The organism is Bacillus sp. FSL W8-0848 (assembly GCF_038007805.1).
GTDB lineage: Bacteria > Bacillota > Bacilli > Bacillales > Bacillaceae > Bacillus > Bacillus glycinifermentans.
In genome coordinates this window covers 170,001-227,671 of sequence record NZ_JBBOYB010000001.1, presented here as the reverse complement: position 1 = coordinate 227,671, position 57,671 = coordinate 170,001, and the positions used below count along the sequence as shown (strand labels likewise).

At 45.0% G+C, this 57,671-nt stretch carries 51 protein-coding genes, 7 tRNA genes and 8 pseudogenes (1 of these 66 only partly in view); 26 read left to right on the top strand and 40 right to left on the bottom strand.

Features of this window, described 5'->3' with window-relative positions:
- Positions 1 to 318: 318 nt before the first annotated feature.
- Positions 319 to 1,542, bottom strand: a complete 1,224-nt coding sequence (locus NSQ39_RS01310; protein WP_175075338.1) for an MFS transporter — start codon at positions 1,540 to 1,542, stop codon at positions 319 to 321.
- Between the two features lie 267 nt (positions 1,543 to 1,809).
- On the opposite strand from NSQ39_RS01310, the gene NSQ39_RS01305 reads away from it, so the two are divergent.
- Positions 1,810 to 2,694 carry an alpha/beta fold hydrolase gene (locus tag NSQ39_RS01305; RefSeq protein ID WP_175075339.1) on the top strand — a complete coding sequence of 295 codons (885 nt, stop codon included), beginning with the start codon at positions 1,810 to 1,812 and terminating at the stop codon, positions 2,692 to 2,694.
- A 108-nt stretch (positions 2,695 to 2,802) separates the two neighbouring features.
- Here the strand turns inward: NSQ39_RS01305 and NSQ39_RS01300 are convergent, their stop codons facing one another.
- The gene (locus tag NSQ39_RS01300; RefSeq protein ID WP_175075340.1) at positions 2,803 to 3,144 is read right to left on the bottom strand and encodes a winged helix-turn-helix transcriptional regulator; all 342 of its coding nucleotides are present in this window, start codon (positions 3,142 to 3,144) and stop codon (positions 2,803 to 2,805) included.
- 114 nt (positions 3,145 to 3,258) lie between these two features.
- Between NSQ39_RS01300 and NSQ39_RS01295 the strand changes: the two genes are divergently transcribed.
- Positions 3,259 to 4,167 (top strand): NmrA family NAD(P)-binding protein, encoded by a 909-nt coding sequence (locus tag NSQ39_RS01295; protein ID WP_175075341.1) that lies wholly within the window; start codon positions 3,259 to 3,261, stop codon positions 4,165 to 4,167.
- Positions 4,168 to 4,377: 210 nt separating this feature from the next.
- Here NSQ39_RS01295 and NSQ39_RS01290 read toward each other — a convergent pair.
- Both NSQ39_RS01290 and NSQ39_RS01285 read right to left on the bottom strand, forming a co-directional pair.
- A pseudogene (locus tag NSQ39_RS01290) lies at positions 4,378 to 4,606 on the bottom strand (hypothetical protein); the annotation flags it as partial.
- A gap of 97 nt (positions 4,607 to 4,703) precedes the next feature.
- Positions 4,704 to 5,117, bottom strand: a complete 414-nt coding sequence (locus NSQ39_RS01285) for an NUDIX hydrolase (RefSeq protein ID WP_175075342.1) — start codon at positions 5,115 to 5,117, stop codon at positions 4,704 to 4,706.
- A gap of 377 nt (positions 5,118 to 5,494) precedes the next feature.
- On the opposite strand from NSQ39_RS01285, the pseudogene NSQ39_RS01280 reads away from it, so the two are divergent.
- Positions 5,495 to 5,644: pseudogene (locus NSQ39_RS01280) on the top strand (DUF255 domain-containing protein); the annotation flags it as partial.
- A gap of 175 nt (positions 5,645 to 5,819) precedes the next feature.
- On the opposite strand, the gene NSQ39_RS01275 reads toward NSQ39_RS01280, so the two are convergent.
- Positions 5,820 to 6,779: a patatin-like phospholipase family protein gene (locus NSQ39_RS01275; protein WP_175075344.1), complete on the bottom strand. Its 960-nt coding sequence runs from the start codon at positions 6,777 to 6,779 to the stop codon at positions 5,820 to 5,822.
- Between the two features lie 201 nt (positions 6,780 to 6,980).
- Here NSQ39_RS01275 and NSQ39_RS01270 point away from each other — a divergent pair.
- The 7 genes and pseudogenes from NSQ39_RS01270 to NSQ39_RS01240 all read left to right on the top strand — a co-directional run.
- Positions 6,981 to 7,127, top strand: a pseudogene (locus NSQ39_RS01270) (DUF255 domain-containing protein); the annotation flags it as partial.
- Positions 7,128 to 7,268: 141 nt separating this feature from the next.
- Complete coding sequence (locus tag NSQ39_RS01265; protein ID WP_175075345.1) at positions 7,269 to 7,625, top strand: MmcQ/YjbR family DNA-binding protein; 357 nt, start codon at positions 7,269 to 7,271, stop codon at positions 7,623 to 7,625.
- Positions 7,626 to 8,196: 571 nt separating this feature from the next.
- Positions 8,197 to 8,432: pseudogene (locus NSQ39_RS01260) on the top strand (DUF255 domain-containing protein).
- 151 nt (positions 8,433 to 8,583) lie between these two features.
- Positions 8,584 to 8,997, top strand: coding sequence for a MerR family transcriptional regulator (locus tag NSQ39_RS01255; RefSeq protein WP_019260039.1), 414 nt, complete (start codon positions 8,584 to 8,586; stop codon positions 8,995 to 8,997).
- A complete protein-coding gene (locus NSQ39_RS01250) occupies positions 8,994 to 9,911 on the top strand; it encodes a DMT family transporter (protein ID WP_175075346.1) in 918 nt (305 codons plus the stop codon). The genes NSQ39_RS01255 and NSQ39_RS01250 overlap by 4 nt, the downstream gene beginning before the upstream one ends.
- Before the next feature lie 70 nt (positions 9,912 to 9,981).
- Positions 9,982 to 12,069: pseudogene (locus NSQ39_RS01245) on the top strand (thioredoxin domain-containing protein).
- 61 nt (positions 12,070 to 12,130) lie between these two features.
- On the top strand, positions 12,131 to 12,400 hold the full coding sequence (locus NSQ39_RS01240) for a hypothetical protein (protein WP_175075349.1): 270 nt from the start codon (positions 12,131 to 12,133) through the stop codon (positions 12,398 to 12,400).
- Positions 12,401 to 12,437: 37 nt separating this feature from the next.
- Here NSQ39_RS01240 and NSQ39_RS01235 read toward each other — a convergent pair.
- From NSQ39_RS01235 to NSQ39_RS01205, 7 genes and pseudogenes are all read right to left on the bottom strand, one after another.
- A pseudogene (locus NSQ39_RS01235) lies at positions 12,438 to 12,781 on the bottom strand (VOC family protein).
- Between the two features lie 62 nt (positions 12,782 to 12,843).
- Positions 12,844 to 13,035, bottom strand: coding sequence for a YbxH family protein (locus tag NSQ39_RS01230; protein WP_046129111.1), 192 nt, complete (start codon positions 13,033 to 13,035; stop codon positions 12,844 to 12,846).
- 17 nt (positions 13,036 to 13,052) lie between these two features.
- Positions 13,053 to 13,301 carry a sigma-G-dependent sporulation-specific acid-soluble spore protein CsgA gene (locus NSQ39_RS01225; RefSeq protein ID WP_046129112.1) on the bottom strand — a complete coding sequence of 83 codons (249 nt, stop codon included), beginning with the start codon at positions 13,299 to 13,301 and terminating at the stop codon, positions 13,053 to 13,055.
- Between the two features lie 73 nt (positions 13,302 to 13,374).
- Positions 13,375 to 14,571: an MDR family MFS transporter gene (locus tag NSQ39_RS01220; RefSeq protein WP_175075350.1), complete on the bottom strand. Its 1,197-nt coding sequence runs from the start codon at positions 14,569 to 14,571 to the stop codon at positions 13,375 to 13,377.
- Positions 14,571 to 14,807 (bottom strand): hypothetical protein, encoded by a 237-nt coding sequence (locus tag NSQ39_RS01215; protein ID WP_236809525.1) that lies wholly within the window; start codon positions 14,805 to 14,807, stop codon positions 14,571 to 14,573. Before NSQ39_RS01215 ends, NSQ39_RS01220 begins: the two co-directional genes overlap by 1 nt.
- 11 nt (positions 14,808 to 14,818) lie before the next feature.
- Positions 14,819 to 15,508, bottom strand: coding sequence for an ATP-grasp domain-containing protein (locus NSQ39_RS01210; protein WP_236809526.1), 690 nt, complete (start codon positions 15,506 to 15,508; stop codon positions 14,819 to 14,821).
- Between the two features lie 28 nt (positions 15,509 to 15,536).
- Positions 15,537 to 15,707 carry a hypothetical protein gene (locus NSQ39_RS01205; protein WP_236809527.1) on the bottom strand — a complete coding sequence of 57 codons (171 nt, stop codon included), beginning with the start codon at positions 15,705 to 15,707 and terminating at the stop codon, positions 15,537 to 15,539.
- 108 nt (positions 15,708 to 15,815) lie between these two features.
- On the opposite strand from NSQ39_RS01205, the gene NSQ39_RS01200 reads away from it, so the two are divergent.
- Entirely contained in the window at positions 15,816 to 16,565 is a 750-nt protein-coding gene (locus tag NSQ39_RS01200) for a LysR family transcriptional regulator (protein ID WP_236809528.1), read from the top strand.
- Positions 16,566 to 16,765: 200 nt separating this feature from the next.
- On the opposite strand, the gene NSQ39_RS01195 is transcribed toward NSQ39_RS01200, so the two are convergent.
- Entirely contained in the window at positions 16,766 to 17,482 is a 717-nt protein-coding gene (locus tag NSQ39_RS01195; RefSeq protein ID WP_175075351.1) for a TioE family transcriptional regulator, read from the bottom strand.
- A gap of 203 nt (positions 17,483 to 17,685) precedes the next feature.
- On the opposite strand from NSQ39_RS01195, the gene NSQ39_RS01190 reads away from it, so the two are divergent.
- Positions 17,686 to 18,075, top strand: coding sequence for a GNAT family N-acetyltransferase (locus NSQ39_RS01190; RefSeq protein WP_175075352.1), 390 nt, complete (start codon positions 17,686 to 17,688; stop codon positions 18,073 to 18,075).
- A gap of 149 nt (positions 18,076 to 18,224) precedes the next feature.
- Positions 18,225 to 20,669, top strand: coding sequence for an excinuclease ABC subunit UvrA (gene uvrA, locus NSQ39_RS01185; protein ID WP_175075353.1), 2,445 nt, complete (start codon positions 18,225 to 18,227; stop codon positions 20,667 to 20,669).
- A 34-nt stretch (positions 20,670 to 20,703) separates the two neighbouring features.
- On the opposite strand, the gene NSQ39_RS01180 is transcribed toward uvrA, so the two are convergent.
- From NSQ39_RS01180 to NSQ39_RS01160, 5 genes and pseudogenes are all read right to left on the bottom strand, one after another.
- On the bottom strand, positions 20,704 to 22,086 hold the full coding sequence (locus NSQ39_RS01180; protein WP_175075354.1) for an amino acid permease: 1,383 nt from the start codon (positions 22,084 to 22,086) through the stop codon (positions 20,704 to 20,706).
- Positions 22,087 to 22,347: 261 nt separating this feature from the next.
- Entirely contained in the window at positions 22,348 to 23,049 is a 702-nt protein-coding gene (locus tag NSQ39_RS01175) for a YjjG family noncanonical pyrimidine nucleotidase (protein WP_175075355.1), read from the bottom strand.
- Positions 23,050 to 23,066: 17 nt separating this feature from the next.
- Positions 23,067 to 23,999, bottom strand: a pseudogene (locus NSQ39_RS01170) (aminoglycoside phosphotransferase family protein).
- A gap of 57 nt (positions 24,000 to 24,056) precedes the next feature.
- Positions 24,057 to 24,926 carry an aminoglycoside 6-adenylyltransferase gene (locus NSQ39_RS01165; protein WP_175075356.1) on the bottom strand — a complete coding sequence of 290 codons (870 nt, stop codon included), beginning with the start codon at positions 24,924 to 24,926 and terminating at the stop codon, positions 24,057 to 24,059.
- Positions 24,927 to 25,038: 112 nt separating this feature from the next.
- A complete protein-coding gene (locus NSQ39_RS01160) occupies positions 25,039 to 25,467 on the bottom strand; it encodes an SRPBCC family protein (RefSeq protein WP_445662403.1) in 429 nt (142 codons plus the stop codon).
- A 512-nt stretch (positions 25,468 to 25,979) separates the two neighbouring features.
- Here NSQ39_RS01160 and NSQ39_RS01155 point away from each other — a divergent pair.
- Entirely contained in the window at positions 25,980 to 26,825 is an 846-nt protein-coding gene (locus NSQ39_RS01155; protein ID WP_341013975.1) for a hypothetical protein, read from the top strand.
- Positions 26,826 to 27,037: 212 nt separating this feature from the next.
- On the opposite strand, the pseudogene NSQ39_RS01150 reads toward NSQ39_RS01155, so the two are convergent.
- Together NSQ39_RS01150 and NSQ39_RS01145 are read right to left on the bottom strand one after the other, a co-directional pair.
- Positions 27,038 to 27,453: pseudogene (locus NSQ39_RS01150) on the bottom strand (hypothetical protein).
- Positions 27,454 to 27,531: 78 nt separating this feature from the next.
- Positions 27,532 to 28,179, bottom strand: a complete 648-nt coding sequence (locus tag NSQ39_RS01145; RefSeq protein ID WP_175075358.1) for a DsbA family oxidoreductase — start codon at positions 28,177 to 28,179, stop codon at positions 27,532 to 27,534.
- Positions 28,180 to 28,412: 233 nt separating this feature from the next.
- Between NSQ39_RS01145 and NSQ39_RS01140 the strand changes: the two genes are divergently transcribed.
- From NSQ39_RS01140 to NSQ39_RS01120, 4 genes are all read left to right on the top strand, one after another.
- Positions 28,413 to 30,152 carry an ABC transporter ATP-binding protein gene (locus NSQ39_RS01140; protein WP_175075359.1) on the top strand — a complete coding sequence of 580 codons (1,740 nt, stop codon included), beginning with the start codon at positions 28,413 to 28,415 and terminating at the stop codon, positions 30,150 to 30,152.
- Between the two features lie 416 nt (positions 30,153 to 30,568).
- Positions 30,569 to 31,381: a MerR family transcriptional regulator gene (locus NSQ39_RS01130; protein ID WP_175075360.1), complete on the top strand. Its 813-nt coding sequence runs from the start codon at positions 30,569 to 30,571 to the stop codon at positions 31,379 to 31,381.
- Between the two features lie 13 nt (positions 31,382 to 31,394).
- Complete coding sequence (locus NSQ39_RS01125; protein ID WP_175075361.1) at positions 31,395 to 32,396, top strand: serine hydrolase domain-containing protein; 1,002 nt, start codon at positions 31,395 to 31,397, stop codon at positions 32,394 to 32,396.
- 124 nt (positions 32,397 to 32,520) lie between these two features.
- A complete protein-coding gene (locus NSQ39_RS01120) occupies positions 32,521 to 33,045 on the top strand; it encodes a DinB family protein (protein WP_341013970.1) in 525 nt (174 codons plus the stop codon).
- Between the two features lie 589 nt (positions 33,046 to 33,634).
- Here the strand turns inward: NSQ39_RS01120 and NSQ39_RS01115 are convergent.
- The 16 genes from NSQ39_RS01115 to NSQ39_RS01040 form a co-directional block, all read right to left on the bottom strand.
- Positions 33,635 to 33,955 carry a hypothetical protein gene (locus NSQ39_RS01115; RefSeq protein WP_175075363.1) on the bottom strand — a complete coding sequence of 107 codons (321 nt, stop codon included), beginning with the start codon at positions 33,953 to 33,955 and terminating at the stop codon, positions 33,635 to 33,637.
- Between the two features lie 638 nt (positions 33,956 to 34,593).
- Entirely contained in the window at positions 34,594 to 35,775 is a 1,182-nt protein-coding gene (locus NSQ39_RS01110) for an MFS transporter (RefSeq protein WP_175075364.1), read from the bottom strand.
- Positions 35,776 to 35,901: 126 nt separating this feature from the next.
- A complete protein-coding gene (locus NSQ39_RS01105; protein WP_175075365.1) occupies positions 35,902 to 36,204 on the bottom strand; it encodes an ArsR/SmtB family transcription factor in 303 nt (100 codons plus the stop codon).
- 140 nt (positions 36,205 to 36,344) lie between these two features.
- Positions 36,345 to 36,716 (bottom strand): iron chaperone, encoded by a 372-nt coding sequence (locus NSQ39_RS01100; RefSeq protein ID WP_175075366.1) that lies wholly within the window; start codon positions 36,714 to 36,716, stop codon positions 36,345 to 36,347.
- 287 nt (positions 36,717 to 37,003) lie between these two features.
- Positions 37,004 to 38,806 carry a glutamine--fructose-6-phosphate transaminase (isomerizing) gene (gene glmS, locus NSQ39_RS01095; RefSeq protein WP_175075367.1) on the bottom strand — a complete coding sequence of 601 codons (1,803 nt, stop codon included), beginning with the start codon at positions 38,804 to 38,806 and terminating at the stop codon, positions 37,004 to 37,006.
- A 446-nt stretch (positions 38,807 to 39,252) separates the two neighbouring features.
- Entirely contained in the window at positions 39,253 to 40,599 is a 1,347-nt protein-coding gene (glmM, locus tag NSQ39_RS01090; protein WP_046132939.1) for a phosphoglucosamine mutase, read from the bottom strand.
- Between the two features lie 20 nt (positions 40,600 to 40,619).
- On the bottom strand, positions 40,620 to 41,936 hold the full coding sequence (locus NSQ39_RS01085; RefSeq protein WP_175075368.1) for a CdaR family protein: 1,317 nt from the start codon (positions 41,934 to 41,936) through the stop codon (positions 40,620 to 40,622).
- Positions 41,929 to 42,750, bottom strand: a complete 822-nt coding sequence (gene cdaA / locus NSQ39_RS01080) for a diadenylate cyclase CdaA (RefSeq protein ID WP_046132941.1) — start codon at positions 42,748 to 42,750, stop codon at positions 41,929 to 41,931. The genes NSQ39_RS01085 and cdaA overlap by 8 nt, the downstream gene beginning before the upstream one ends.
- Before the next feature lie 153 nt (positions 42,751 to 42,903).
- On the bottom strand, positions 42,904 to 43,533 hold the full coding sequence (rsiW, locus tag NSQ39_RS01075; protein ID WP_341013964.1) for an anti-sigma-W factor RsiW: 630 nt from the start codon (positions 43,531 to 43,533) through the stop codon (positions 42,904 to 42,906).
- Positions 43,534 to 43,546: 13 nt separating this feature from the next.
- Entirely contained in the window at positions 43,547 to 44,110 is a 564-nt protein-coding gene (sigW, locus tag NSQ39_RS01070; protein ID WP_046132943.1) for an RNA polymerase sigma factor SigW, read from the bottom strand.
- 220 nt (positions 44,111 to 44,330) lie between these two features.
- A complete protein-coding gene (gene rocF, locus NSQ39_RS01065) occupies positions 44,331 to 45,242 on the bottom strand; it encodes an arginase (RefSeq protein WP_175075369.1) in 912 nt (303 codons plus the stop codon).
- 125 nt (positions 45,243 to 45,367) lie between these two features.
- A tRNA-Gln gene (locus NSQ39_RS01060) sits at positions 45,368 to 45,439 on the bottom strand.
- A gap of 4 nt (positions 45,440 to 45,443) precedes the next feature.
- Positions 45,444 to 45,528: transfer RNA gene (locus NSQ39_RS01055), tRNA-Tyr, on the bottom strand.
- 7 nt (positions 45,529 to 45,535) lie between these two features.
- Positions 45,536 to 45,608 (bottom strand) — tRNA-Thr (locus tag NSQ39_RS01050).
- 203 nt (positions 45,609 to 45,811) lie between these two features.
- Positions 45,812 to 45,887: transfer RNA gene (locus NSQ39_RS01045), tRNA-Val, on the bottom strand.
- A gap of 103 nt (positions 45,888 to 45,990) precedes the next feature.
- A tRNA-Glu gene (locus tag NSQ39_RS01040) sits at positions 45,991 to 46,065 on the bottom strand.
- A gap of 184 nt (positions 46,066 to 46,249) precedes the next feature.
- Between NSQ39_RS01040 and NSQ39_RS01035 the strand changes: the two genes are divergently transcribed.
- The 7 genes from NSQ39_RS01035 to NSQ39_RS01005 all read left to right on the top strand — a co-directional run bounded on the left by NSQ39_RS01035 (position 46,250) and on the right by NSQ39_RS01005 (position 54,633).
- Entirely contained in the window at positions 46,250 to 46,702 is a 453-nt protein-coding gene (locus NSQ39_RS01035; RefSeq protein WP_175075370.1) for a DUF523 domain-containing protein, read from the top strand.
- 170 nt (positions 46,703 to 46,872) lie between these two features.
- On the top strand, positions 46,873 to 47,790 hold the full coding sequence (gene murQ, locus NSQ39_RS01030) for an N-acetylmuramic acid 6-phosphate etherase (protein ID WP_175075371.1): 918 nt from the start codon (positions 46,873 to 46,875) through the stop codon (positions 47,788 to 47,790).
- Positions 47,791 to 47,805: 15 nt separating this feature from the next.
- The gene (locus NSQ39_RS01025) at positions 47,806 to 48,663 is read left to right on the top strand and encodes a MurR/RpiR family transcriptional regulator (protein ID WP_046132947.1); all 858 of its coding nucleotides are present in this window, start codon (positions 47,806 to 47,808) and stop codon (positions 48,661 to 48,663) included.
- Positions 48,664 to 48,683: 20 nt separating this feature from the next.
- Positions 48,684 to 50,051 (top strand): PTS transporter subunit EIIC, encoded by a 1,368-nt coding sequence (locus NSQ39_RS01020; protein WP_046132948.1) that lies wholly within the window; start codon positions 48,684 to 48,686, stop codon positions 50,049 to 50,051.
- Positions 50,052 to 50,101: 50 nt separating this feature from the next.
- Positions 50,102 to 51,454 (top strand): penicillin binding protein PBP4B, encoded by a 1,353-nt coding sequence (gene pbp4b / locus NSQ39_RS01015; protein WP_175075372.1) that lies wholly within the window; start codon positions 50,102 to 50,104, stop codon positions 51,452 to 51,454.
- A gap of 18 nt (positions 51,455 to 51,472) precedes the next feature.
- Complete coding sequence (locus NSQ39_RS01010; RefSeq protein ID WP_046132950.1) at positions 51,473 to 53,407, top strand: glycoside hydrolase family 3 protein; 1,935 nt, start codon at positions 51,473 to 51,475, stop codon at positions 53,405 to 53,407.
- Positions 53,404 to 54,633: an exo-beta-N-acetylmuramidase NamZ family protein gene (locus NSQ39_RS01005; protein WP_175075373.1), complete on the top strand. Its 1,230-nt coding sequence runs from the start codon at positions 53,404 to 53,406 to the stop codon at positions 54,631 to 54,633. The genes NSQ39_RS01010 and NSQ39_RS01005 overlap by 4 nt, the downstream gene beginning before the upstream one ends.
- 71 nt (positions 54,634 to 54,704) lie before the next feature.
- Here the strand turns inward: NSQ39_RS01005 and NSQ39_RS01000 are convergent, their stop codons facing one another.
- Both NSQ39_RS01000 and NSQ39_RS00995 read right to left on the bottom strand, forming a co-directional pair.
- Positions 54,705 to 55,682 carry a bile acid:sodium symporter family protein gene (locus tag NSQ39_RS01000; protein WP_175075374.1) on the bottom strand — a complete coding sequence of 326 codons (978 nt, stop codon included), beginning with the start codon at positions 55,680 to 55,682 and terminating at the stop codon, positions 54,705 to 54,707.
- 106 nt (positions 55,683 to 55,788) lie between these two features.
- Positions 55,789 to 56,013, bottom strand: coding sequence for a hypothetical protein (locus tag NSQ39_RS00995; RefSeq protein ID WP_175075375.1), 225 nt, complete (start codon positions 56,011 to 56,013; stop codon positions 55,789 to 55,791).
- A 158-nt stretch (positions 56,014 to 56,171) separates the two neighbouring features.
- Between NSQ39_RS00995 and NSQ39_RS00990 the strand changes: the two genes are divergently transcribed.
- Complete coding sequence (locus NSQ39_RS00990) at positions 56,172 to 57,344, top strand: serine hydrolase domain-containing protein (RefSeq protein WP_175075376.1); 1,173 nt, start codon at positions 56,172 to 56,174, stop codon at positions 57,342 to 57,344.
- Positions 57,345 to 57,531: 187 nt separating this feature from the next.
- Here the strand turns inward: NSQ39_RS00990 and NSQ39_RS00985 are convergent.
- Both NSQ39_RS00985 and NSQ39_RS00980 read right to left on the bottom strand, forming a co-directional pair.
- Positions 57,532 to 57,604: transfer RNA gene (locus NSQ39_RS00985), tRNA-Thr, on the bottom strand.
- A gap of 2 nt (positions 57,605 to 57,606) precedes the next feature.
- Positions 57,607 to 57,671 (bottom strand) — tRNA-Asn (locus tag NSQ39_RS00980); it runs 10 nt beyond the window's last position.

The window sequence follows — 57,671 nt, the reverse complement described above, 5'->3', positions numbered from 1 at the left end:
TACGACAGCGACCAGGTGGTTTTTACGGAGGTATCATGCAGACAATCAAAAAATCAGGAATATATGTAAATCCTAAAAAAAGACGTTGGGAATATTGGGTTGTAGAAGAAAATAGCTCTCCCATCCTTGTATCATGGTTAAGCTGGGGCGCTTCCCAAACCGTTTATGACAACTGGGAGTCCAGTTTGGAACGATAGACGAATAAGATTAACGACAGGATATGAACAATTTAAAACCTAACCGTTTGGTTAGGTTTTTTGTTTGGAATTTGCTTGATCCTTCACAACACGTCATTGGTTTATTTTCGAAAAGAACTCGTTAAACGCTGATCTGTTTATGGTAATTTGATTTTTTCTTGGCCTGCAATTGCCAAAAACCGTATAATGCCGATGCCAGCAAAAGAATGCCTGCTGATATATAAACGAATCGTACGCCAATCAAATCTGAAATAAACCCGATACCCAGAATGGACAGCATAAAAATCAACTGTACGAGAGCTGATCTTGCAGACATAATGTTTACTCGCGTTTGCTCAGTTGTTATGTTCTGAATAATTGTTTCCTGTGCTAAGTCTCTCAGGATATAAGCCGGCCCCATCAAAATAACCAATAAAAGGGCTAAATATGCATTGCTTATAAAACCATATATTAAAGTTAACATTCCATATGAGATAGCACCAATTAACATAAAAGTTATTAACTTATGTTGGAATCTGCCGGAAAGTTTATAGATGATACATCCTCCGATCATCGCCCCTAAATAATATGCTCCATTTATATAGCCCCACCACGATTCGCCTTTATGTAATGCCTCGTTTACAAAAGCCAACGAGACAGCCCCTATCCAAATCATTCCCGCCCATGACTCGATTACATCCATAATGATTATTGCTCTTAGGTTCTTTTGTTTAAACAAGTATTTCCAACCGCTTATTACACTGAAATAGGGAGTACTTTTTCCGATTATAGTGGCATGGTGTTTTGTTCTAAGGCAAAACATGATGAAAAAAAGCGATATCAACAATAAAAGGATCGTGATGATCATCGTGTATCCCTCTCCTAAAAAGGCGATGATAAGACCTCCCAGCGACCAGCCTACAAATTGAAACGTTTGATCCACTGTTGATAATAATCCATTTGCTTTCACTCTTTCACCAGGAGGGATGATTTCGCCAATCAACGCACTTTTTAAAGGCGCAAACCACCCATTAAAAAATGAAATCCCGCCAATCATCACGAAAACGAAAATCATCATTTCAAAGGAATACGTTTGCAAAAGAAAATAAACCAAGCATACTAACAAAACAATTTGGATGAATTGAGAAATCACTACTGTAAGACGAAGGTTAAATTGGGTTGCAACCAACGGCAATACAGCACTTCCTATAATACGAAACATAATACTGATGAATGTCACAAGAGAGGCGATTGCTGTAGAGTTCGTCATGTTGAACAGAAATGAAATGACTGCCATCGTATATAGAGAAAAACCTAAGTTTGTAGTGGTCTGGCTTAATAAAATAGAATAATAGCTTTTCTTCACAAAAATCCCTCCTTTCTCCTCAAGAGCATATAACATATTAAAATAACTAGACGATTAACAACACTATTAGATTTCATTTTACATGCAATCAATAACTGTTATATCTAATTATAAAATACTGTAACTTAATATAATTTCCTTTATATTATTGAAATTTGATATAAAATAAAAACTGTATTATATTATTTATAAATTCTGTTATACAAAAAACAGACTCCCTTGCACGTAACGAAACATTCATTTAAAGAGGATTGGGAGGAAATGTTCATGTCAAAACATTCACCGATTACCCCTGATTTAAGCGACGGCGGCATTCGCTATTTTCAAGCTTATGACGAAAGCCTCGGTCTTTGGCCAGTTCACTACAAAGCTTTCTATGTATCTACCCGTTTCGGCCAAACTCATATTATTGCAAGCGGACCTGAGGATGCCCCGCCGCTTGTATTGCTTCACGGGGCATTATTCAGCTCCACTATGTGGCATCCCAATATCGAGGATTGGAGCAGCAAATACCGAACATATGCAATCGATATCATAGGTGATAAGAACAAAAGCATCCCTGCAGATTTATGCGGTACGAGGGCGGGTTACGCCGATTGGCTTCTTGATGTGTTTGACGCTCTGGGGATCGAAAAGTCGCACATTGTTGGACTTTCGCTTGGTGGGCTTCATACGATGAATTTCGTTTTACGTGCGCCAGAGAGAGTAGAAAGCGCAGCTATCCTTAGTCCCGCGGAAACATTTTTGCCGTTTCATCACGATTTTTATCAATACGCTCTTAGTCTCACAGAGCCTGATGGAGTAGAGAATTTCTTAAAGTGGATGATGACAGACCGTAATGTGTTACACCCGGTTTTTGCAGAGCAGTTTCATGCAGGCGTGATGTGGCAGGATGGATTAAGACAGCCAAAGCCCAACGCCGACGGATTTCCGTATGTTTTCACCGATGACGAATTAAAATCAGTAAAAGTCCCTATTCTATTATTGCTGGGTGAACATGAAGTCATCTATGACCCGCAATCAGCCTTACATCGCGCCTCAACATTCGTTCCTGGTATTGAAGCAGAAATCATAAAACAGGCAGGCCACGTTTTATCAATGGAACAGCCTCAATACGTAAATGAACGTGTATTACGTTTTTTCAGTAAATAAACCACAGTCTTATAATTGTGTAAGAGAATCTCAATCGGTATTCGTATTCTGGATATTTTTATTAATATAGAAATAGAGTCTCTTATAGGCTCTATTTTTTTCGCGGGATTAATGATTAGATCCAGCCTGCTCCGCATAGAAGGCCCCCCACTCAGACAAAGTGCTTAAAATCGGCAAAAGGCTTTTTCCAATTTCAGAAAGAGAGTATTCTACCTTAGGCGGTACTTGATGATGAACAAATCGATTGACTATACCGTCCTCTTCCAATTCCCTCAGCTGCTTTGTTAACATTTTTTGCGTAATTTGCGGTAAAGCTCTTTTTAATTCGCCAAAGCGCATATTTTTTTCGCCTAAATACCACAAGATGAGTACTTTCCATTTACCCCCTATCAGCTTCAATGTCAATTCTATTGAACATCTATACTCGTTATCCTTGTATTTCACCAGCATTCGCTTCCCTCCCCAGATTAGTATCAAAATGGATACTGCGTGTCCCAAAAGTGCTTGCTTGTTATTTTATACCATAGTTTTTATGATAGTATCAAAACCACGGAGGTGCAGGCTATGTACGTGATTACAGGGGCAACCGGACGAACAGGCAGTGCAGTTGCAAACTATTTATTAGACAAAGGACAGCCGGTCAGAGTGATTGGCAGAAACCCGGAACGCTTACAGCGGTTTGTGCGTAAAGGAGCTGAGCCGTTTGTCTCTGAACCAGGAGATGCAACAAGGCTGATGAAGGCTTTTACCGGCGCAAAAGCAGTCTACGTGATGCTTCAGCCTAACTACATTGTGACGAGCACTGATTTTCGCGCTTACCAGACCCGCATTATCAATGCATTAATCCCTGCTCTGACACAAACAAAAATTAAGAATGTTGTGTCTCTCAGCAGCTGGGGAGCAGATCAAGAAGAAGGCACCGGATCAGTAGGAGGATTACACTTGCTCGAACAACGACTGAATCAAATAGAAGGGTTAAACGTTTTGCACTTACGGGCTGGATACTTCATGGAAAATTTACTTTCACAAATTCAAAACATTTTAATTCACGATGCCGCAAAAGGTCCTTTTCTCCCCGATGTTCAGTTTCCTATGATTGCCACACGGGACATTGGACAAATTGCAGGAGAAGCGATGCTAAAAGTTAACCATCAAGATCAACAAATAAGAGAGTTGCACGGCAGTTGTGACTTGAGTATGTCTGAAGCGGCGAGGCTCATAGGAAAAGCGATCGGCAAACCGAACCTCGGCTATATACAAACAACCGAAGAAACAGCCCGAAATGAAATGAGAAATCAAGGGTTTTCAGAACATATTATAGACCTTGTGTTAGAGACAGCACGGGCTCTGAATACAAAGCACATTCGAATGCTGGAACAGCGTTCATCCGAAAATACTACCCCGACGTCTTTTGACACGTTTATAAATGAAGTATTTAAACCTCAATATGAGAAGGAAGCACGGGTAAAATAAAAACTCCATTACTCTTTTATCCAGTTGAAGAAGAAGCTGCTATAATATGAAAAGGACAAACTCAGAACATCCAGACTGCCGCTCTATCATTATTTTGTTCTAAATAAAGAATAAAAGGAGCAGACTGCAATGGCATATTTTATCTGTGAAACATGCGGAGTCCAATACGCCAATCGTGCAGACAAACCGGCATCTTTTAGATATATATGGGTAGTAGCTAATTCCTTCAAACTCTACGATTTTTCTTCATCCTCCAGTATGTTGAATGGGCTTGAAGTTTGGCATTCTCTATAACTGCAAGAGCTTGAACTATAACCCTTTGAGCGACATCACTGTAAAAAGTACCTCCCATCATTTTTTTAATCAGTTCCTCAGCAATATCCAAACAGCCAATAGACTCTAAATCACTACCCAATCGTGCTCGATTGGGTAGGAGCAATAAAAAAACGCACTTTGATTTGGATAAATCAAAATACGAGACTATTAGGGAATAGCTATTAATTTTTTACAGATAACAACTATTACAATCGTTTATTTCATATTGTTCCTTGATTGTTATACAACGCATTTCCTTTCATAAGTTTATTAATCCCTTCAGTGTAATAAGGCATTCGTTGACTTGCTTGATCAATATCAACCCATTCTATTTTCAATATTTCTTGAGCATTTTTAATTACTGCTGTTCCTCCTACAATTTTTGCTTCAAATGTAAATAATATAGCGTGATGATTCCTCTCTATAAATTTCGCTTCATTAATAACTAGTATATTCCCTATTTCAACTTCTAGCCCTGTTTCTTCATACACCTCACGTACAGCAGCTTCTATTAGGTTTTCATCAAGTTCAACTCTTCCACCTGGAAGTGACCAATGCCCCTCATGATTATCTACCATTAATATCTGATTGAACTCATTTTTAATCAATGCATATACAACTTTAACTTCTTCCATGATAATCTCCTTTATATAAATATATTTTAACCGCATATTGGGCTTCTACATATTACTATAAAGGATATAAGATTGAGATGCGTTTTTATTTTCCTTAATCTAATGATGCTGTTTGTGTTAGCTGCCTGCGGGGGGCAACAAATATGATGATGCCATTAACAGCATAATAGATCGGTATAAAAAACAAAGCGAAAGGGTATATGAAGATGATGGTTTTTGTGGACTTTATTTATGTAGTACAGAAAAACAAATAAAAACTAAAATTTGTAGATTATTCAACAACAAGGGACAAAAAAGCTTTTTGTCTACTTTTGAGTGATTATTATGTAAACTCTTCTTTTGGTAATAACATTTATATAAATAAACTTAACAAAATAATGAAAGAAGGTGATCCCAAGCCAACTAACAACAAACCCAATAGATTAATCGCTGAGAAATCCCCATACCCCTGGGAAGAAGAAGCCTTCGAAAAAGCAAAACGCGAAAACAAGCCGGTGCTCGTCAGCATCGGCTATTCGACTTGCCACTGATCACATATACTGTACTAAATAAAAAGGCCTGGATGAAAATTCAATTCATCACAGGCTAGTGCCTAAAACAAAATTCTTTTCACCCATTGTCTGTATTTATTTCGAAAATACTTTTCTCTAAGAAAAGTTGTAAGTTAAGAAAATATAAGTGAGAACAGCTTAAAATGAAAATTTATTTGCTCCAGTTCTCCTCTATAAATCGAAGTACAGGTTGTAAATTGGTTTTGTTAGCAATTTCAATGACAACGGGAACAACAGAAGGGTCTGTTAAGGATAAGCTTGGGATTCGTGGATTTAACCGAAAAAAGCGATCACCCAGAAGATTAGAACTGACCATGGTTTCATAGTAACCTGATCCACTGCCGACAACCGAAAGGAATGGCAGCAAAGGTTCGTTGGGCGCTCGGTTCAGAAGCACTCCCCAATTTGGAGGAAGATTATCCAGATTTTTGGGGCGTATGTTATCTGCACTTACCATCCCCCACCCCCTCGTATCTCTTCTTAACCGAGTCGGGGCTTCACCTGTTCCGATGGATAATACCGCAATTTCATCCAACGGCACGTTGGCTTTACCCACTGCAAACGCGATACTTGGTGTACTAGGGTTCGCTGCTACTACATATCCATCCACGTAATTTTGATAGGCACGTTGCGTCGCGGGAGCACCGCTGCTCCGCAGTATGACATCACTCACTTTTTCATTTAAATAGGGAGAGCCAGGAAAATTGTGGAATAATACAGGAGTCCACCGATCCAGCTCAGGTGAGTATAATTTAAATGCAGGAACAACAATTCGTTTTTTTAAATTTTTAAGACGAAGATCTGACGGGAAAAAGTTTCGTACCGCTTTAATAAAACCTGAATATGGTAATTGCTGATTAAAAACAGGCCCTCCTGGCCGGGAAATACTGAATGCAGGCAGAATTTTTTCCTTAAAATATTGGAATGTCTCCTGCAGCGATCTTCCGCTTGCTAACGCAAGGGCCGTGAATGAACCGATTGAAGTTCCCGAAAATACATGGGTCTGACTTATTAATTTCGGGTTTTGTTTAACCAGTCTGCTCAACAGTTGCAAACTTAAAGCACCTAAGGTACCACCCCCATCAAAGGTCATGATCCGATATGTTGTCAAAGCTGATTTCTCCTTTCTAATTTGATCTATCATGCAGTATATGTTTATCCAGTGTCTGTTGTATGGATGGATACCTCTTGCGCTAAACGTTGTTCGATTTATTAATATTATTTGTTAGGACTCACATATCAACGAAAGTATTAAATTCAATACACGTGGTAAAGTAAGAAAGAGCAAAACGATATGAAAGAAGGTGATCCCATGCCAACTAACAATAAACCCAACAGATTAATCGCTGAGAAATCCCCATATTTACTCCAACACTCCCGTCAACTGGTACCCTGGGGAAAAGAAGAATTCGAAAAAGCAAAGCGCGCAAACAAACCGGTACTCGTCAGCATCGGCTATTGGCTTGCCATTGGGTGACATGTCTATTAAAGTAACCAAAATCGACAACCAAGGATCGTCGAGTACAAATTCCTGTGATTTTTTCAAAGATGGGTTAGAGAGAAGAAATTAACCGTAAGTAGTTGGAGGGATGATTGAAGTATGTTAACAAGAGAAGATATCTTTAAACACGTCAAAGAAAAATACGGTACATCGCCTGATTACCCGTGGAAGAAATACCCAAACTATGCCGCTTTGAGACATGAATCAAACAAAAAATGGTACGGTCTTATAATGAATGTTCCCCCGGAAAAATTAGGATTATATGGAAGTGACGAAATAGATATTCTGAATCTAAAATGTCCACCTGAAATAAGTGATAGTTTAAGAAACGGGGAAAATATCCTGCCCGGATATCATATGGATAAGGAACATTGGATTTCACTTGTTTTGGAACGTACAGATCCAGAAGGAGAAATTTATTACTTAATCGAGCAGAGCTTTCATTTAACCAAGTAAAGATAAAGAGTGCTCCCTGCTAATCAAGTTTAGGATATTATTGTTCTTTTCTCTGTGCCACAAACGGGCACATTTTCTTTAACAAGAAGGATTCTACTTAAACTAAGGGCGGAACATATTAGTCATATAAAACATGTTATGCGCATGTTTTAGCCTTACCAACTCTTCTAAACTTTTGGGCCCCACACGATTTGCTAAAGGCCGTTCTTGATCATACTCGCATCAAATAAAGATCTTCGAATCATAAAATCGCTTCCAAAGGTATTAACTGCCCATCATATAGTATGAGTGCTGATTTTCTCAAGTATAACATTTGAAGAACGTATGTTTTTGAATCTCGTTTATTCAATGTAATTTGAACTTGAATTTTTTTGTAAAGCAACGTTATCACAACATATAGTACGTAACCAAATATATATCAATAGACCAAAAATAAACTTATATTTCCTATGATGACACAATCAAACATTATATATATTTTTTCATTTTTTATGGAATAAACAACAGTTTTGTATTGTTTATGGTTAATGTGGCAACCTGAATATAATCAAATTGGAAAGAAGATGATCCTATTATAAATAAAGGTAAACCCGATAGATTAGTCGCTGAGAAGTCTCCGTACTTGCTTCAACATGCTCACAATCCTGTGGACTGGTCCCTTTTGGGAGAAGAAGCCTTCGAAAAAGCGAAACACGAGAACAAGCGCTTCTGATCAGTATCGGTTATTCGGCATGCCATTGGTGGCCTGGGATAATCAACTCGTGTATAACTCCATTAAAAGATAACGGAAGCCATTTTAAACGATAATACCATTTGTTCAAATAATACAGTTTACCTTTTATGTCATTCATTTTTTAAAACCTGTAATCCGCAACTATGCGGTAGCAGTTTTTTTTTGCTTGACTTAGAGTTAACTCTAAGTTGTAAACTAACTTTAATTAAAAGGGAGGGATGATGTTTGTTGTATTCCATTAGTAAAGCTGCTGAGAAGACTAGTATTAGTTCGTATACATTAAGATATTACGAAAAAATTGGGTTACTTCCACCACCAAAACGAAAAAACAGCGGAAGACGTTTTTATACAGAGACTGATATTCAGTTTATGACATTCCTTAAAAGTTTAAAGGAAACAGGTATGTCATTGGAGGATATTAATGAGTTTGTCAAAGACGGCTGCATTTTGGAAAAAATCAATTCGGATGTTAAATCGTCACAACTCTCCCCATCTATAAATAAACGTATTGAGATTTTAACCAAGCACTTAGAGAAAATGGAAATTAAAAAAAAGGAGCTGGAAGAAGTAATTTCTACTACAAAAGGAAAACTGGATACATATTATTCAATTTTGAAAGAGGAAGTGGAAAACAAATGAAACATTTAAATATATACCTGATGTTACTTGGCTTCTCTATTTTTACAGGAGCTACTTTTAATCTTGCAAAATATACAGTTGGATATTTTTCTCCATCGTCTTCTGCGGCATGGCGTTTCGGTTTAGCTGCTGCGGTGATGCTCATCATTTTGATTTTTACTGAAGGTATAAAGAAAAGTCAATTACGGAAGAATGCCGTTTCATACATTGCGCTTGGGATTATGGGGATATTTGGTTTTAACGCCTTGTTTTTTGTTGGGTTGAAATATACATCTCCCGTTAACGGAGCATTAATAATGGGTCTGAATCCTTTATTAACAGCAATTTTCGCTCGAATTATCTTAAAGGACAAAATTACAAAAAAACAAGTGCTCGGCATATTCTTTGCTTTCATCGGTGTATTGTTAGTCATTACACAAGGTTCTATCGAAACCATTAAAACCTTATCAATTTCAGGCGGAGATTTAATAATCTTTACAGGTAACGTTTGTTGGGCACTTTATGGTGTACTTGGACGTCGGTTTATAAAAGATGGTACTCCGCTATCTACAACCACTTATACGATGGTTATCGGTGCTGTTAGTTTAATAGTAGTTTCTTTATTTACATCGAATCCCGTTTCTTTATCAAACATCCCGATTGGAGTTTGGGGAGCAATTGCCTTTATGGCTTTCTTTACAAGTATTTTGGGTTACCTATGGTGGAATCAAGGGATTAAGGAGATTGGGGCAAGTAAAACATCTTTATTTTTCAACCTTGTTCCCGTTGTAACGATGATTATTACATTTGCCGTTGGAACACCGATAAAGGTATTTCAAGTTATTGGGGCTGGGTTAGTTATATTAGGCGTTTTAACTGCTTCGGGGGTAATACGTATTCCTAAGTACAATACTAAAGAACAGTCAGCTGTATAAAGAAATAGGGATTATTTTTGAGAAAATGTGTTAAGTTAAATATACACTAATATAGAAAGAAGGTGATCCCATGCCCACTAACAATACACCCAATAGATTAATCGCTGAGAAGTCTCCGTACTTGCTTCAACACGCCCATAACCCTGTAGACTGGTTCCCTTGGGGGGAAGAAGCATTTGAAAAAGCGAAAAGCGAAAACAAGCCTGTTCTCGTATCTATTGGGTATAGCTAGCCTTGGCTAATCTAAAGAACTTGCCATTGGTGCCATGTCATGGCCCATGAAAGCTTTGAAGACGAAGAAGTCGCCGAGCTTCTGAATGAGAAATACGTCGCCATTAAAGTCGATCGCGAGGAGCGGCCTGATGTTGATTCGATTTATATGACGATCTGCCAGATGATGACGGGGCAGGGCGGGTGGCCGCTGAATGTGTTTTTGACGCCTGAGCAAAAGCCGTTTTATGCGGGGACGTACTTTCCGAAGATGAGCCGCTTCAACCGTCCGGGATTTGTCGAGGTGCTGAAGCAGCTGTCAAATACGTTTGAGAAAAAACGGGATTATGTCGAAGATATCGCTGAAAAGGCGTCCAACAACCTGAAAATCAAAGCGAAAAGCGATGCCGGCGAAGCGCTGGAAGAGGATATCCTGAAGCGCACGTACCAGCAGCTGATGAACAGTTTTGACACGATATACGGCGGCTTTGGCAGCGCGCCGAAGTTCCCGATTCCTCACATGCTGACCTTTCTGCTCCGCTACCATCAATACAGCGGAGAGGAAAACGCCTTGTACAGCGTGACGAAAACGCTCGACAGCATGGCGAACGGGGGCATCTACGACCATATCGGCTACGGGTTTGCCCGTTATTCGACCGATCCGGAATGGCTCGTCCCCCATTTTGAGAAAATGCTCTATGACAATGCGTTGCTGCTGATCGCTTACACAGAAGCCTATCAGGTAACAAAACGCGAACGGTATAAACGGATTGCCGAGCAGATCATCGCGTTTATCCGCCGCGAGATGACAGATGACAGAGGCGCTTTTTACTCTGCGCTTGACGCCGACACAGAGGGTGTTGAAGGAAAATATTACATATGGTCAAAAGACGAAATTGAAGAAACGCTCGGCGATGAGCTCGGCACGCTGTACTGCGCCGTCTATGATATAACGGACGAAGGGAATTTCGAAGGGCACAATATTCCGAACTTGATCTATGCGAATCTTGAAGGGGTAAAGGAAGAGTTTTCGCTGACGGAAGCTGAACTGGGAGACAAGCTGGAAGAATCGAAGCAAAGGCTCTTCGAAAAACGCCAAGAAAGGGTATATCCCCATGTCGACGATAAGGTGCTGACATCGTGGAATGCTTTGATGATCGCCGGTCTCGCCAAAGCGGCGAAGGTGTTCGATGCCCCTGAATACTTGGAAATGGCGCGGACTGCAATGTCGTTTATCGAAGACGAATTAATCAAGGACGGGCGCGTTATGGTGCGCTACCGCGACGGTGAAGTGAAGAATAAAGGGTTTATCGATGATTACGCGTTTTTGTTATGGGCGTATCTCGAATTGTACGAAGCGTCGCTGAACCTCGACGATTTGCGAAAAGCGAAAGATTTAGCGGAAAAGATGATCGGGCTGTTCTGGGATGAGGATCACGGCGGTTTTTACTTTACGGGAAGCGACGCCGAGGCGCTTATCGTCCGAGATAAAGAAGTGTACGACGGTGCTTTGCCGTCCGGAAACGGCGTTGCCGCCGTCCAGCTGTTCCGTCTCGGACGGCTGACGGGCGACTTGTCATTGATCGATCGTGTATCCGGCATGTTTTCGGCGTTTCACGGGGACGTATCTGCTTACCCGAGCGGACATACAAACTTTCTCCAAAGTTTACTGAGCCATGTGATGCCGCAAAAAGAAATTGTTATCCTGGGCAAACGCGATGATCCTGACCGGAAAAAGATCGTTAAGGCATTGCAGCATGCCTTTCAGCCGACCTACGCCGTCCTGGCCGCAGAGTCTCCGGAAGATTTTAAAGGGGTTGCCGACTTTGCGGCGGACTATAAAGCGATCGGTGACAAAACGACCGTCTATATTTGCGAAAACTTCGCATGTCAACAGCCGACAACAGACATTAATGAAGCGCTGAAACGGCTTCTGTCCGTTTCATAAACGATGATAGCGGGAATAGCACCTGAAAGTTCACCAAAACTTTCAGAAAGGGGTTTTGACCATGAAGAAAAACGTGATGTCAGTGCTCGCCGTTTCCGCAGTTGTCGGTGTCGCCTCTTATATGCTTAAGGACCAGGCCAACAGGCAAAAACTCAAGGAATGCTTGCAGAATATGAAGGCAAAACTGCCGTCTTTGCCGCAAAAGCAAGATACGGCGTCATTCCCGGTCGAAAAGGCGGGGCATCCGCACCCGCATGATATCGAAGACAACAAAATGGTCTCTGAAGGCTCAATGTATCCGGTTCAATATTACGATCAAAAGAAAAAATAACATTAAGAAAAGCTGCCGCGGCGCGCGGCAGCTTTTCTTAATGCCTCTGCAAAAATTCCAGGCGATTGCCGAACGGATCATTGACATAAAATCTTGCCGCTCCTTCTAACGGTTCGCCCTCCGTTATTTGTACACCGTGTTGTTTTAATGTTTGTTTCAGCTTCTTGATGTCGGTTGCGCTTTCAAGGCAGGGGTAAAAGGTTCTTGCATGCCGATGTGAAGCTCGTGCGGACCGCACTGAAACCAAACTCCTCCGCGTTTCTTTAAATTCTCCGGCTTTGGAATCTCCCGCATCCCTAATACGTTCGAGAAAAATTGTCTGCATTCATTCTCGCTGCCCTTGGGAGCTGCAATTTGCACATGGTCGATACCTGAAAACATCGAATCCCCTCTTTTCAGTTTTACTTTAGAATATCACAAAAAAACTGCCACAGAATGGCAGCTTAAATGTTATGCTCAAAGCAATAATGATTGACCAGCTCCTCAATCAAATCGTGCTCAGGGAACTCGCCGGAAAATTCGAATCGGATTTCCTCGACAAACCGCCCGCGCCGGTATACATGGATCGCCCCGTTCTGTCTTGTCACGCTGAACTCGGGCTCAAACGTATAGCCGTTCCGCTCGATCGCGCCCATCTCGCCTCGCCCGCCTTTCAAAACAACAATTCGTATACTTCATTTAACTCTCTCGTCCGCTTGTGGTCTTGTTCGTTCAGCGCATATGTCATTTCATGTTCGAGCACTTCGTTCAAAAAAGCGGCTTCCCGCTCATCCAGATGCCTGACAAACTCTTCTTCATTTTCGTACTGCCGGGAAACGATTTTTTTGTAAATCCTCTGGCCCATGTCGTGTTCAAGATGGTTTGACAATGACTCCCGCAAATACCCCAATGTTGTATCCATGCTTTGATCTCCTTTTTTACCCATAGGTTGAGTGAATTTGCCGTCAATCATGCATGTTTAAAATTTCCTTACCCTATGCAGACGATAAAAACTTCCGTCTTCCGATACGATAAGAGCCCAAAGCCACGAAGACCGAAAAAGCGGCAACGAGAAAGACAACCTTTCCCCCGTACAAGCCGAGAATCATTCCTCCAATCCAAGGCCCTAGAAACTCCCCTATGTTATACAGGTTTTGGACGCCGTAATAAGCGCCTCTCATATGCTCTGGCGCCAGCTCATCCAAAAGTACGTTCATGGAAGGAAAAAATAATATTTCGCCTGTGGTCAGGACAAACATTGAAAGGAAAAAAGCCAGCCAGCCATCGGAAAGGGAAAAGCCGATATTGCCTAACATGCAGCATACGGTTCCCATCGATATCGCCGTTAACGGCTTCGATTTTTCAAACAAACGGGTGAGCGGCATTTGCAGCACGATAACGGTGACTGCGTTTAACGTGATTAAAGCCGAGAACAGTTTGACGCCGTTGGAAACATCGTGATTGAGATACTGAAGCAGCGTGCTTCCCATTTGAGAATAGCTGAACATCAAGAGAACGCCTCCGGCTATATAAAAATGAAGAGCCACATCCCCTTTTACCGTTTTCCAAACGGAACCTGCCGGGACTTGTTTTAACTCTGATTTTGTTTGTTTCATCATAATGTTCTGCATCATCCGGCTTAGCAAAACAGCATAGCAAAAATAAACAACACCAGTGATTATAAACGGAGCTCCCGTTTTAGCCAGTCCCAAATATGTGCCCAATAACGGACCGACAGCGGCTCCGACATTGATCGCTAAATAGCGCAAAGAGAAAATGCGGAACCTCATATCGCGATCGGACAATTCCGCCATCAGTGCTTTTGAAACAGGTTCAAAACATGAATGGCAAAGTCCGTTCAATACATTCAATAGCATAAATGAAACAAGATCGTGAACAGGCCCAAACAGAACAAACACGATGCTCCATACAAAGATTGATGACAGCATCACTTTTTTTCTGCCGATTTTGTCTGACAGCGTCCCTCCGATGACCCCTCCGACAGTACTGGAGAAGTACCCCAAACCGATAACCAGTCCGATGACTCCAAAATCCGCTCCTGTCTCAACATGTAAGTAGAGAGCCAAAAACGGCGTTGTCATAGCTTTTGCCGCCCTTGTCACAAGCGTCCCGATGAGTAAAAAGCGAATAAGCGGATGCAGACGGTTAAATAATTTTAATTGAGAAAGCATCAGCCGCTTTTTTCCCAAACGATTTTATCGTCGAACCATTTTGCAAGCTGATGAATCCGGGTTTTCAATTCGTCTTCTGTTTTCCCGGTTACAAGACAGCTTACAATCGCATCTACGCTGGATGATGAGCCTTGAAATGCTTGTCCGGGCTTTGCCGATAGCTTATGCTTTGTGATCCAGTCAAAAGAAGGGATTGGCGGAATGTCTTTCAGAACGCCGGCTTTCGGAGGGATCAACATCCAACCGCTTAACATGTCGGACCTTTGTCAATTCCTTTTGGAATATTGGACTTTAATCCGCATTGCGCTCTGACGCATACTTCATTAATATCAAAGCCAAAAGCCTGGGCCGTCGCCTCACGCACCATGGCGCCCCCAGTTCTGCTGGCAATTTCGCAAAAAACGAGTTCGTCTTCAGGTGTATGAAAGACTTCGGCGTGAAATGTCATCGTTTCAGGAACAGGCAGGGCATCAAGAGCCTTTTGAACGAAGCTGGTCAGCCGGGAAGCAAGCGGATTTGCGGGTTCAAGCTGGTTGCTCGCCAAAAACCGGCCGCTTTGAAATGCCAAGCATCCATTGATATACCGGGACGGCCAACTCAGGACAACCTCCCCTTCCAATATAAGCCCGTCGATATGATACATATCTCCTTCAATAAATGATTCAACCTCAAGATGATCTTGAAGGCCGTTTGATAGGAAGCCCAACATCTCCTGGCGGTTCGTTAAAACGGCTGTATCCACTGACCCCGAGCCATAAACGGGCTTTATCACAATCGGAAAGCCGGAAGATTGGATAAATGTATATACGTCGGCCGCGGTCTCGATTTTCTTAAAATTAGGCACCCGCACACCTGCACTTTGTAATCGTTCTTTCATCAACACCTTGTTGCGGAACAGCAATCCGCTTTCATAAGACTGCCCTTTAATTCCCAGCATGGTCCTCAGCTTCCCAGCTCTCAGCACATCATATTCCGAGCTTGCTTTCGAATTGATATGTATCGTGCAGCTCTAGTGCGCGAATTTCGATGCATCCATTTACGGGATAATGGTCAAACGATTCAATAACGTCGTAATTTCTGCATTCATCGGCGCGGTCGGATGATGTCAGCATCACAATCGGCTTATTCAATTCCATCAACCATACATCATACGGAGACTTCGAATAAGCCGTTTTATTCAGAAAATAGTAAAAGTATTTAGATAACTCTAATATATCTTTGTTTACCAATCATCAATATTATTTATGAATCGAGTGGAAAAACATGAATCTTCACGCATTGCGATTGTTCTACACTGTAGCCGCACCGGAGCTGCAAACGAGCTGAAAATCAGTCAGCCGGCTGTAACTGCGCAAATTAAAAAGCTAGAGCGCGACATCAACTGCACGCTGCTCGTTTCTAAAGGCAGAGGCATTTTATTAACCCCAACAGGCGTTGAGCTTGCAAAACAAGCCAAACGGCTTTTTTCCCTTGAGGAGGAAATCGAATCTTACCTCGACCAAGTAAAAAAAGGGGCGATTGGCAAGGTGCGAATCGTCGCCACATACCTTCCGGCCAATTTTTTGCTGCCGAAATGGATCAGCCGCTTTAAACAGCTCTATCCTGAAACAGAAGTAGAAATCTCGACCATGAATTATCAAAAGGCGATCGATCAACTGATTAATTATGAAGCAGACATCGGCTTCATTGGGGGCATGACGGAGTTCAGCCCGCTGATTAAAGGAAGATTGCTTTTTGAGGATGACATGTTATTCGTCGTCAATCAAAAACATAAGTTTGCCTCACAGCACGTGACATTGGAGGATATTGTAAAAGAGCCGTTCGTCTTTCGCGAGGAAGGAAGTTTTTCACGGGAAAAATTGATTTCGCTGTGCAGCCTGCATAATGCAGGGAAACCAAACATGGGCGTACAAATAAACGGATTGAACGAAACAATCAGAACAGTGATGGAGGGATATGGCGTGACGTTCGCATCTGCTCTTGAAGTAAACTAATATATCGCCCGAGGAGATATTGCAAAGATTCATGTCGATAAAGCAGTAATAAAGAACCCCATTTCATTATGCATTAGGACGGAGGATCACCTTTCTCCATCTGCCCTTAACTTTATTCAAATGATTGATTAGAGCTGAGGAAGCCCCTCAGTCCGAACCGATCATTCGGCCGCTGAATATTAAATCGTTTCAAACGGCCATTAGCTTTCACCTTCCATCAAACCGGCTTCTTTACAAAGCTCGACAAGCTGGTGCATGCCGTAAAACTGCCGGCGATTGCGCTGATGAATGCTTTCCAGTGCATGTTCGGTGACTTGCTTTGCCTTTTCAATGCTTTGGTGTTCAACAGCCTGTACGATTTCCTTCATATTTTCCAAAAAGTAGACGGTCCTTCTCAATGTGCGGATCAATAAAATTTGCCTGACATGCACCGGTGTGAAAAGCCGGTAGCCATTCTCGGGGTCTCTCTCGGGGGTGATCAGGCCTTCTTTTTCCCAGTGGCGGATGGCTGATGTCTGTACGTTGGTGAGGGCGGCTGCTTCCCCGATCGTCATGCGGCGTTTCATCTTGTGGCCCGGGACAATCGGAAGGTCGGGATCCCGCAATATGGCAAGCGTTTGATCGGCGACGGCTTTTTCCTCATGCAAGTCGGCCTGCTCTTTATTCACGAGCCAGAAGGCCGCATCAATATCACCGTTTTGAATATGACGCAGCACCTTGCATGTAACGCTTACACCAAATGCAGGAAACATGGCGCGAAGACAGCGGAAATAAGCTAAATGCAGGGAAGTATAAAGGCGGTAGCCGTTTTCGGCCCGCTCAGGCGCGGGAACGACGCCCCATGATTCATAATGGCGCAAAGCGCTCGTGCTGATGTTCAGCTTCCTGGCAATCTCAATCGGTTTGTAATAACGCATCTCCCATCCTCCCCATCGGTTTCAGTCAACCTTCACTATACCAGACAGCCCTTCTTCCAGACAAACATTAGAGAAAAATCTTAAAGTGCTGTGATAATCTCCATATTAATAAAAATCAGCGATTACAACCGGACCTTATCACTTGCATCAAGCTTGTAAAATAGATGGTGTAAGACCTGAATTCGAAAATAAAGGAGACCGACATGAAGATTTTTCATGAAGTACCGAATCCGCGGGAGTATCTTGGATTAAGGAATTGTACAAAAGATGAGGATATGGTCAAAACGGCTTTAGAGCACTCAATTTTTTCAGCGATCATCAGAGACGATCACTCAGAGCTCATCGGCATGGGAAGAATTATCGGTGATGGCGGGCGCTTTTTCCAAATCGTTGATGTGGCCGTCAAACCGTCTGAACAGGAAGAAGAAATAAAGCACATGATCATGGACGAAATCATGGATTTTCTCCGGCAGAACGCTCCCCTGGGCGCCGAAGTGCTGATGATGGCCGACGTTCCGTCGATCCCTTTTTATCAGACATTTGGATTTCAATATACGTATCCAAAGTCAATCAGCCTGTCGAAAACCCTTTAGGCGATCGTTTCGAGAAAAACCTTAAAGGACGTTGCTAATCTTCATCGTCTATTTCCGTATTTTTTATCCCTTAACTTTGGCACTTGCATGAGTGTTATAGAATAGGTAGTACCCCGGGGAAAAAGGATCTGCCAAGGAGGGCTTTTTGAGTGAAGGATCGTATTCGTATTCAAGGAGCAAGAGAAAACAACTTAAAAAATGTGTCGCTGGACATTCCCAAGCATCAATTCGTAGTCGTAACCGGACCATCCGGATCAGGAAAGTCGACGCTTGCATTGGACATTTTGCAGCGGGAGTGTCAGCGGCAATACATGGAATCAAGCGGAATGTCGGGAGATTCGATTGAAAAGCCGAAAGTCGATTCGATCGCCGGACTGTCTCCCTCAATTTCAATCGGCCAGCATGCGGCAAACCGCAATCCGCGTTCAACGGTCGGAACGGTGACTGACATGTACACGTATTTGCGGCTCGTGTTTCAAAAGATTGGCGAAAGGCGCTGCCGACAATGCCAGGCCGTCATTCCCCCTGCATCCGTTGATGGGCCGGAGACGGTTTTCTGCCCGGTTTGTCACCATCCTCATCCCCCGCTGACCAAATCGGACTTTTCTTTCAACACCCCTGACGGTGCATGTCCGGAGTGCAGCGGCCTCGGTACGGCGGTCGAGATTGACATCGACGCCGTATTTGAAAAAGAGAAGAGCATTAAAGGAGGCGCCGTCACTTTTTGGTACGACATGATGAGTGAATATCAGGCGGGCATTCTGGAAGCAGCGGGCAGACACTACGGATTTGAAATGAGCGGGGATCAGCCTTTGTCCGCATACAACGAGACGCAGTGGGATTTGTTGCTGTACGGTGTTGAAAGCGAAGCCTTTTCCCGCCGCTTCCCAGATATCGCGCCACCGAAAACTGTCGGAAAAGGCAAGTTTGAAGGCGTCTTAACCGGAATGTGGCGGCGCTATAAGGAAAAGGAAGGACAATCGGGTGAAGCCGCATATTTTATCACACAGCCATGTACGGATTGCGGCGGCGAACGGTTAAATGAAGAAAGCCGCCGTGTCACGGTAATGGGCAAAACTTTGCCCAACCTTTCAAACGGTTCGCTGGCCGAGCTTCACGGCTGGATCGAGCGTCTGCAATCGAAGCTTCAGCAGGAAAAAGATGCGCTTCTTGAGACGGTGCTTCATGATTTGCTGATCAAAGTAAAACGGGTGATCAATGTCGGCCTCGGCTATTTATCCCTGGATCGGAATTCAGTGTCTCTTTCAGGAGGTGAAACACAGCGCCTCAGACTCGCTTCGATTCTCGGGTCAGGCCTGACCGGTGTCTTGTATTTACTGGATGAACCGACCTCCGGACTCCATCCGAAGGACACAGACGGCCTCATCCGCGTCATGAAAGACCTGCGGGACCTCGGCAATACCGTCGTTGTCATCGAACATGACGAACGCGTCATACAGGAAGCCGATCATGTGATTGATATCGGCCCGGGCGCCGGGCGGTTCGGAGGAGAAATCGTCGGGCAAGGAACGCTGAAAGAGCTGCTGGAACAGCCTCATTCCGTCACAGGCCGTTATTTTAAAGAAAAAAGAACAACTGCTTCAAAAGGACGCAAAGGCAACGGAAAACACATAACGATTCATGAGGCAGACCGCCACAATTTACGGGCTGTCACGGTATCGTTTCCGCTCGGGTGCCTGGTATCGGTCACAGGCGTCTCAGGATCGGGCAAGTCAACGCTGATCTTCGACTTGCTCGCCCAGGCTGAAAAAGGAAAAACAAACGTACAGGGCTGCAGAATGATCACAGGAATGGATGCGGTTGAAAATGTGGTCAAAGTCGGCCAGGCCCCCATTTCCCGAATGCAGCGTTCAAGCGTCTCCACCTATATCGATTTATACACCCTCCTGCGCAAATTGTTTGCTGCACAGCCAGAGGCTAAAGAAAAGGGCTTGAAAGCGAACAGCTTCTCCTTTAATACGCCGGGCGGAAGATGCGACAGATGCGAAGGGCTTGGACAAGTCTCGGTAGATATGCATTTTCTCTCTCATTTGCAAGTCGCTTGCCCGGACTGCCGCAGCAAAAGATTCAACCGGGAAGTCCTGACCGTCAAATATAAAGGGCATTCGATCGCAGATATCCTTGAGTTGTGCATCGAAGAGAGCCTCTCTCTATTTACTGAACAAAAGAAAATCACAAAACTGCTGAAGCTTTTATGCGAAGTCGGCCTTGGATATTTGCAATGGGGACAGCAGGTTACGACCCTTTCCGGCGGGGAAGGCCAGCGCTTAAAGCTTGCAAAAGAGCTCAGCAAATCCGCTTCGGGACACAATCTGTATCTCTTGGACGAACCGTCGGCAGGACTGCACCATCTTGATGTGCAAAATCTCCGCTTGCTCCTGGATAAACTGGTTGATGCCGGGCATACGGTGATCATGGTCGAACACAATACCGACTTAATCGGGGCTTCTGATTGGGTCATCGATATGGGTCCCGGCGGCGGAGCCGACGGGGGCAAAGTGGTGGCCAGCGGTGCGCCGAGAGAAGTCGCATGCATCAAAGAGTCGGTTACAGGCGCTTTCTTACATGCATAAAAGCCAATAAAAAAACACCTGTAAAGGTGTTTTTTTATTTCTGATCCAAAGTCTGTGTCTCAATAGAAGCACGCTTCCCGATTCCGAACGCATAATAGCTGACTGTCACGAGAGCAAGGAAGATAACCCCTACAATTAAGGAGACGCGCGTGTCATCGTTGAACCACATGCCGACTAATACCATGAGCAAGAAGGCAATCGTCAAGTAGTTCGTCAAAGGGGCGAAAGGCATTTTGAACGGATGCTTGCCGATGTCGGCCCCTTTTGCCTTTCTGAATCCGATGTGGCTGAACAGAATGACAAACCATGGGATCATCCCCGGAAGAACGCTCGCGCTGTATACGTACACAAAAATATTAGGCGGTGCAATGTAGTTTAAGACGACACCGATGGCCAAGCCGATCAGGACGGCGATTGTCCCGTACAGCGGCACACCGTTTCTGGAAATCTTCTTAAAGAATGCCGGCGCCTGTCCGTTCACTCCGAGCGTATAAAGCATGCGCCCCGCGCTGAAAATCCCGCTGTTGCAGCCTGACATCGCCGCCGTAATGACAACGAAGTTAATGATGCCGGCCGCCGCGGTAATCCCGACTTTTGCAAAAGTCGATACAAACGGGCTGCCGATTGAATTCAGCTCATTCCAAGGGTAAACCGTGACAATCACGAAAATAGCACCGATATAAAAGATTAAGATGCGCCAAATAATGCTTTGAATCGCACTTCTTAACGTGTTCTGCGGATCTTTTGCTTCCCCTGCCGTAATCCCGATCAGTTCAACGCCTTGATAAGCTGCGATGACAAGAGACAGCGCAAAGAAAAATCCTGAAAATCCGCCGGTAAAGAAGCCGCCGTGCGACCAAAGGTTGGACAATCCGATGGCGTGTCCGCCATTTCCGAGCCCGAAGAAAATAATCCCGAGACCCGCCACGATCATCAAAACAATCGTCACAATCTTAATCATTGCAAACCAAAACTCAAATTCCCCAAACGATTTAACAGAGATGAGGTTTGCCCCTCCAAGAATCGCCATTGCGATAATTCCCGGCACCCAAGCGGGCAGATCCGGAAACCAGTACTGCATGTACTCCCCGACGGCGATAATCTCGCTCATCCCGACAATCACCCATTGAAACCAGTTGCTCCATGCGGTCATATAACCGGCCAGCGGATGTATATATTTATGGCCGAATGTCGCAAACGAACCGGTGCTTGGCTCCACATACAGCATCTCTCCCATTGCACGCATGATAAAAAAGATAAAGATTCCGCATATTGCATATGCAAGCAGGACAGACGGCCCAGTCCACTTAATCGTGCTGGAAGAACCCATAAATAAGCCGACACCGATTGTGCCGCCGAGCGCGATCATTTGGATATGACGCGCCCCAAGACCTCTCTTCAATTCCTTGTTCGCCACTTCTTTTCCTCCTCTAACACGGCTGATCAAATCTATTTCAGACGAAGTAGTAATAACAATCTGACAATTTTGATTTATAATATACGCCAAATTACTTATTTCATCATAATAAATTTCTCCGGAAAATACAATTGTTTTTTTCAGGAGAACACGTTTTAGTCTATTAAATAAGTAAAAATCAGTTATTTCAATATAAAGAAAATTAAGATATTTTAAAAGAGGTAGAAAAAACGGAACGCAGGAAGGCGTTCCCCTCTTATTTTAAGAAAAACACGTCAGGTTTAAAATGTCGTACAGCTCATCCAGTTTTTGAATTTGATAGGTTGGAACAATGCCGGTGTCGTTCGCTTTCATGCCGGGGTTCAGCCAGCATGTATCAAGCCCGGCGAGCCCGCCGCCTTTGATATCGGCCGTCAAGGAATCGCCGATGATCAACCCGTGCTCTGTTGAAAAGTCGGGAATCCTTGCAAACACATAGTCAAAGAATTCCTTCATCGGCTTTTGATAGCCGGTGTCCTCGGAAACAAAAATCCCCTTAAACAGCGGGTACAGCCCTGAATCGTGCAAGCGCCTGTACTGCGTCTTTGAAACGCCGTTCGTCACAATATACAGATCATAGCGGCTGTGCAGCTTTGTGATCAATTCCAAAGCCCCGTCCAACAGCTGATGGCCTTCCTCCAGAAAGCCGCGGTACCTCTTCTCCAGCAAAGCTCCGTCCGCCTCGCGGCCATATTCGCTGAATAAACGGGAAAAGCGGGTATTGACCACTTCGTCGCGGCCGATCTTTCCTTCTTCAAACTCCCTCCACAGACCTTGGTTGATTCGCTTGTAGTCGGCTTCGATTTCCTTTGTCAGCGGAAGGTCCTGTTCCTCAAAAAGCAGGCGCAATGCCATACTTTCCGCCGCGCGGAAATCCAAAAGTGTATCATCGACGTCGAAAAATAATGTTCGGTATGTTTTCACAAATATGCCTCCGTTTTTTAATCATTAGATGTCTCCAAGTCTTCAAGCTCCTTCTTCAGGGCGCTTGCTGTTTCAGCTTTCTCCCGCTCCGTTTGCCTGTCAAAGACAAGCTGTTCGATAAATTCCCAAATATCCTCCAGCCTGCGCTTCACCTGATAAAACCTTAAGGCCTGCCGATTCAGTTGAAATCCCTCATGAACCTCAAGGTAGACGCGCAAAAACTCTTGAAAATACGGCTGTTCCGCAAAAAACATCAGATCTGCTTCAACCGGAGCCAGTTTCAGCCCTTCCCAGTCGATCAACACCAATTCCCGCCCGGTCTTCATTAGATTCCAGTTGTGAAGATCGGTGTGACATAAAGCCAACTTCAGATCGGCGTTTTTCAAATGGTGTGAAAGCTCTTCGACCGTCTCTATCGCGCGGCGTATTGATTTGATATGCGGGGCAATCAGTTCTGCGGCTTCGCCGGGAAGTCCTTCACTCAGCAACGATCTCATCTGCCGGACAAATGGAACATCGAAGTTTTCCTTTATCCCGCCGGTTGCAACCGGGATGCCTTCTCCATACGAATGGAGCTTGGCAACGATTTGTGCAAGTTTTTCAATCTCTTCCGTATAGAGCGTCCTGCCGCCGATCGTTTCTCCGTCAATGTATTAGATTCCATGGTCATCCTCGCATTTGTAGGCGCCATGCTTCGTTGAGACCGGAACAGGGACGCTCCCTTTTAAGCGGGCAGGATGGCTGAGCCACTGAACAATCGGAGCGTAGACATCGATAAGAGCCGTTAATTTCGCGGTCGAAGCCCTTTTTTTATCATAAACCTTTAAAAAGTAATCCGCACCGCCGCCGGCCGTCTTATAAGCAAGAGCAGACCATCCGCCTTGCTGCGGGGAAACGGCGTTACTGTCTATACCATAATAAACGTTCAACACGTTCTTGACGTCAAACATCCCGTTCTCCTCCAAGAAAACTGCACCCCTTCACGAGATCAGGGGTGCGGCCGCGTATTAATAAATCTCTTTCGCGCCAGGTTTCAGCCGCCGGACATGCTTCAAGTACTGCCTGACCTTTCCGGCGTCTGCATAAGGATACTCATACCGAAAGTGTTCCGCCGCTTCAATCGCGGTCTCTTCAAATAAATCGGTCAATGCAAACAAAGCGCTCCAAACATCGTCATAGTCTCCGTGAGGATACGTCGCCAACAGCCTGTTCCATGTCTCTATATCAACGTAACGCTTCAGAAACTTGGCGTTCTTTCCAATGCTGAGCGAAAAATCGGTTTCGATGCCGACCTTCCATTCGAGCATTTTCAAAAGCATCGCCCTGGCAAGAACCAAATGGTCGATCGCATAAAGAATTTCCTGTCTCCACAAGCCTTTCGCCACATATGTCGAAGTCCACCAGCATTCATTGCAACAGTCTGCAAAGGCTTGTGCGGATGGCCGTTTCACCCAATACTCTTCATCCGTCGGCGGCGGAATCGCAGGCAAGCCGCCATCCTTATCCAACAAGATAACGGTCAAACCGTCTTCACGGCAATATTCATCCTTCTCTTCCATAGGAATAAGCATTAAGTCGATCCGGTTGCCGTCGGTAAACAGCATCATATAAGTAAAACGGTCGCCAAGCTCATTCGGAAACAATTCCATGTCTTCCGGCGTTTGCATGATGATCTGCTCTCCAAAGACATCGATCCAATCCGGATCATCCAAAAAAGACTGCATATCTGTCACAAGATACGCAATATCATAATCCCGGAAAGGGTCCTTGGGAACATTCGGATTCGTCCGCGACCCATTCATCCCGACCGCTCTGACTCTGTCATCTTCCTTGGCGACCTTTAGCACCAAATCCATGATTTCTTGTTCTGAACGCATATTCTAAAACCTCCTGTTATGTGATTGTTTTCCCAACCTACATGCCTCAGGAGGTCCCCTAATGCAAGGTTATATAAAATGCTCCAAACATGTCATTGAAACATCCTCCTTTTTAAGCTTGTTTGAGGTGATCGCCGAGGCGTTCAAACTGTGAACTAACACCCTGAATAACACCCATATCCATGACTTGCTGCAGCGCCTCTTTAGAAACAAATTGAGAACGCATGATGAGCTTCGTCTTATGTTCCTCTTCAAAAAACTCAATCTTCACCAAAGTCTCCGGCATTCCGGGAACTGCATTCCCTTCCTCATCCGCAAACACATCAACGTACACAATCCTCTCAGGCGCCAAGATATCCTGATAAACAGCCTTGCCCCAGGACACCTGCCCAAAATACTCCCCCTGGTTCTCATCTGTGCAACGCATCCCATAATGCCAAACGCCGTTCTGTTGAAACGCAAACTTACGATTTTCGGTTTTCCAGCCTTCAGGCCCCCACCAGCTTTCCAGCTGCCCGCCTTCTGAAAAAGCCTTAAACACCAGATCCCGCGGAGCGTTGAAAGCCTCTCAATGATGAGGTCGCACCCCTCTGTTTTCGCTTTCATCATGTTTCTCCTCCCAGATTTGACGTTCATCAAAGCGAATGTAAGCGTTTTAAAACTTGATACATCAAATATACCCAAAAAAGGATTTCCCGCCAAGAAAAACATGACATTTAAAGCGAAAGAGCTCGAGACTCCGCCGTCAACATCTATTGCAAAGCCTCTGACGAATGATAAAACTGAAGACGGGGAACAGCATACATTTTTCCAGACCGTGACAGGCGGTACCGTGCGCCTTTTTTCTTTCATGCCCGGATAATAAACCATATGTCATAGTCCTAATTTCTCTTTTTCGACATATAACGACAAAATATAGCAAGGATGTCAAAATAAATTAGTTTATTTGGTGGATGTCGATTTTCCCCGCAAGAATTATGATAGAAAAGTATGAAATTCGATCTAATTAAACATAGGAGGAAATTCACTTTAAAAAAGAAATTCATCAAACTTTTGTTGGTCTTAGCCGTTGCAATCGGAAGCTTTGCATCAATTGGTTTTGTCACTCCTGACACTGTACAGGCTAAAGATCGTACGATAAAATCCAAATCCAGTGTTTCCGTTTTTAGAGAAGGAAAATTATATTATAAAAAGGCAACATACTCCAACACCTTCGGTTATAGTTGGGCCGGACATCCTTTTACAACAATAGATACATATCGTTCAGGCAAAGTAAAAGCGACATTGCAATATAAAACGAAAAAAGGCTGGAAAAATTACAAAACGTTCTATGTTAAGAAAAAAGGACATACAATCTTTAAAGTAAGCAGCTACCTTGACCTGTACACGAAATTCAGATACAAATTCGAGAATGTAGATTCAAAAAAGCCGATTCCATACAAATTTTATTCTCATACTACGCTCAAGTTCAGCCACTCTGAAGCGAGTGCATTTGCTAATTCAAATCCTGCAAAAACAACGGAACAGACTCGAAAAACCAAATATAGTGTAAACGTGGCCCGAAAAGGAAGCCTATTTTATAAAAAACCAACATACACAAACACCTTCGGCTATTCGTATGCGTACAAATTGAACGGAGTCATCAGCGGATTTTGCGGTACATCAATAGATACAGATCGTTCAGGCAAAGTGAAAGCGACATTGCAGTATAAAACAAAAAAAGGCTGGAAAGATTACAAAACTCTTTATGTCACAAAGAAAGGTTTTACATACCTTAAAATTGACGTTCGCAACCTTGACTACTACACGAAATTCAGATACAAATTTGAGAATGTAGGTTCAAAAACGGCAATTCCGTACAGATTATATTCAAATACGCCCCACCAATATATAAAATAACATCTCTTTCGCCAACCAGCTAACAGGCTCCTGAAACCAGGAGCCTTTCTTATTACATTTGGGGATGAATTATATTTTTGCGCATCATTGAAGAACCGTTCCATGGCGAGGGTTCTTTACTACTGTTTGTGATTTGTTATCTGAATTCCTCCGTGGATAAAAACGCAAGTTATGCGGAATAACAGCAGGCTCCTGACATTAAGAGAAAGCCTCTATTTAAAGACTTTGATCAATTGCCGGTCTTCCAGAAAGAACATATCACCAATCTGATCAATATATTTCTTTTTATCCAGCTTTATGTGTTTGCCAAGCTGAAGAGTTGTTAAATGAATGTCAAGATCTAAACATCGTCTTTTTCTCTGTCTTCCTCTCCATCCATACAAGAATAAACTTCAATGTCCTCACCCTCGGCAATATTTCCGTTGATGTAGCGGAATAGCGCCTTTATGCTGTCACCGGGAATATGCAAATAGCCCGTAACCTCATATACAAACGGTTTGTTCAATTTCGTTTTGACCGCTTCATCCCCTTGCTCCAATGCAGTGATGTCAATTCCGCTCTTATCTTCTTCTCTAAAACTTCCCAGCGGCAGATCCTTATCGGCTGCGATAAAATGATGCAGTGTCATATACCTTTTCACCTTTCTTTTTAAAAAAAGGAAACCCTTAGATCAATTTTAATCTAAGGGTTCCAACATTTCCATCATTTAGCAGGATCCTCCGTCAACATCACATTGCAAATTCCCCGCCGTTTTTATTTTCCCGCTTTCCTCTTCAATCACCCGCTCAAACACCTCTCGAGCCGCAGCCCCGGAGATCCGTTCGCTGCCGATGATAAAGGTCGGAACGGCGGTGATGCCGGCTTCTTCATAGGCGTGCCTGACCGCCTGCTGTTGTATTTTCCGGTACTTTCTCGATACCAGCGCATCTTTAAAAGCCTTCTCATCCAAGCCGGCTTCTTTTGCAAGCTTCGCCAGGACCTCGATGTCGCCGATGTTTTGCTCTTCCTGGAAAAATGCACTGTAAACTCTGTCATTGTATTCTTTCGCTTTGCCGTGCTCTTTCGCAAAGTGATAGCCTTCATGGGCCAAATCTGTATACGGATGCGGGGAAACGTTCGGAAGCTTCATATTGACATCCCACGCTTCAATTCTCGGAGCAATGGCGCTTTCCCACATCGCCAATTTCGCCGGATCGTTCAGCGGATCCAACGGCTCGTAAGGACGCGGCCGCAGTTCGAACGGCATCCATTCGACCTCCACATCCTTTCCTTCAATCGCTTTCTCAAACTGGTCTTTTCCGAGAAAGCAGAATGGGCAGACGTAATCGGAGTATACTTTAACTTTTATTGTCATGTGTTTTCCTCTCTTTTTCATCTATTTGTAACAATAATAGTTACAACGGAGTTATCTGTCAATACCTTAACACTGGATTAAAATCCTCAGGCCTGGGAACTTTGGCACTATTCATATCGTAGTATATGCGTGACAACTTGTTGTTTCATTCTTAAAAAAGGAGGGATTCCAGTTATGAAACTGAATGTCTCATATGTTTGCAGATGCAAAACTATAAAAAGGAGTTTATCCATATGAAAACAGAGAACAAACAAAACAGCTTAAAACCGTTTTTCTCATTGATTCTCTCGACCGGCGTCCCTAAGCTTGCATTGACCATCGGTTTGGCCGCAAGCCTCGTCACATCGGCAGTCGGACTCTCAATCCCGCTGTTGACCAGGGAATTGGTAGACGGCTTTTCCGCCAATTCGATCAGCATGGGCTTAGTGGGCATCCTTGCACTCGTTTTTATTATGCAAGCGGTCTGTGACGGATTTTCAACCTACTTTCTTGCCTATGCTGGGCAAAAAGCGGTCGCTTCTTTGCGGGAACGGATGTGGTTTAAACTGCTGCGCCTTCCTGTCCGCTACTTTGACGAAAAAACGAGCGGGGAGACGGTCAGCCGCGTCGTCAATGATACCGGCATCGTCAAAGGTTTAATTTCCGAGCATTTTCCGCAGTTCGTTTCGGGGCTGATCACGATTATCGGCGCCGTGGTCATTCTGCTGATTATGGATTGGAAAATGACGCTCCTCATGCTCATTGCCGTCCCGATTACGACCGTCATTATGGTCCCGCTCGGCATGAAAATGCAGACAGTGTCTAAAGCTTTGCAGGACGAAACCGCTTCGTTTACAGGAAATGTCCAGCAGACATTAAGCGAAATCAGGCTGATGAAAGCATCGAACGCTGAAACAGCAGAAGAAACAAAAGGGGCATCAGGCATTGCAAAACTGTTCACATACGGCCTGAAAGAGGCGCGCATTTTTGCGTTTATTTCCCCGATTATGCACTTTGTCATTATGATCGTCATCGTCGCGATCATCGGCTATGGCGGCATCCGCGTATCAGAAGGCACGATGACGACAGGCTCGCTTATCGCCTTTTTGCTTTATCTCTTTCAAATCATCTTTCCGATTACAATGTTTACAATGTTTTTTACTCAGCTTCAAAAAGCAAAAGGCGCCACAGAGCGGATTATCGACATTTTGAATACGGAAGAGGAAGAAGGGCGCGAAGGGGAGGAAATGGATATCTCAGACAAAGCGATACACGTTCAGAACGTGTCCTTCTCTTATACCGATGCTGAACCCGTCCTTCGCAATGTATCATTTGACGTCGAACCCGGTCAAATGATCGCGTTTGCCGGCCCAAGCGGCGGCGGGAAAACGACGATGTTCGGCCTGCTTGAACGCTTCTACGAACCAAGCTCAGGAGTCATTACCATCGGCGACACCCCGATTCAGGAGCTGTCGATGAAATCGTGGCGCAGCCAGATCGGCTACGTATCACAAGACAGCCCGATGATGGCCGGGACGATTCGCGAAAACCTTTGCTACGGATTAGACAATGCAGATGAGATTAATGATGAAAAACTATGGGAAGTAGCCAAGATGGCGTTTGCCGATGGATTCATCAAGCAATTCCCCGACCAGCTCGATACAGAAGTCGGAGAACGCGGCGTCAAGCTCTCAGGCGGACAAAGGCAGCGCATCGCCATCGCCCGCGCCTTCCTGCGCGACCCGAAAATCCTGATGATGGACGAAGCGACGGCAAGCCTTGACAGCCAATCGGAAGGCATCGTCCAGCAGGCGCTCTCCCGCCTCATGGAAGGGCGCACAACCTTCGTTATCGCCCACCGCTTATCGACGATCGTCGACGCGGATCAGATAATTTTTATCGAAAAAGGCGAGATTACCGGAATGGGCCGGCACCATGAGCTGATTGCTTCCCATGCGTTGTATCGGGAGTTTGCCGAGCAGCAGTTGGCGTAGAATAAAATAAAGGTGTCCTGAATGAAGATCGGGACACCTTTTTATCTAGCTTTTTTCAGTTTTTGTAAAACAGAACTGAGTTCCAGTCCGATTGGTTTGCAACGCATAGGTTATATTGAGCATTCCTGATATGTCATCAATGATGTTTAATCCAAGCCCCGCTTCTTTATTGATAATGGTGGTATGTAAAAACGGACACAGACAGTATGAGAGCCGCAGCAGCGATCATGCCAAATAAGATTCTCAGGACTTTGATTAACCTTCTCATATGAATCTCCTCTCATTTGATATTGAAAGGATACGATAGGAAAATAAATTTCTGATAAATTAGAATTAAAATCGCTTTTGACATTCCCCTTACGGAAAGATGTATAACAGAATAGAACCAACAATCATTCAAGAACGGAGGTGACCTCTTGCTATCGATTGGAGAATTTTCGAAGATATGCGGAGTTTCTACAAAAACGCTTCGATATTATGATGAAATCGGATTAATACATCCTGATGAAATTAATCCTGAAAACGGATATAGATATTATTCCATCGGGCAGCTTAAAAAGATGCTTTTGATCAACCGTTTGAAGTCTTTTCATTTTTCGCTGGAAGAAATCAAAGTCATCTTGGAACAGGAAGAAGAAAAGCTTTATACCGCCCTTCATCGCAAGAGAAATGAACTGCAGGAAAAGTTACATGATCTTGAATATACTCTAAAACAAATAAGCACAGATATTTCAAATGTAGAGAAGGGCATTCCAATCATGTCTTCTCTCGAGAAAATAGAAGTACAGCTTGTCGAAACCGGGCCAATGAATCTCCTTTATATCCGCCAGATGCTGAACAGCGATGATTATGCAGCAGGATATGGCAAGTATATCAGCAGGCTGTATGAAAAGATTGCTCACGAAGAGCTCACCTTGCTTGGTATGCCGATGACGATTTACCACAGCCCTGAATACAACCCTGCCGGGAATGATACGGAGTTTGCGATTCCGGTAAAGGAACCTGTACAGGGAACGAGAGATTTTCCCGGAGGCCTTTGTGCGAAGTCTGTTTTAAAAGGTCCATATTCAGAATTGACATCGGTATACGCCAGACTGAGGGAATGGGTCGAAAACGAAGGATACGAATTGGTGAGTTCGCCATATGAAGTATACGTAACAGACCCTGATCATACCGCCGCGTCTGAAGATCTTGTGACCGAGGTGTATTTTCCCGTAAAGAAAAAATAGAGAGGTATCGATCATGCAAAACAACGACTGGCAAGCAAAAGGCCCGGAAACCTTGGGTATGGACTCTGAAAAACTTTTAAAGCTGGAACCTATGATCAAATCGGAGTACAGCAATATAAACGGCATTGTTGTTGTGAGAAATGGATATATCGCTTACGAAAGATATCATAATGGCTATGGCCCCGATGATATGCACCATGTCGCATCTGTTACGAAAAGCATCATCTCGGCACTCATCGGTATTGCCATTGAGGCAGGATATATCAAGGATGCCGATCAACAGGTGCTGGACTTTTTTCCCGAATGCGATACTGCCGATAAGACAAAACAGGACATCACCATACGTCATCTTCTCACAATGACGGCTCCCTATCCATTTGAGGACTGGCACGAACCGCTCGACAAGATGTGTATGCAGCCTGACTGGGTAGCGTATACGCTGGATATGCTCGGCCAAAAAGGAAGGATTGGAACCTTTAAATATTCCACCGCAGGCGCGCACCTGCTTTCTGCCATCATCACCCGGAGTACGGGACAAAGCGCCCGTGAGTTTGCCAATAAACATTTATTTGCACCAACCGGCATGAAAGAAATCCCGGATTATAACATGACATCATTCGGCTTTGACGACCTTTTCGGAAAAAACGTGAAAGGCTGGGTACATGACCCGGACGGCAACTCAACGGGCGGATGGGGGCTTACGCTGACTCCGCGGGATATGGCGCGTTTCGGTTTTCTATATGTAAACCGCGGAATTTGGAACAATCAGCAAATTGTTCCGGAGTCGTGGATTGAAGAATCAACAGCGATGAACCCAAATCAATACGGTTATCTATGGTGGCTGCGTGAAGAGGACGGCGTTTTTGCACACTGTGCGCTGGGCGATGGCGGCAATGTCATTTGCTGTATTCCGGAAAAAGACCTAGTTGTAGCGATTGCTTCACAATTCATGAAGAACCCTGGTGATAGGTGGACACTGATTAAGGAATGTATAATCCCGGCTGTCATAGACTAGCGGCGGATTTGAAAAAGCTGCCGTGTTCTATTTGCTCTTTTCCAAGCGTTCAAATTAAAATGAGTTTAATATCGTTTAGGTTGTCAGCCTGCCCGCCTCATCCAAACGTTAAGGGGGTCAAAACATGAATTTTCAGCTCAAAGAAGCAATCGAAATTCTGGAACGCACGCCAAAAACGCTGAGCCATATGCTGACCGGATTATCGATCTCGTGGATCAATTGCAATGAAGGTGAAGCCACATGGAGCGCCTTTGATATAGTCGGCCACCTGATTGAAGGGGAAAAGAATAATTGGATCCCGCGAATCGAAATGATCCTGACAAAGGGAAAAACGGAAACATTTCCTCCTTTTGACCGTTTCAGTCAACTTCAGCAAAACGCTGACAAAACAATCGAAGAGCTGCTTAGTGAGTTTGCAAAGCTCCGTCGGGAAAACGTGGAGACATTGCGGCGGCTGATTCAGCCTCATACTGATTTCGAACAAACGGGCGTACACCCTGAGTTTGGTATCGTCAAGCTAAGAGAGCAGATTTCAACATGGGTGGCTCACGATCTCACCCACATATCTCAAATCGCAAGGGTGCTGGCGAAGCGGTATCAAGAGGATGTCGGGCCTTGGAAGGCTTATTTGCGGATTTTGAACAGCTGAATGGTACTCGTTAATATTTTTACTCCAGAACAATCTTTGAAAACATATTAGTGTGCCTTCTGACACATCTTGAGCAATGTTTCGAGAAGTTCTTCCGGACATAAAACCTCCTTGGGTTACCTAAACCAAAGGGGGTTCTCATTTTTATCGATAGCCTTGTTGGTCTGAAGACTTTTCGCGTTGTTTAAAATATTCACTTTGCAACAGCCCCATATGCACAATGTCATGCCAAACACCTTCCCTTGATATCGTACAGTTTGATATACGGTTTTGCTTTCTTTTGCGCCAGGTGCCATAAATACACCTATTGAAGAAAGAAAAATTTAGGTGAGTAGCCTGTTAAGAGTTTCTTGACAGGCTGTATACACGTGAAAAACATTTCTTAAGCTGAGTACTGTCCCATCATCACCCATATCCAAGCTGCAGGCCTTATTTAATCCACTTTCTTTATGCCAGCCAAAGGATTTAAACTTAAAATAGCAACTGATTTCAAGGCAAAACGCTTTTCCCCGCCGTCACACTGTACAGATGATACATCAGGTGGCCGATGGCGCTGACGGGCAGTTCGCCCCCCCCCCCCGGAGCATTCTTACTCCTGCTCAATAAACGAATACTTCTCGGGAGCGGCCAATACATAAAACAGCGCGAAGAACATCTTCCACCCCCGGACCGGACTTCCACATCTAAACTTTAACACTTCGCCTTCATCTAATGTAAACCTCAATGTTTGGCTTGTGCACCAATTAATTTTCACTTGGATAACGTGTTCACCAGGCTGTAAATCGATTCGCAGCCTTCCGCCATCTTTGATTTTTCCTGCCTCGACACCATCAATCAGCACTGAAAATCGTCTCATTTTATTGATGTACTGCGATGTTCTGTTAACTTCAACGTATGTCTCCTTGTTCACGATTACACATCCTCTTATTATTTATACGGGCATCATGAAAACCGCCTCGACATGCTGCTGTGTGAACGGATCTCACTTCTAATTTAGAGCCCTTTTTAGACTACCGGAAAAAACACCGGATGGACACGTTCATTTTATTTCTTATTTCAATTCTATATGAGACTGATTCTTTTTTTAAAGATAAAAATACCCCTTCAGATCATCCAATCCAAAGGGGTAAAAACTTTTATTTCAAAAAGCTTCTGCTCCACCATAACTCAGCGCTTCGCCAGGCGGCTTATCAACATCACAGCTGCGGCGCAGTATCCTAGATGGCGGAGACAAGCGAAGCGAACTCCGAGTGTATTTCAGGCAGGATAAAACGATCGTCTGCTTATTCCAGACTTTCAGTGAGATCCAGCAATCGTTGGCGCAGCGGGCTGTGACTTCTTTGACGTTTCTGCGTGCTGTGCTCCTGTGTTGCAAGGACGATAACCGATGAACCTTCTCAGATCAATGTGATCGTGCTGTGCTTCAGTTTGCAACGAGCAAAGCCTTCTCGAACTGAACGTTTCTCCTTTCCTGGTCATACGCTGGCATTCTAAATTATGCTATTGTATATGAAACCATTGAATCTCCAAAGCTCATCAGGCAGCGTATTATTGATTGATTTCTTCTACATGTGATGCTTTTTCTTTAAGATGTGAGCTAAAAGTCATCAATGAAACAACAATCGCAATCATAACCCCCAATGCGCCAATCCAAGTAATCGAAGCCAATGATACGTTCTCTACAAAAATACCCCCTATTCCCGCGCCGACAGCCATCGCTAACTGCATCATCGACTGATTGATGCCAAGCAATACACCTGACAATCCCGGCTCTATTGTCGCTAAGTGATACTGCTGCGTCGGGCCTGTAGACCATGCCGCAAACGACCATAATATGAGAATGACCAATACGCCGATGTATGAGTGGGTGACAAGCGACAGCAAAATCAGTGTGATGATATGCAATGTCATCCCGCCGACCAGTGTAAAGGGCACTCCCCATTTATCAGTGCTGTATCCTCCGAACTTCGATCCAACCAAACTGGCGATTCCGAATATAAGCAAGACGCCGCTAAGCAGCTTGCCGCTTATCCCAGAGACGGTCAGGAGGTATGGCGACAGATACGTATAAGCAACGGAATATCCCCCGAGCCAGAAGAAAGTGATCGATAATCCCATCGCCACTTTCGGTTTTTTAAAAAGAGAAAGCTGCTGAAGCAACGGGACCGGCTTATCCCCCTTAATTTGCGGAAGCGTAAGGAACATAACGGCCATTGCGATAAATCCCAACAAAGCAATTCCGCCAAATACAGATTTCCATCCTAATGCTTCTGACATCATTCTTCCAAGAGGAACACCGATAATGAGAGAAGCGGTAAAGCCCATGACGACAGTAGCAATTGCACTGCCCTGCTTGCCTTCCGGAGCGATCTTGGCGGCAATCGTTAATGCGGTAACAACAACCATACCAGCTCCCATCGCCATAATGACCCGCGCCGCAATAAACCAGCCATAACCAGGCAGTATGAAAGCCAGGATATTTCCTATCACAAACAAACCGAGGGCATAAATCATTAATTTGCGCCTATCCATGCTTGCGGTCAGCGCCATCAGAATGGGTGTGAAAATAGCATACACAAGCGAAAAGATCGTAATGAGCTGGCCGGCTGCTGCCAAAGTGATCCCAAGTGTATGAGCAATATTATCTAAAATGCCGGAAATGATGTACTCTGAGGTTCCTACCAGGAAGCTGACAATCGCTAAAATATAAATTTTCCATGTGTTAGACAAAGACGTTCACTCCTAAAATAAAAATTGTTATATCGCGAAATGACGATATGTTTGTTTTAAAAATAAACATATCACAATATGTCGATATGTATGGTGTAAAAATAAACATCTTAAGATGCTTATTTTTCATATCTCTGTTTTAAGAAAGTCGGCAAGTTTTTTAATGGCTTCTTCATCTCTTTTGTAGTACGTGTACTTTCCGATGCGTTCAGCCTTAATCAGGCCGGCTCTTAACAGTATGGTGAGATATTGGGAAGCCGTTGATTGCGTCATTTTCAATTTGTCAGTTATTTGGCTGACACAGACCCCTATTGTGTTCATATCAATCCCTTCATGGGGCGTAAAATGACGATCAGGCGCCTTCAGCCATTGCAAAATTTGCAGCCTTGATTCATTTGATAAAGCTTTGAATACTTCAATTGGTTCCATATAAATTATTATATCGTGATTTCACGATATGTCAATGTGTGTTTGTCTTTAGATGTCTTCCTTTGAACGTGGAAATCCCCCCTTTGGTTAAACAAAACCATAGGAGGGAATTAGAGTTCGCCCTTAATCATCCGATTTTCTTATTTCCGCCAAAAAGTTGAACAATCTATTTTATCCTGAATATTAAATTCAATCATTTTCTCAAGCAATTCGTAATTGACCGGCTCTTTCCACGGAATTCGAAACAAGCCTTTGGTAGCGCTATAGCCGGCTTGGGCAATGTCATCGGCAAAGTGCGCAATGCCTGCTTCTTCGGGTGAAACGCTCAAATGATGCTTCGCTGTGGAAAAGCCGATGATAAATGTACCGTGATCGGAAAACATTGGCGTATTCCACTTGATTTGCGGTTCCAAATTGGGGAATTGTTTAGCGACCCACGCCAAAATTTCCTCTGTTCGGCCGCGGTGATCGGGGTTATCGATACCTGCTAAATATCCGGCGAAAACTTTCATGTTATTCCCTCCTATAATAAAAATTAATTTTAAACGATGTAATTTTTTATGCCAATACGCTATGGCAGTCAATTGCTATAGCTTTTTAATTCTTCTCAATTTCGGGAAAGTCCGCAGACTTTTTTAGGTTCTATATGCACAATCAGTTTGTAATCTAATTTCGTTGGATACTGTACCCCTTTTAGACAAAAAACACCCCTTTGGCTAAGCATAACCAAAGGGGTGAACCTGCGCAACTTTTTTATAAACATCGCGACTTTCATTTTCAAATCAGATTGACAACAACCTTACTCCACCGTCACACTCTTCGCCAAGTTCCTTGGCTTATCAACATCACAGCCTCGGTGCAGTGCAGCATAGTATGCGATCAGCTGCATTGGGATGACGGAGACGAGCGGAGCGAGCTCCGGTTGTACTTCAGGCAGGACGAAGCGGTCGTCAGCTTCTTCCAGGCCTTTCAGTGAGATCACGCAAGCGTTGGCGCCGCGGGCGGTTACTTCTTTGACGTTTCCGCGGATGCTTAAGTTTACGTGTTCTTGTGTCGCAAGGGCGATGACCGGTGTGCCGTCTTCGATCAGTGCGATCGTGCCGTGCTTCAGTTCGCCGCCGGCGAAGCCTTCAGCCTGGATGTAAGAAATCTCTTTCAGTTTCAGCGCTCCTTCGAGGCAGACAAAGTAGTCGAGTCCGCGGCCGATGAAGAAGGCGTTGCGGGTAACGGTCAAGTATTCGCGCGCGATCATTTCCATTTCGTCTTTTTGATCGCAAAGGGCTTCCATCGCATTTCCGATGATGCCGAGCTCTTTCACGAGGTCAAAGCCAAGCGCTTTGCCGCGGCTTTCCGCAGTCACGGCTGCCAGGATGGAAAGGACGGCGATTTGCGCAGTATACGCTTTTGTTGAGGCGACCGCGATTTCCGGACCGGCATTCAGCAGCAGCGTATAGTCGGCTTCACGGGAAAGCGTTGATCCCGGTACGTTTGTAATCGTCAGCGCTTTGTGGCCGAGCTTTTTCACTTGTACAAGCACGGCGCGGCTGTCAGCCGTTTCACCGCTTTGAGAAATAAAGATAAACAGCGGTTTCTCAGAAAGCAGCGGCATATTGTAAGAAAATTCGCTGGCAACATGGACTTCAGCCGGTACTTTCGCCCATGATTCAATGAATTGCTTGCCGACAAGACCGGCATGATAGCTCGTTCCGCAGGCGATGATATAGACGCGGTCAGCTTCAGCCACCGCTTCAGCGACATCTCCCGGAATCGAAAGCTTGCCGTTCTCGTCTTGGTACGTTTGAATGATTTTCCGCATGACGAGCGGCTGTTCATCAATTTCTTTCAACATGTAGTGAGGGTATGTGCCTTTTTCGATATCGCTGGCATCAAGCTCTGCGATATAAGAGGCACGTGACATCAGTTCACCGTCAAGATTTTTGATAACGACTTTCTTGTCGGTGACGATGACCATTTCTTTATCCATAAGCTCCACATATTCATTCGTCACTTGAAGCATCGCCATCGCATCGGATGCGACAACGTTGAATGTATCTCCAAGGCCGACGAGCAGCGGGCTTTTGTTTTTCGCAACATAGATGGTTCCCTTGTTCTCAAGATCGAATAATGCAATCGCATAAGAGCCTTTGAGCAGCATAAGCGTTTGACGGAACGCTTCCTCTGTGTCAAGGCCGCCTTTGACGAATTGTTCGATCAATTGAACGACAACCTCTGTATCCGTATCGCTTTTCAGTTCAACGTCTTGTAAATATTCGCGTGTCAGCTGAACGTAGTTCTCGATGACACCGTTATGAACAAGCGTAAAGCGGCCTGATGCGCTTTGATGAGGGTGTGCGTTTAGACGGCTTGGTTCACCGTGGGTCGCCCAGCGGGTATGTCCGATTCCTGCCTGGGACATCACGGTTTGATCAACGGCTGCGCGAAGATCGGCAATACGTCCTTTTTCCTTAAACACATGAACGCCGTCTTCATTCGCCACAGCGATTCCTGCTGAATCGTAGCCGCGATACTCCAATTTTTCCAATCCTTTTAACAAAATTTCCTTTGCATCAAGCTGGCCGATATAACCTACAATACCACACATAATGTTCTTCCTCCCGAATTCCGCAGGAAGGAGACGAAGAAAGTCTGCTTTAAGGCGGGGACGTTTCTTCGTCCCCTCCTACATGTTTTTTGATGGAAGATCATGCGATTTCCCTTTGTTCAAAGAGTCGCCTCTTTGGTTTGAGGAAATCCTTGCGGCTGTGATCTTTTAGGTCAGCCGGGAGGCATCCGCCGAATATTTCGATAACCTCCATCCTCGTCAACTAAGCTGTTTCGTCCGTACGCTTAGTCCGGGCGCTATCATTATAATAAACCTTTCAACCCTGCCTTTCCTTTTGAATAAAACAAGACAAGCTGATTTTACTACAGGTAAAAAGAACCGTCAAACGATTTCTAACATGATTCACATTTATTTCAAGAAGTAAAGACGGTTCACTTTATCTTATGTTAAATCAGCATGTCCTGTTCATGGTCCTTTGCGGAAAATTACTCCGCTCCCATTTCCGCCTTTACGACGTCAACGATGCGGCCGACATAGTCTTCGCAAAGTTCCTTTGTTCTTGCTTCCGCCATGACGCGGACGAGCGGCTCCGTACCTGAAGGGCGCACAAGGATGCGGCCGTCGCCGTTCATTTCCTTTTCGACCTCTTCAATAACCGCTTTGACTTTTTCGTTTTCGGTCACTTTATGTTTATCTGTTACTTTGACATTGACCAAAAGCTGCGGAAACTTCTGCATTTCAGCGGCAAGCTCTGACAGCGGCTTGCCCGTCATTTTGATCGTATTCATCAGCATGATCGCCGAAAGCAGTCCGTCTCCGGTTGTATTGTAGTCAAGGAAGATCAGATGCCCGGACTGTTCACCGCCTAGATTATAGCCGCCGTTTTTCATGGCTTCGACGACATAGCGGTCGCCGACTGCAGTCTGAACGCTTTTCACGCCTTCCGCTTCAAGCGCTTTGTAGAAGCCGAGGTTGCTCATGACGGTGGAAACAACCGTATTTTCCGCCAAACGGCCCTCCCTCTTCAAGTACTTCGCGCATATGTACATGATTTGGTCGCCGTCGACAACATTCCCTTTTTCATCTACAGCGATTAAGCGGTCGCCGTCGCCGTCAAACGCCATGCCGACGTCAGCGCCTTTTTCTTTTACAAATGCGGCAAGTGCTTCTGGATGGGTCGAACCGACGCCGTCATTAATATTTAAGCCGTTCGGAGACGTGCCCATCGTAGAAACATCGGCATCAAGATCGGCAAACAGGTGCGTGGCCAGCGAAGACGTCGCCCCGTGCGCGCAGTCGAGCGCGATATGAATGCCTGTGAAATCCTCGTCAGCGGTCTGCTTGAGAAATTGCAAATACTTTTGTCCGCCTTCAAAATAGTCGTTCACCATCCCAAGATCTGCTCCGACAGGCCTTGGCAGGTTGTCTTCCGGCAGATCCATGAGACGCTCGATTTCAAGCTCCTGTTCATCGGAAAGCTTAAAGCCGTCGCCGCCGAAAAACTTGATTCCGTTGTCCTGGACGGGATTGTGCGAAGCCGAAATCATCACTCCGGCTTCAGCATCCATTGCTTTCGTCAAGTAAGCTACGCCGGGCGTTGAAATAACGCCGAGGCGCATGACTTCGGCTCCGATCGAGAGGAGACCGGCGACAAGAGCCCCTTCCAGCATATGTCCGGAAATACGCGTGTCACGGCCGATCAGCACTTTGGGACGTTCTTTATCTTTTGTGAGGACATAACCGCCAAAACGTCCGACTTTAAAGGCCAGCTCTGGTGTAAGTTCACTGTTTGCCACACCTCTCACACCGTCTGTTCCAAAATACTTGCCCATTCATATCGCTCCTTTTTGATTCATGAAGGTTGTGAATCTGTTTCAGAATGATCCTGTTCTTTTTCATCCTGACCTTTGTCATTTTCATTTTTAGATGTTTTAGAAGAAATTCTAACTTTAACACTTTTCTGCGGCAGCCACCATGTGATATTCTGCGGTCCGTTTACTTCAAGTTTGACGTTATGGTCGCCGTCGCTCAAATCGGCAGCATTCAGATAGAGCTCGATGTCTGACGGCTGAAGCTTTGATATCGCGGCATCTGAACCCTTTGCCGTAATATCCAGCTTGCCGGTTTTCGGGTCAAGAAACTCAAGATCCTGACTGTCGCTCAGCCCGACGGTTTTGATTGAAACGTTCTTCAGTTTTTTCTCTTCTGCTTTGTCAACTTTCACTTTGATGGTCACTTTTTCAGGCGACACTTTTTTGGCCCCTTCCGGCACCGGAATATCGGCCTCTATTTGAGTGTCATCTTTAATTTTACTTAAATCGATTTCAGTACCGTCGACAAATTCTAACGAATCAAGGACATTTTGCGGTCCGTAGACGGTCGCTTCCCCAGGGCTCATATCCAGGCTGGAAATGCTGATGCCGTCAGGAAGGCTTCCTTTTCGCTCAAGCTTGATCGGCACCTTTTTGCTCGGACTCGTCACCGGAACGGTGATTTTGACGACGGACGGAGCGACTTCGACCGGAAGAACGTTTCCGTCCGTGTCATAAACCGTCAGCTTAGCTTCCTTTTCAACCGTCTGATCCACGCCTTCCAAATTGATCGTCGCCTTTATGCTCGCGATTCTGTCGATCACGGCTTTCGCCCCGGTGACGCTGACGTTTTTCGGATTGACGATCGGCTGCTCCGGCGAGTAGCCGTCCTTCATTTTATTTTTATTGTAGAAATCGGCTTCGACCGGAAATTCTTTCGTCGTCTTTTCTTCGATCGTTACGGTTGCCGCCGAAGGATTGATCGAAACGCTCAGTCCTTCGGCGACATTTCTCGCCTTCAATTCCACTTTATGTCTGCCGGTTTTCAGATTCTGCATATCGGCATAGATTTCAAAATCCTTCACTTGCCTTACTTTCTTAACAGTTCCCGTCGGTCCTTTGATCGTGACGTTCACGGTTTGCGGCACGCCTGTGACGACGTAATTTTCATCATCATAATATGCTTTTACCGGTATATCGGTAAGGGTTGCTTCATCAGTCGTGGCGGTAGGAAAGAATGATTCGCCCGGTTTCTTCGGGGTCGGCGCTTGTGCGCTGTGGACCGCAAAGTAAAGCAGAAACGCGAACAATAACGCGACTAGTTTGACGGCCCAGGGATTGTTTAAGAATTTATCCATTTTTCTTCCCCCTCCAATACCAGCGAGTTGAGGAAGTTTCCCGCGAATTTTTTTTGAACTCCGCTTCAAGCATTTCTTTTAATGCTTCTTCCGTTAAGTCACGGTGAAGGTCTCCGTTTTTGGCGACGCTGATGCCGCCGGTTTCCTCGGATACAACGATCGTAAGACTGTCGGTTACTTCGCTGATCCCGACCGCCGCTCTGTGCCTCGTGCCAAGCTCTTTCGAAATAAACGGGCTTTCAGACAGCGGAAGATAACAGGCAGCTGCGGCGACCTCGCTGTTTTTCATGATCACGGCGCCGTCGTGAAGCGGTGTATTCGGAATAAAGATGTTGATCAATAGCTCAGAGCTGACCTTTGCGTTTAAAGGAATCCCCGTTTCTATGTAATCGCCCATTCCGGTTTCCCGTTCAATGGTTAACAGTGCGCCAATCCGCCGTTTTGCCATATATTTGATCGCTTTTGTAATCGCTTCGATCGTTCTCTTCTGCTCCTCTTCTTCAGGATTCCCGCTCCTGGAAAAAAAACGGCCGCGGCCAAGCTGTTCGAGCGCTCTCCTCAGTTCAGGCTGGAAAATGATGATGATCGCCAGGAACCCCCACGTGATCGCCTGGTCAACCAGCCACTGCAGCGTGCTTAACCCCAAATACTGGCTGGCCACCCGGACAAGAACAATGACTACGATTCCCTTTAAAAGCTGAACCGCCTTCGTTCCGCGGATGACCATCATTAGTTTATATATTACGTACCAAACAAGGAGAATATCAACGGCATCGCCGAGGTACTGCAAGAAAGGGATATCCTCAAAAGCCATTTCCTCGTCCTCCAAGAATTCAGTCATTAGTAAAGTTAATTTGTTTTCAATATCGATTGTTTATCATTTTATATACAGAGGGTATTATACCACACTTTTATTTCCCAAGTGAAATGGCGGCCCCTGCATAAGAAAAGAGCAAAGCCATTAAAGTCAGCTTTGCTCTTTGTCTTTTGAATCATCGGCACCGAAAACCGCTTTTCCGGCTGATTTGATTTGATACCAGATCCAATCAAACGCCTCGTTGATTTCGTGGATCTGACCGGTGACCTGTCCGGCTGAAGCTGTATATTTTTCCCCGTTTATGATCGTTACATCGCCATCGATCTTGCCCTTGATAATCAGCTTGCCGTTTTTAACGGTAACATCGCCTTTGACGACTTTGCCTTCAGGCACGGTGACGGTGTTGTTTTTCACGACCAGATTAGGCTGGTTGGACACGCTGAAATCATGATCATTTTTCCAGCTTGAGAAAAGGCTGCCGCCCATTAGAATGATAAACAACGCCGCCACGATAAACGGATGAGCTTTCAGCCATCTGTTAATGGAAACCGCCCGCTTTTCCTTAGGCAGATTAGCCAGCACATTGGCCGTAAAGTTTTCCGGAGCCGCAAGATGTGACGTGCTCTGCACAAGTGCAATCGACTTTTCCATTTCGCGAAGGCGTTTTTTGCATCCTTCGCATGACTGCAAATGACTTTTAAGCTCCGTCTCCTCTTCCGGAAGAATGTCTCCATCAAGATATTTGTGCATAAGCTGAACAATGTGCTCCGGACAGCTCATTTCATCACCCCACTTAAAGATCCCTTAATTGTTTTCTGAGAGCCTCTCTCCCCCTGTGTATTCTCGTTTTCACGGTGCCTACGGGGATGTTTAAGATTTCGCTGATCTCATTTAGCGAGAGCTCGTCAATGTACTTTAATACGATGACCGTCCTGTATTTTTCGGGAAGCCTTAAGATTTTTTCCTGAATGGTACTATGCAGTTCCAAGGAAAGAACTTCATCCTCTGGAAGCGCTACGTCTGCTGCAACCTGTGAATACATTGTAAGCCCTTCTGTCCCTGCCACCTCTGCATCCAAGTAATAGTCCGGCTTTTTTTTACGGATACGATCGATGGTCAAATTGGTTGCGATTCGATAAAGCCACGTGGAAAATTTCCGGTTAATATCAAAACTGTCGATATTCACGTATGCTCTGATAAATGCTTCCTGCGCAATATCTTCCGCCTCATGCGCATTGCCAAGCATACGGTAGCAAAGCTGATAAATTTTGTCCTTGTAAATATCCACGATATCCGCGAATGCATTACGATCGCCTTTTTTCACCTGTTTGATTCTTTTTTTTATCATTGTTTCCATATTTATCTAACCTCTGCCTTCACCGGTCTTTATGTATACGAGTTGATGTTTGAAAGGTTTCACTGAAATTCATAAAAATAGTTTAACAAAAAATTGGCAGAGTGTTGATGGTTTCAGGGGCCTCAGGCCCTTAATATTAGCTTAAAATTATTATACATCATAAATATTTCGAAATTGAGATTTATGATGAAACGATCAGCGGCCGATCCGGCCGCCGCTCCTACAGCAATTTTTCTCCGAACAATGAACCCATTAACGCAACAGCCGTCTCAGCCGTCCTGTTTTTCTCATCCAATACCGGATTCACCTCAACAAACTCGGCAGACGTTACTAAATTGGATTCCTCCAGCATTTCCATGGCCAAATGACTTTCCCTGTAGCTGATCCCTCCTGCAACGGGCGTCCCCACGCCAGGCGCATCATTCGGATCAAGGGCATCCAGATCAAGCGACAGATGGACGCCGTCCGTCCGTTCCCGCAAATATTCAATCGTTTCCTCCATAACCCTCGTCATGCCGAGGCGATCGATTTCATGCATCGTATAGACCTTGATTCCTTGTTCTCGAATCAGTTTCTTCTCCCCATCATCAAGCGATCTCGCTCCAATGATGACGATGTTCTCCGGCTTGACCTTGGCACCATCCCCATAAATGCCGGTCAGCCGTTCATGCCCGATCCCCATGCTGATCGCAAGCGGCATTCCATGAATGTTGCCTGAAGGAGACGTTTCCTTTGTATTGACATCAGCATGAGCGTCATACCAGATCACACCCAAATGATGATAATGCCTTGCAAGTCCGGCAAGCGTTCCGATCGCGATGCTGTGATCCCCGCCGAGAACGAGCGGAAACGAACCTGAGGCAACGATTTTATCAACCGTTTGAGCGAGCTTTAAACTCGCGTTTGTAATCGCTTTCAAATTACGCAATTCTTCTGATGCGGATTCCCCGCCTTCCCTTTCATCCTCCCTCTGGCCGATTGTGATATCCCCCAAATCTTCGATATCCCGAGAAAGGCTTTCCAAACGTTCATTGACGCCGGCACATCGAATCGCACTCGGCCCCATGTCAACTCCCCGTCTTAATTGGCCTAAATCCATCGGCACGCCGATCATCGAAATCTTTTTTAACATCACATTTCCCCCTTTCAGACCTTCATTGTACCGCCTGATTGAAAATTGACTCAACAAGACATTTTTTTGAATAGTTATACAAAAAAGGCAAAATAAAAAGGACATCCAAACAGGATGTCCAAAAACTGGGCTAGCTGGATTCGAACCAGCGCATGACGGAGTCAAAGTCCGTTGCCTTACCGCTTGGCTATAGCCCAAAAATGGTGGAGGGGGACGGATTCGAACCGCCGAACCCTGAGGGAGCGGATTTACAGTCCGCCGCGTTTAGCCACTTCGCTACCCCTCCAGAACAGTGCCGGCCAGAGGACTTGAACCCCCAACCTACTGATTACAAGTCAGTTGCTCTACCAATTGAGCTAGACCGGCATAATCAATATGAACATTTTACAAGTAACATCGTCAAATCGTCGTCCCGAACTCGGAAAGCTTATTCGCGGAAGCCTCTCCTTCGGTACGCTGAAGCCGATGCTGCCGAAGCAGATTCGAACGTGCTCTACCAATTGAGCTAGACCGGCATATATCAATACCTTATGCAAAAGCAAGTGCGTTTGACACCGCTCTGCAAAAAATGGTGGAGGATGACGGGATCGAACCGCCGACCCTCTGCTTGTAAGGCAGATGCTCTCCCAGCTGAGCTAATCCTCCGACGTACAGGACGTACTAGTGCATGCGTTGCAACAGGACGTTGCGCTCTTAGCATGCCTTCCTTTAAAAGCTCCGGTATACCCCTTCTGCTTCTAAAAAATAATGGTGACCCGTACGGGATTCGAACCCGTGTTACCGCCGTGAAAGGGCGGTGTCTTAACCACTTGACCAACGGGCCAAAATCGATTGTTTCCGGCAGCTCTCGTAAAGCTGACAAAAGTTATTATATACAGGTTACTGCATATTTGTAAAGGGGTAATTTAAAATTTTTATTTTCAAATTTTTCGCTGAAGTTTTTTACAAATAAACGCCGATTTTGATTACACTGTTAGTATCTGAATACAGAAAAGGGGTACACGTACATGATATTGGTCAGCTCTTGTTTGGCAGGCGTTGAATGCCGATATGACGGGAGGCACAGCTATATTGATAAAATCAATCAACTCGTTGAAGAACAAAAAGCAATAATCGTCTGTCCCGAATTGCTCGGAGGTTTTCAAACGCCAAGGGAGCCTGCGGAAATAAACGGCGGAACAGGTGAAGACGTTTTAAACGGGAATGCCGTCATTCTGACTAAATCGGGCGAAAACGTTACGGACCTTTATATAAAAGGAGCTTACAAAACGCTTGAGATCGCAAGAGAGATTCAGGCGGACACCGTCGTTTTAAAAGAAAACAGTCCATCCTGCGGAAGCAGCAGCATATATAATGGAAGCTTCTCCGGCCAAAAGATTGCCGGAAACGGCATTACAGCGGCTCTTCTTAAAAGGGAAGGCTTTCGAGTCATTTCTGAGCACCAATTGGATGAACTATAAACCGAAGTGCAGTCTTTGACTGCGCTTTATTTTATTCTTCAGCATCAATCTTTAGAACCGTTTTAAAATAAAATTTCATAATTTCCAATTTTATGTTGAAATAAAATTCCATTAAAAATATACTGAAAATTAAGAAATGTATATACCATTTTTGATCAGGAGGATTCCGGATGAAAAACAGCAATCTCAGCTCCTTAACGACCGAGCGCCGCAATGAAAATGCAAAGCACATCCATCAGGCGGACACATTGGACATCTTAAAAATCATGAATGAAGAGGACAAAAAGGTGGCTGAAGCGGTTGAAGCGGTATTGCCGGATGTAAAAACCGCAGTCGATTATGCAGTCGGGTCATTGCAGAAAGGGGGACGAATCATCTACATTGGTGCGGGCACAAGCGGACGGCTCGGCGTACTCGATGCAGCGGAATGCCCGCCGACATTCAGCATTTCTCCCGATACTGTCAGAGGGCTTATCGCAGGAGGCCAAAAAGCATTATTCGAAGCCGTCGAAGGTGCCGAGGATCGTGAAGAGCTCGGAGCACAAGACTTAAAATCCATCCATCTGTCAAACAAGGATACCGTCATCGGCATTGCCGCCAGCGGGCGAACCCCTTATGTATACGGCGCTCTGAAATACGCCGGAAAAATCGATGCAAAAACGATTTCCTTAACCTGTAACAAGCAATCGGCAATCAGCCAAGCGGCCGAACACAGCATTGAAGTGATCGTCGGTCCCGAGGTTATCGCGGGATCGACTCGAATGAAGGCGGCAACCGCGCATAAAATGATTCTGAACATGATCTCGACAACATCTATGATTCGATTGGGAAAAGTTTATGAAAACTTGATGGTCGATGTGAACGTAAGCAATGAGAAATTAAAACAGCGGGCGATCCGCATTATTCAAACCGTTACAGGAGCTGAACTGCAAACGGCTGAAAAAGCGCTGCAAGCGGCCGGTAACCGCGTAAAAACGGCTATCATCATGATCAAAACAAATACGGATGCCGCTGCAGCGGAGAAGCTGCTGAAGCAAGCGGAAGGCAATATCGAAAAAGCACTAGCGGCAAACGAAAAAAACGCGTGAAGGAAGGAGAAAGCCATGGCCGCAGGAGGATTAGACATGATCCGCACGATGCTTCACAAGCTTCCGCAGTCTGAACGGAAACTGGCCGAATATATTTTGGAAAATCCGCAGGAAATCGTCAACAGCACCATCCAGGAAATCAGCGGAGCCGCAAATACGAGCGGAGCCGCAGCGATCCGGCTCTGCAAATCGCTCGGGCTAAAAGGATACCAGGATTTAAAGCTGCGAATCGCCGGTGATTTAATGAGATCTGCAGATCAAGGCTACCGGGATATAGAACCGCAGGAACCTCTGTATTCAATCGCTCAAAAAACAGCGAGCAATTCCATTCAGGTGATCCGCGACACATTGGACAATATTGACCAACTCGAACTCCAAAAAGCGATTCAAATGCTGATCACAGCGGGGACGGTCCACTTTTGCGGCATCGGCGCCTCAGGGATTGTCGCACAGGATGCCCAGCAAAAATTTTTACGAATTAAAAAAGGGGCTACCGCATTTACAGACATGCACCTTATCGCATCATTAATCGCCAATGCTGACGAACATGACATTGTATTCGCCATTTCACATTCCGGCGAAACCCGTGAGATCATCGATGTGCTGAAGCTGGCAAAAGAACGCGGCGTGAAAACGATCGGTTTAACCCGCTTCGGACAGTCAGCCGTTTCTTCAATTTGCGATGTTGCTCTGTATACGTCATGTTCGAATGAAGCGCCGTTTCGAAGTGCTGCAACCTCCTCTCGTTTAGCCCAGCTTTATATGATTGACATTTTGTTTTTAGGTATGGCCGCAAAGCGTTATGAAGAAACGATTCAATATATTGATCAGTCAAAAGCGGCCATTCAAACAATGGGAGCAAACAGATCTTAACAACAAAGGGGGAATTGTCAATGAGCGAACAAAAGAAACATGCCGGCTTGGCAAAGCGCATTCTGGAACTTGCGGGAGGAGCGGCGAATGTCGCGGACTATACCCATTGCATGACGCGTCTGCGGATCACGCCAGTTGATAAAGAAAAAGCAGACATCGATTCAATTAAAGCGCTTGAAGGAGTCATCGGCGTCGTCGAAGCCGAAACACTGCAAATCATACTCGGTACAGGCGTTGTTCAGCATGTATCAGATGAATTCGGGGAGCTGCTCAAAAAAGCGGATCACTTTAACGTAAAGGAAGCAGCAGCCAAAAACAAAACCGCAGTTTCAAAGAAAAACGCCACACCCTTTAAACTGTTTTTACGGCGGATCGCAAGCATTTTTATCCCGCTTATTCCCGCATTAGTGGCATCGGGTCTGATCACGGGCATCACCAAAGCCGTGATCCAGGCAGGGTGGCTCGCCGAAAAATCCCAGCCGGCCATCATCTTAACCGTCATCGGCTCCGGTTTATTTGCGTATTTGGGCATCCTTGTCGGCGTGAACGCGGCGAAAGAGTTCGGCGGCTCCCCGGCACTCGGCGGCTTGGCCGGTATTTTGATCATCAATCCGGCCGCCGCTGATATCAACCTTTTCGGCGCAGCGCTTCTCCCTGGCCGGGGCGGATTGATCGGCGTTCTATTCGCCGCCATTTTCATCGCCTTTATCGAAAAGCGAGTCAGGCGTTTAATTCCCCATTCACTCGATATCATTGTCACACCTACCGTCTCCCTTCTGCTCACAGGAATCGTCACTTACGTTATTTTCATGCCGGTCGGCGGCTTTATTTCTGATGCGATTACTTCGGGACTTTTAGCCATATTAAATATAGGCGGCATATTCGCCGGATTTATATTGGGCGCAACCTTTCTGCCGCTTGTCGTTACCGGACTGCATCAAGGCCTGACGCCTGTTCACATGGAATTGATCAATTCGATCGGCGACGATCCGCTCCTGCCGATTTTGGCAATGGGCGGTGCAGGCCAAGTAGGGGCCGCTTTTGCGATCTACTTAAAAACGAAAAAAGCGAAACTGAAAAGAGCGGTTGCCGGCGGACTTCCGTCAGGATTGCTCGGCATCGGCGAACCGCTGATTTTCGGAGTAACCCTTCCTCTCGGGCGCCCGTTTTTAACCGCTTGCCTAGGAGCCGGAGTCGGTGGAGCATTTCAAGCTTATTTTAAAATCGCAACCGTATCGATAGGCGTATCAGGACTCCCTCTTTCATTTCTGGTTCATACCCATCAAATCATCTTATACATCATCGGTTTATTCATCTCATATGCTGCCGGCCTTTTCTTTACGTACGCATTCGGGTTTAACGACGATATGGCGGTTGAATTTGATTAAACGTTTGTTTAAAATTTCCACTAAACCGTTTTTAAGGAGGGATTGGCGGCATGAAAAAACTCATCATCTGCGCTGTTGCAGCGTTTCTCTTTCTTCCATTCCTTTATCCGCACCCATCATCTGCACAAGCTGCTGCTGCAAATGACAGGCACAACCAGAGATACCCTGTTTTACAAAAAGCAAAAAACCCGGAAGATGCCGGTTTTTCTTCAGAAAAACTAAAACGAGTTGACAGGCTCATCGAAGAAGACGTTGCAGCCGGATTCCCCGGCGCCTCCCTCATTGTCATCAAAGACGGAAAGATCGTGAAACAAAAAGCATACGGATACAAGCAAAAATACAGCGGACTCACTCCTTTGAAACATCCGGGAAAAATGAAAACCGCTACGATGTTTGACCTTGCTTCCAACACGAAAATGTATGCCGTCAACTTTGCTTTGCAGCATTTGGCGAGCCGGGGTGAGCTCGACCTGAACTCAAAAGTCTCCCGCTATATTCCCGAATTCAAAGATGCTCCCGAAGACGCTATTAAAGGAAAAGATGCACTTCGCGTCATCGATTTGCTGCATCATACGGCAGGATTCCCGGCAAGCTGGAACTATTACGATCCAAAAACGGCCGGAAAGCTTTACTCCCAGACAAGGGCAAAAACGTTGGAATTTCTTTCAAAAACCCCTTTGGCATATAAACCGGGTACAAAACAAGTCTACAGTGATATCGACTACATGCTGCTTGGCCTGATCATTGAAAAGATAACGGGCCAGCGCCTTGATTCATATATTGAAAATCGGTTTTACCGTCCTCTCGGCCTGCGCCATACATTGTTTAACCCGCTGCAAAAGGGCTTCAAGCCTTCACAGTTTGCAGCCACGGAGTTAATGGGAAACACGCGGGACGGCACGATTTCGTTTCCTAATATCAGAAGCTACACGCTGCAAGGTGAGGTTCACGATGAAAAAGCGTTTTACTCGATGGAAGGCATTTCAGGACACGCCGGACTGTTTTCAACAACCGAGGATATGGCGGTGCTGCTTCAGGTCATGCTGAACGGAGGAGGCTACGGCTCTCAAAAGTTTTTTGACCGTGCTATCATTTCTCAGTTTACGAAGCCGTCAAACATGGATGCCACATACGGATTAGGGTGGCGGCTTAACGGCAGCGCCGACATGGAGTGGATGTTCGGAAAGCATGCAAGCAGCAGAGCTTACGGACACACAGGCTGGACCGGAACGATTACCGTCATCGACCCGGAATATCGGCTCGGCATCGTTTTATTGACCAATAAAAAACATTCTCCCGTCATCAATCCCGCGGAAAATCCGAATCAGTTCGAAGGTGATCTATTTTCAACCGGAAAATACGGCAGCGTAATAACCGCTGTTTACGAAGCGCTAAAATCATAAATAGGAGGGGCAAGCAGTATGAAAGGATTGTTTCGATATGCACTGATCGCCGTGTTGCTGGCATCTCAAGCTATACATCCCGATACGCGTACAGCCGAGGCGAAACAACATTCCGGACATAGCGTCAAACAGATCGTCAGCAGTATGACGCTTGAAGAAAAAATCGGGCAAATGCTTATGCCGGATTTTAGAAATTGGAAGAAGAAAGAGGATTCAAGCGCCAAGGGATTGACGGAAATGAACGATGAAATAGCAGGCATCATCCAAAAGTATCATCTCGGCGGCGTGATTCTTTTCGCCGAAAATGTCACAGGCACGGAGCAAACAGTTCGTTTAACCGACGGTCTGCAAAAAGCAAGCCGCGGCATTCCGCTCTTTATCACGATTGATCAGGAAGGCGGCATCGTCACAAGACTTGAATCGGGAACAAACCTGCCGGGCAATATGGCCATCGGCGCTTCTAAAAACGCGAAAAATGCTTACCGGTCAGGAAATATCATCGGAAAAGAATTAGCCGCATTAGGAATCAACGTTAATTTCAGTCCTGTGCTTGACGTCAACAACAATCCCGACAACCCTGTGATCGGCGTCCGCTCCTACAGCTCCAAACCGGAACTCGCGGCGGGGCTCGGCATTCAGGCCATGAAAGGGCTTCAAAAAGAAAACATCGCTGCTACAGCGAAGCATTTTCCCGGCCACGGAGATACGGCGGTTGACAGCCATTACGGCCTCCCGCTTGTACCGCATGATCAAGAACGGCTCAAACGCGTTGAACTTTATCCATTTAAACAAGGGATCGATGCAGGCATCGATATGATCATGACGGCCCACGTCCAGTTCCCGGCATTCGATGACACGACATATAAAAGCAAAAAGGACGGACAGGATATCATGGTTCCGGCGACACTGTCCAAAAAAGTGATGACAGACCTTCTGCGAAAAGACCTCGGATTTGACGGTGTCGCAGTGACAGACGCTTTAAACATGAAAGCCATCTCCGACAACTTCGGCCGCGAGGAAGCCGTCGTCATGGCTGTGAAAGCAGGCGTTGACATTGCACTTATGCCTGCAGAAGTGACGTCACTGGAAACAGAGAAAAACCTGGCAAACGTATATGAAGCCCTTCTGAAAGCAGTCCGCCAGGGAAATATCCCCATTGAACAAATTAACCGGTCGATAGAACGGATCCTTTCTTTAAAGAGCAAGCGCGGCATTCTTGACGGTAACTCTTCTGGATCATTACAGAAAAAAATAAAGCACGCCTTAAAAACGGTAGGAAACCACAAACATGCCAAAGCAGAAATGAAAATGGCGAAAGAAGGCGTAACCGTCTTAAAAAACGATGACCGCACACTCCCGTTTAAAGCGAAAAAAGGGGACACCATCCTTATCCTGGCACCATACGAAGATCAAACAAAAGCGATGTCCAAAACGGTCAGAAGAATAAAGAAAACGGCGGTCGTGAAGGAATATCAATTTGCTGAGAAGGTTTTTAATCAGGATGTTCAAAAGCTGATCGATGAGGCTGACTATATCGTTACCGGCTCATATGTGGTCAAAAACGATCCGGTTGTAAACGACGGAGTGATCGACGATGCCATTCAAGACTCAAGCAAATGGGCCACCGCTTTTCCGCGGGCTGCTATGCTGTATGCCCAGGCTAAACAGAAAAAGTTTGCCTTAATGAGTCTCCGCAATCCATACGATACAGCGAATTTTGAAGAAGCAAAAGCAGTCATTGCGGTATACGGATTTAAAGGCTACACAAACGGACGTTTCAGGCAGCCAAACATTCCGGCGGGCATAGAAGTCATTTTTGGAAAAGCGAAGCCTAAAGGAACCTTGCCCGTTGATATCCCTTCCGTAACGCAGCCGGGAAACATCCTTTACGAATATGGCTATGGATTGAACATCAAAAACGGCAAACCGTTGAAATCGGAGGGATTGCAATGATGAAAAAAGCATCCTGGCTGCTCGCAGGAGTCATTGTTCTCAGTACATTGACGGCAGCATCTGCCAACCCTAAAAATGAAAAGAAAGCAAAGGTCTCTCCAGGAATAGAAGTACTGATGAATAAGAAAAACATGTTAAAAGGAAAAAAAGTCGGTTTGATCACAAATCCAACAGGGGTGGACGCCAAACTGAACAGCAGCATCGATTTGCTCCATCAAGATCCGGACATTGAGCTCACTGCGCTTTTCGGACCGGAACACGGCGTGCGTGGCGATGCTCAGGCAGGGGACAAAGTCGACTCGTATATCGATGAAAAAACCGGCCTTCCCGTTTACAGCCTTTACGGCAATACGAAGAAACCGACTCCTGAGATGCTGAAGAATGTTGACGTTCTCCTGTTCGATATCCAAGATGTCGGGACCCGTTTCTATACGTACATTTATACAATGGCATATGCCATGGAAGCTGCAAAAGAAAACGACATTCCGTTTATCGTTTTGGACCGGCCGAACCCGCTGGGAGGAATAAAAGTGGAAGGACCTGTTCTTGATCCAAACTTTTCATCTTTTGTCGGAAGATACCCCATTCCGTTAATACACGGCATGACGGCAGGGGAACTCGCGCAGCTGTTTAATGAGGAATTTAACATCGGCGCCGACCTGACCGTCGTCAAAATGAAAGGCTGGAAACGGCGAATGTCTTTTGAAGATACCAGGCTTCCTTTCGTCCTTCCTTCGCCAAACATGCCGACAGTTGATACTGCCACAGCCTATCCCGGCATGGGCTTAATTGAAGGAACAAATATTTCAGAAGGAAGGGGAACGACGAAACCGTTTGAGTTAATCGGCGCCCCTTACATCAAAAGTACGGAGCTCGCCGAGAAATTAAACAGCTTGAAACTGTCCGGCGTCCGATTCAGAGCGGCTTCATTTACACCGACCTTTTCAAAACACCAAAACAAATTGTGCCACGGGGTGGAGATCTATGTGACAAACCGGTCCGCTTTTCAGCCGGTGAAAACCGGGATATCCATCATCAAAACGATCCATGACCTATATCCGGATGGCTTTCAATTTCTTTCTTCCAACAACTTCAATCTCCTGATCGGCAACGGCTGGGTCAAAACAATGATTGAAAAAGGAGCTTCAGCAGAAGACATCGTCAAAAGATATGAAGGTGAACAGAAGCGGTTTATGAACATTAGAAAGAAATACCTGTTATATTAAGAAAAGCAGACGCTGGTTTAAACCGCCATACGTACTATATGACAAATTTGATTCGAACAATGCCCTGCCTTTTAAGAAGGCAGGCTTGTTTTATTATCCAACTGATACGCCCTTTTCAATTCGCTTTTGGCCAGCAAGTGCCCAAACAACGCAGCCAGGATTTGCTGAAACAGCATGCCGATCACAACGGGCACCGCTACCTGTGCCGGAAAAAAGCTGGTTGCCAAAACGGCCCCTGCGCTAATATTTCGCATTCCTCCCGTAAAGATTAAAGCAACGTTTTCTTCGTGAGGCCGCTTCAGCATTCTGCCCAGCAGCCAAGCCGTCATATAACCGATAAAAGCCACTAAAAACACCGTCACGGCTATCGTAACAAACCTTAAATCGACCGTTCTTAAATAAGGAGCGACAACTGAGCTGTTGATCGCCACCACAACGGCTAATCCCATTTTTGAGAACGGAGCGCAATTCGCGCTCAAACGCGCCGTTCTGTCTGGTGCAGCAAACTGGTTGACCAGCATGCCTAACAGAGAAGGGATGACAACCATCCCAAACAGCCCCTTCATCATCCCCGCTATATCCATTTCGACCTGAGCTCCTGCCAGAATGGACAGACTAAATGGTACGACAAAAGGCGAAAGAATTGTATCAATCAAAATGACCGAAAGGGTTAATCCGATATTTCCTTTATACATGGCAGCCCAAATCATGCTAGTGATGCCGGTGGGGATCACAACACCAAGAATGAGTCCCGTAATCGTCAACGAATCCCCGTTGAATACAATATGTCCAGTCCCCCATGCCAATACCGGCATAAACAAATGTAGAACAAATAAAGCCAGCAGCATCGGCAACGGGTGAACCACCGCAGCTTTCAGCGACTGAAAGTTGGCGCTCAAGCTTCCGGCAAAGGTCATAAAAGCAAAAATCCACGGCACAAATGCAGCAAATCCATGTAATTGTTCTGAAAGCAATACCCCGCAAACGACGCTTGCAGGCGTCAGCAAAGGCATTATTTTCCCAAGTGTTTTATTGATTGTCTGAAGCATAGATGCAAACGCCCGCTCTCTTTAAATGATCATACGTTCATTATAGCAAAAGACGGATGTCAAAACAGGAAGGTAAAAAGAAGTGGGTGTCCGGGGAAAGCCTATTTTAAGCGTGATCAGCTGCATGCATTCTTTTTTTAATAGGGAAAACTGCCAAAATCGAATCGACCTTAAACAGTATGACCTGTCGTTTCTGAAAACAAAACGCTTTAACATACCCGTTTTTGATGTCATTGACTAATATCGTCCGCTTAGAAAACTCATGTTCTTTCATGTAAATGATCTCAACGGGAAAACCCTCTGCCATAGCACGATTCAGCAGCTTTTTCATCCTCTCGCTCCTTTCGCATACCATCATTCTATACGAACACACGTTCTTTTTCAAGTAGAAAAAATAAACAATGTATGAAATCATTTATTATTGGAAGAAACTTTTTAAGGGGATGATGCGTCAGTAAATATGTGACATTTATTAGAAGGAGCCCAGCCATGTCCAGAACACACAAAAGCACAAGAGTATATAAAAGAAAAAAACGGCGGAATAAAAGGCTTTTATTCGCTGCGATCCTTGTTTGCGCAATCATTTACATCGCTTTTCCGAAGATGCCAAGCGATCATTATGAAAAACAGTCGCAAGCAACCGAGAAACAAATAAAGCCGGAAAAGAAAAAAGAGCCGAAAGTGAAAAAAGAAAAAACACAAAGCGAAATCGTCACGAAAAACGAGAATAAACAACTGGATGATTATTTAAAAAATATTGGTTTCAGCGGGACGGCATTGATTGTAAACGAAGGAAAAATCGTCACAAACAAAGGCTACTCCTATGCAAACCGCAAGAAAAAAGTGCCGAATACACCCGAAACCGTTTATTATGTCGGTTCATCACAAAAAGCGATCATCGCCGCTTCCATTCTCCAGCTTGAAGAAAGAGGCCTGCTGTCAGTAAACGATCCGGTTTCTACATATATTCCGGATTTTCCAAACGGCACGAATATTACCCTTTACAATCTCCTCACTCATACATCGGGGATTAAAGGACACAACGAAGGCAGCAGTTATATTTCACCGGACAATCTTTTAAAAGATATCGAAGCTCAAGGAATTAAAAATGCTCCTGGAAAATGGGATTACAAAGACTCCAACTATTCCGTACTGGCATACATCGTAACGAAGCTGAGCGGTGAATCTTTAAATGCATATGTTACAAACCATATCTTTAAACCTGCGGGCATGAAACACGCAGGGTTTTACAAAACGTTTGCAAAGCAACCCCAACCGTCAACAGGCTATAAGCTGAATGCTTTTAAAAAGCTGTATACTCCCGATATGCCCGATTTATCACAGCTGTACGGAGCAGGGGATATCTATATGACAGCATACGATATGTATTTATTCGATAAAGCGCTCTTTGAAAGAAAAATCATTTCTGATCAAAGTTTTACAAAAATGTTTACGCCCAATCAGGCAACATACGGCATGGGTTTTTATATTTCTCCCGGAAGCTACTCAAACCACGGCGTAATGCCTGGTTACAACATTTTAAACAGCTTTAGCAAAACAGGGAGCAAATATGTCATTCTCTTTTCAAATATACAAAACAACATTAAATCATTCGGCGTCGTTAATAACCGGATTTTCTCTATTTTGAATGCATCCGAATGATAAAGCAGGAGACACTTTCACTCTGTTTAAACAAACGTTTGTTTAAGAAAGAGGTGAAAGTGTCTTTTAAGTAACCGTCATAAAACAAAAATAAGCAGGCATTATGCCTGCTTTAAAAATACCGTTATAAACAAAAAAAGCTTTCCCCTTAATTGGAGAAACCTTGTCATATCAAGATATCTACTTAAGCTTCCAAGCGGGCTCGAACCGCTGACCTCTTCCTTACCATGGAAGTGCTCTACCTGCTGAGCTATGGAAGCATTGGCTCCGCAGGTAGGATTCGAACCTACGACCGATCGGTTAACAGCCGATTGCTCTACCACTGAG

What these genes read in the sequence shown, in the direction of transcription:
- NSQ39_RS01295 (WP_175075341.1), top strand. Translation starts at nt 3,259, where the DNA reads ATGTACGTGATTACAGGGGCAACCGGACGAACAGGCAGTGCAGTTGCA.
- NSQ39_RS01120 (WP_341013970.1), top strand. Translation starts at nt 32,521, where the DNA reads ATGAATTTTCAGCTCAAAGAAGCAATCGAAATTCTGGAACGCACGCCA.
- rocF (WP_175075369.1), bottom strand. Translation starts at nt 45,242, where the DNA reads ATGTTAAAAAAGATTTCGATGATCGGCGTGCCGATGGATTTAGGCCAA.
- NSQ39_RS01285 (WP_175075342.1), bottom strand. Translation starts at nt 5,117, where the DNA reads ATGGAAGAAGTTAAAGTTGTATATGCATTGATTAAAAATGAGTTCAAT.
- NSQ39_RS01025 (WP_046132947.1), top strand. Translation starts at nt 47,806, where the DNA reads ATGGCCGCAGGAGGATTAGACATGATCCGCACGATGCTTCACAAGCTT.
- NSQ39_RS00990 (WP_175075376.1), top strand. Translation starts at nt 56,172, where the DNA reads ATGTCCAGAACACACAAAAGCACAAGAGTATATAAAAGAAAAAAACGG.
- rsiW (WP_341013964.1), bottom strand. Translation starts at nt 43,533, where the DNA reads ATGAGCTGTCCGGAGCACATTGTTCAGCTTATGCACAAATATCTTGAT.
- NSQ39_RS01085 (WP_175075368.1), bottom strand. Translation starts at nt 41,936, where the DNA reads ATGGATAAATTCTTAAACAATCCCTGGGCCGTCAAACTAGTCGCGTTA.
- NSQ39_RS01165 (WP_175075356.1), bottom strand. Translation starts at nt 24,926, where the DNA reads ATGCGTTCAGAACAAGAAATCATGGATTTGGTGCTAAAGGTCGCCAAG.
- NSQ39_RS01230 (WP_046129111.1), bottom strand. Translation starts at nt 13,035, where the DNA reads ATGGGCGCGATCGAGCGGAACGGCTATACGTTTGAGCCCGAGTTCAGC.
- NSQ39_RS01125 (WP_175075361.1), top strand. Translation starts at nt 31,395, where the DNA reads ATGCAAAACAACGACTGGCAAGCAAAAGGCCCGGAAACCTTGGGTATG.
- NSQ39_RS01200 (WP_236809528.1), top strand. Translation starts at nt 15,816, where the DNA reads ATGAATCGAGTGGAAAAACATGAATCTTCACGCATTGCGATTGTTCTA.
- NSQ39_RS01020 (WP_046132948.1), top strand. Translation starts at nt 48,684, where the DNA reads ATGAGCGAACAAAAGAAACATGCCGGCTTGGCAAAGCGCATTCTGGAA.
- NSQ39_RS01005 (WP_175075373.1), top strand. Translation starts at nt 53,404, where the DNA reads ATGATGAAAAAAGCATCCTGGCTGCTCGCAGGAGTCATTGTTCTCAGT.
- NSQ39_RS01305 (WP_175075339.1), top strand. Translation starts at nt 1,810, where the DNA reads ATGTCAAAACATTCACCGATTACCCCTGATTTAAGCGACGGCGGCATT.
- NSQ39_RS01210 (WP_236809526.1), bottom strand. Translation starts at nt 15,508, where the DNA reads ATGCTGGGAATTAAAGGGCAGTCTTATGAAAGCGGATTGCTGTTCCGC.
- NSQ39_RS00995 (WP_175075375.1), bottom strand. Translation starts at nt 56,013, where the DNA reads ATGAAAAAGCTGCTGAATCGTGCTATGGCAGAGGGTTTTCCCGTTGAG.
- NSQ39_RS01300 (WP_175075340.1), bottom strand. Translation starts at nt 3,144, where the DNA reads ATGCTGGTGAAATACAAGGATAACGAGTATAGATGTTCAATAGAATTG.
- NSQ39_RS01195 (WP_175075351.1), bottom strand. Translation starts at nt 17,482, where the DNA reads ATGCGTTATTACAAACCGATTGAGATTGCCAGGAAGCTGAACATCAGC.
- pbp4b (WP_175075372.1), top strand. Translation starts at nt 50,102, where the DNA reads ATGAAAAAACTCATCATCTGCGCTGTTGCAGCGTTTCTCTTTCTTCCA.
- NSQ39_RS01010 (WP_046132950.1), top strand. Translation starts at nt 51,473, where the DNA reads ATGAAAGGATTGTTTCGATATGCACTGATCGCCGTGTTGCTGGCATCT.
- NSQ39_RS01250 (WP_175075346.1), top strand. Translation starts at nt 8,994, where the DNA reads ATGAAACATTTAAATATATACCTGATGTTACTTGGCTTCTCTATTTTT.
- NSQ39_RS01225 (WP_046129112.1), bottom strand. Translation starts at nt 13,301, where the DNA reads ATGGATACAACATTGGGGTATTTGCGGGAGTCATTGTCAAACCATCTT.
- sigW (WP_046132943.1), bottom strand. Translation starts at nt 44,110, where the DNA reads ATGGAAACAATGATAAAAAAAAGAATCAAACAGGTGAAAAAAGGCGAT.
- NSQ39_RS01140 (WP_175075359.1), top strand. Translation starts at nt 28,413, where the DNA reads ATGAAAACAGAGAACAAACAAAACAGCTTAAAACCGTTTTTCTCATTG.
- cdaA (WP_046132941.1), bottom strand. Translation starts at nt 42,750, where the DNA reads ATGGCTTTTGAGGATATCCCTTTCTTGCAGTACCTCGGCGATGCCGTT.
- NSQ39_RS01000 (WP_175075374.1), bottom strand. Translation starts at nt 55,682, where the DNA reads ATGCTTCAGACAATCAATAAAACACTTGGGAAAATAATGCCTTTGCTG.
- NSQ39_RS01105 (WP_175075365.1), bottom strand. Translation starts at nt 36,204, where the DNA reads ATGGAACCAATTGAAGTATTCAAAGCTTTATCAAATGAATCAAGGCTG.
- glmM (WP_046132939.1), bottom strand. Translation starts at nt 40,599, where the DNA reads ATGGGCAAGTATTTTGGAACAGACGGTGTGAGAGGTGTGGCAAACAGT.
- NSQ39_RS01205 (WP_236809527.1), bottom strand. Translation starts at nt 15,707, where the DNA reads ATGGAATTGAATAAGCCGATTGTGATGCTGACATCATCCGACCGCGCC.
- NSQ39_RS01190 (WP_175075352.1), top strand. Translation starts at nt 17,686, where the DNA reads ATGAAGATTTTTCATGAAGTACCGAATCCGCGGGAGTATCTTGGATTA.
- murQ (WP_175075371.1), top strand. Translation starts at nt 46,873, where the DNA reads ATGAAAAACAGCAATCTCAGCTCCTTAACGACCGAGCGCCGCAATGAA.
- NSQ39_RS01100 (WP_175075366.1), bottom strand. Translation starts at nt 36,716, where the DNA reads ATGAAAGTTTTCGCCGGATATTTAGCAGGTATCGATAACCCCGATCAC.
- NSQ39_RS01035 (WP_175075370.1), top strand. Translation starts at nt 46,250, where the DNA reads ATGATATTGGTCAGCTCTTGTTTGGCAGGCGTTGAATGCCGATATGAC.
- NSQ39_RS01240 (WP_175075349.1), top strand. Translation starts at nt 12,131, where the DNA reads ATGAAGAAAAACGTGATGTCAGTGCTCGCCGTTTCCGCAGTTGTCGGT.
- NSQ39_RS01220 (WP_175075350.1), bottom strand. Translation starts at nt 14,571, where the DNA reads ATGCTTTCTCAATTAAAATTATTTAACCGTCTGCATCCGCTTATTCGC.
- NSQ39_RS01265 (WP_175075345.1), top strand. Translation starts at nt 7,269, where the DNA reads ATGTTAACAAGAGAAGATATCTTTAAACACGTCAAAGAAAAATACGGT.
- NSQ39_RS01145 (WP_175075358.1), bottom strand. Translation starts at nt 28,179, where the DNA reads ATGACAATAAAAGTTAAAGTATACTCCGATTACGTCTGCCCATTCTGC.
- glmS (WP_175075367.1), bottom strand. Translation starts at nt 38,806, where the DNA reads ATGTGTGGTATTGTAGGTTATATCGGCCAGCTTGATGCAAAGGAAATT.